We start from the raw sequence: 57,671 nt of genomic DNA on the forward strand, positions 1-57,671 counted from the left end.
GTGGGCGTGAGCAAGCACACGCTGTACTCCTGGAAGGCGAAGTACGGCGGGATGGACGCGACGCAGGCGCAGGAGGCCAAGCAGTTGCGCGACGAGAACAACCGGCTGCGCAAGCTGGTGGCGGACCTGTCGCTGGACAAGGAAGCGTTGCAGTCGGTGATCCGAAAAAACGGCTGGAGCTCGTAGTGATGAAGGCAGCTATCGGGCAGATGAGAAACGAGTACGCCTTCACCGAGCGGCGGGCGTGTCGGCTGCTGCTGTTGGCGGCAGGGACGTTTCGTTATCAGTCGCGTCGCGACGACGAGCCACTGCGGACGCGGCTGGTGGATCTGGCGCGGGAGCGGCCGCGGTTCGGCTACCGGCGGCTGCACGTGCTGCTGCCGGGGCGCGGGGCGGGCGTGAACCACAAGCGGCTGCATCGGGTGTACCGGGAGGCGGGGCTGGCGTTGCGGCGCAAGCGGCGGAAACACTGTGTGCGCGTGGGCCGGCCGCTGGTCCAGCGTACCGCGGCCAACCAGGAGTGGGCTCTGGACTTCGTGCACGACGTGGTGGAGTGCGGACGCAAGATCCGGGTGCTGACGGTGGTGGATGCCTACACGCGCGAGTGCCTGGCGCTGGAAGTGGACACCAGCTTCGCCTCGCGGCGGGTGACGCGCGTGCTGGACCAGATCATCGGCGAACGCGGCCGGCCGCAAGTGGTGCGCTGCGACAACGGGCCGGAGCTGACCAGCCGCCACTTCCTCGCCTGGGCCATCGAGCGCGGGATCGAGCTGGTGCACATCCAGCCCGGCAAGCCGGTGCAGAACGGCCGGCTGGAAAGTTTCAACGGGAAGCTGCGGGAAGAGTGTCTGCCGGTGAGCTGGTTTCAGAACCTGTTCGACGCGCGCCGCAAGATCGCGGCCTGGCAGAAGGAGTACAACGAAGAACGCCCGCATAGCAGTCTGGGCTACAGAACACCGAAAGAGTTCGCCGCGCAAAGGGCGAGCTTCAACAGAACTGGAGTGGGGCAAGAGGACTCAAACGCCGTCCCCTTGCCCCACACCCCCATCCCCGCTCACCACGAGGATGGAGTTAACATCAACGTTCGTATTCAGGAGTGTGCGGAGTAAGGGGGCAGGTCATATCAACATTTCGTTCAGCAGTTTTGGAACGGCGGATGCGCAGATTTTTCTTACGACTGCAACACTGACCAACAGGAACGGCCCAGTTAACGGTCAGACGCGTGAAAACTTCTTTGGTGTTCCTACCAACATTGCTGATATCAGCGTCTTTACCATTGCGGACCAAGTTCAAGCATCCAGCGTCGACAAGACGCTACAGAACATCGGTTTTGCAATCGGACAAGTAGCTGCGCATGAGATTGCGGCGCACATCATGGGGGGCGGGACAATTCCGGAGTTTGATAGTCTTGACCTGCTCAAAGAAGGCTGGGACGCAAATAAGCTGCTAGATGATCGCGTCGGCATTTTTCCAGGCGATGCAAAGAGGCTGAATGGCGTATGCAAGAAGTGGCATCCGAAGAAGCCGCCGAATCGTTTGCTGCCGGTCGGTTACTTTGACCTATTGCGGTTATTTCTGATCGCAGGTGATGATGATGGTGGAATGGGCGACCACACGGGGTGGTGTCCGAACTGTCCAGTACCACCGCTACGCATTCGCGGGAAATAACGCGAGATAAGAAGACAAGAGCCAGGCTAATCAACGATGATAAAGGGCGACCATTTTCAGAAGCGGCACTGGCAGCACAGATCACGAGCTGTCGCACTGTTACTGGCGTGCTGTGTTCTGCTTGGTTATTACATCTACTCATTATCGACGAGCGAACCTCCCGTACTCCACTACCGGGCAGACTTTGAATGGGATGCGAGTCGAGGGTTCCTCGGGTTTACGTTAAGCGGCCGCCCGGAGCCGAACAATCCCGTTTGGCTCTTCTTAGTGGAACTGCAAGTTAAGCCCATTCTAACGCGATATCTTCGACAAATCGGGTGGGATCGAATAAACGGTTCAGCTCCGGTCAGCGTGCTAGCCGTTATACCGGTTGCGAAACCTCAGCAGCTTGGGGGCGATGGAGCCGCCTTGGAGGATCCCACTGTTACGCCGCTCATGAAGGCAGCGAAACGTGGAGACCGAGACGCCGTTCGCCACCTGATAACTGAAGGCGGCGTCGCCGTCGACTCAACCGACCAAAGCAGGCGAACAGCTTTGCTCTATGCTCTCTTGTACGGTTGCGCGGACATAGGCGTGGTCCGCACGCTGCTCGCCGCCGGTGCTGACCCGAACTCCAGAGACAGGTCGGGTCGGACACCGCTCTTACTGGCCGTTCGCGAATCCAATCCTGGTATCGTGCGAGTGCTACTCGAAGGAGGCGCGGATCCCAACGTCCAGGATCAACAAGGTTACACCCCTCTTGCGAACGCGCGATATTGGAGGCAGGAAGAAAACGCGCAACTCCTGCAGCAATTCGGTGCAAGATAGACTAGACGTGTCTCGCGGCGAGGCGAATTCCGGCGGGCACATCAGCAACGCGTTTTCTTAGTCAGGTTTGCAGGGCAGGGCCTTCGGCGGGAGTAGATACGTTTTTGCGTAACGTACAGGATCACGGCGATATGCACGCTGCTGGATGGGCTCGTCGGCAGTAGATAATCGCAGCGCGGCTGATTCTGATACAAGCCCTGTGGACCCCCCCCACTGACTCTCGTCTGCGGAGCCTCTGGGATTGAAACGGCAGGAGTTCAGGGAGAGAAGAGCGTGAGGAGAAGGGCTGGCGGATGCGGCGGAAAGAACCTGGGGAGCGGAGCCCCGAGGCCGAAGGCGAGGGGCGGAGCGAGAGCCTTGGGCCGAGGCGATGCAAAACGGCAACGGGGACAGACGTTTGATGCTGGGAAGCGGTAGATACCGGCAGCCGACCATTCAATGCTGCGGCGCAGCCCCGGCAGAAACGCCGGTTCAAGCAACATCAGGCCGGCGCGGAGAAACACCTAGCCCTCAACGGCCGACCTCAGCAGCCGTTTTCGCTCACGCGAAACATCCCGATGTGCTTGATTTTGATTGGTCGGGGAGAGAGGATTTGAACCTCCGACCCCCTGGTCCCGAACCAGGTGCTCTACCAGGCTGAGCCACTCCCCGACACTTGGCAGGAAAAAACGCGGGATGGCATCGCTGCGACCAGCTCGCGACTGATTCCCTCGCGGCGGGCAAACGATGACGTTTGATTATAGCAAAACTGCTTGACTGCGATGTTGTGGTACTGCGAGCGGATGTCCGCGCCTGAAAACAGGTGAGCCGGCGTCATCTCATTGTGCTCGAGTCCTGAGTTCACTCACCTGCAATCCTGACCGGGTCAGCATCCCGCAGAATGCTAGAATAAATGACCTTCTGCCCGCGAATGCGCTTCCGGTGCGGCTGCGAGGACGAGCGCATTCTGGCATTCTTCAGGGACCTGAGCCTTTGGCCGTGAGACCCAGCCAACCCGTTCCGCTCACCTACGCCGATGCCGGCGTGGACATTGAGCGCGCGCAGCGCACCAAGCAGCGCATCAAGTACCTGGCGCACAAGACGTTCACGCGGAACGTGCTCAGCGAGATTGGCGGGTTCGGCGGCATGTTCTCGCTCGACAAGAAAAAATTCCGCGATCCGGTGCTGGTTTCCAGCGTTGACGGCGTCGGCACCAAGCTGAAGCTGGCGTTCGAGCTGAACCTGCACCATACGATCGGCGGCGACCTGGTGAACCACTGCGTGAACGACATTGCCGTGCAGGGCGCGACGCCGCTCTTCTTCATGGACTACTTCGCCACCGGCAAGCTCGACCCCGAGATCGCCGAGAAGGTCGTGACCGGAATCGCTGAAGCGTGCAAGCAGAACGGCGCGGCGCTCATCGGCGGCGAAACGGCTGAGATGCCCGGCTTTTACTCGAACGGCGAGTACGACATCGCCGGATTCATTGTCGGCATAGTCGACCGCGAGCGCATCCTCACCGGCGACGCGGTGCAAGCGGGCGACATACTGGTCGGTCTGCCTTCGACCGGGCTGCACACCAATGGATATTCGCTCGCGCGCAAGCTGCTCTTTCAGGTGGCGCGTTATTCGCCGGAAACTTACGTGAACGAGCTGAGGAACAAGGTCGGCAGCGAGCTGATGCGCACGCACAAGAGCTATTGGCCGCTGCTGCGGCGGCTGCTCGAGGCCGACGCGATCTCAGCCGCGGCGCACATCACCGGCGGCGGAATTACGGAGAACCTGCCGCGCGTGCTGCCCAAAGGGACAGCGGCGCTGGTCGAACGCGGCACCTGGCCCATTCCGCCGATCTTCGAGCATCTGCAGCGCATCGGCTCGATCGAACAGGCCGAGATGTTTCGCACGTTCAACATGGGTATTGGCATGATCCTCGTTGCGCCGAGCAAGAAGTTCAAGAAGGTGCAGGCTGCGCTCGACCGGGCCGGCGAAAAGAGCTACACCATCGGCCGCGTCATCAAGGGCGAGCGCAAGGTCCACTACAGCTAGGTCATCCGGCGAGCTGATCATCCGGCGAGCTGATCATCCCTAGCAGCAGCTGTTTGCGATGGCACTTTCTGTGCCGGACATGAACTCCTCCGCGCCTCCGTGTCTCGGCGGTTAGAATCATTCCGTGAAACGTCTCGGCATTCTGATTTCCGGGCGCGGTTCGAACTTCGAGGCTATCGCCGACTCCGTTGCCGCGGGCCGCATCGCGGCTGAGATCGCGGTGGTGATCTCGAACCGCGCCGACGCCGCCGGCGTTGAAGCGGCGCGACGTCGCGGGCTGAACTCGCTGGTCATTCCATCGAAAGGACGCATTCGCGAGGAGCACGAGCGCGACGTGATTGCCGCGCTCCGGCGGCACAGCGTTGACCTGGTTTGCTTGGCGGGTTACATGCGGCTGCTCTCGCCGGTGTTCGTGAACGCGTTCCCTCAGCGCATCCTGAACATTCACCCCTCGCTGCTGCCCGCGTTTCCCGGCATGGACGCCCAGAAGCAGGCGTTGGAGTACGGCGCACAAGTGTCGGGCTGCACCGTGCACTTCGTGGACGAAAGCCTCGACGGCGGTCCGATCATCGTGCAGCGGCCCGCTCCGGTCTTGCCGGGCGACGACGAGCACACGCTCGCGGCACGCATCCTCGAGCAGGAGCACATCGCTTACACCGAAGCGATCAACATCGTGCTCCACGGCAATTACCGCATCGAGGGGCGGCGCGTGATCGCCGGTAAAGCGCCTGCACCGGCGACTCCGACGCGAGGGTGATTGCTGCTCTCGCCCTCTATAATGAAGAAAACGAAACGAAGAAATCTCATGGCTGAATTTGCTCCCGTCGAGCAGCAACTCGAATACCTGCGCAAAGGCGCGTCGGAGATCATCCGCGAAAACGAACTGCGGGAACGGCTGGAACACTCGCGCAAGAACGGCTCGCCGCTGCGCGTCTATGCCGGCTTCGACCCGACCGCGCCCGACCTGCACCTGGGCCATACTGTCCTGCTGCGGAAGATGAAGCACTTCCAGGACCTGGGGCACACGGTCATCTTCCTGATCGGCGACTTCACCGCCATGATCGGCGACCCGACCGGGCGCAACGTGACGCGTCCGCCGCTGAGCGATGCCGAGATCACCAGGAACGCGCGCACCTACCTCGAGCAGGTGTTCAAGATCCTCAGCCCGGTTAAGACCGAGATCCGGCGCAACAGCGAGTGGTTCAGCAAGTTCAGCGCCGCTGACTTCGTGCGCCTGTCGGCGAAGTACACGGTGTCGCAAATGCTCGAACGCGAAGACTTCCACCAGCGCTTCCAGGAGGAGAAACCGATTGCGCTGCACGAGCTGCTCTATCCGCTGGCGCAGGGCTACGACTCGTATGCGCTCAAGTGCGACGTGCAGCTGGGCGGGAACGACCAGAAGTTCAATCTGCTCGTGAGCCGCGAGATCCAGCGCGCGTACGGCTGCGCGGCGCCGCAGATCGTAATCACCATGCCGCTGCTCGAGGGCACCGACGGCGTGCAGAAAATGTCGAAGTCGTACGGCAACTATATCGGCATCACCGAAGCGCCGCTGGAGATGTACGGCAAGCTCATGTCCATCTCCGACGAGCTGATGTGGCGCTACTGGGAGCTGCTCACCGATACCTCCATGACCGCGATCGAAGGCATGCGCAAGCAGGCGGCGAGCGGCAAGCTGCATCCCATGAAGATCAAGAAGGGGCTGGCAGCGAAGATCGTGGCCGACTTCCACTCGGAAGACGCCGCGAAGCAGGCGTCCGAGGACTGGGAGAAGCAGTTCCAGAAGCGCGAAGTGCCCGAGAGTGTGGAGACGGTAGCGGTGAAGTACGACGACGTCGCTGCGCAGAGCACGAATGGCCATGCGATCAAGCTGGACAAACTTCTTGCCCGCGCGGGACTGGCCGAGTCAGTCAGCGACGGCCTGCGCAAGATCAAGCAGAACGCGGTGCGCGTTGACGGGCAGGTACACGCCCAGCCGGTGATGCCGGTAAAGCTGCCGAGCGAGTTCACGCTGCGCGTGGGGAAGCTGCTGCGCAAAGTCTCGATCTCGTGAACGAAATTCGCCCCCTCCTTCCCGGACGATCATTTCTTCAGTGTCCCGGCCGGCTTCTTACGAACGGCCGCCAAGCCCGTCCGCTGCTGTTCGAAATTTTCAACATTGACGTCCGATTGATGTGAGCGTGTGGGCGGGGCGGCTCACGCCCGGCTCTCTCCTTCGTCCGCACGGGCATGTTGCCGGTGATCGATTACAGGTTAGCACTGCCGTCAGGCGCTCCGGTGGGCGCGACGTAGAAAGTCCCAAATTCTGTGTGCTCTGCCACCCGCAAATCTACGGCTTCCTTCGGCTCCCCGTAGTGTCAGGGGGATGGAACATGGGGGACTTCACAGGTTGTTTCCCGGTCGTGCGAGCAGCAAGAATGTTCTTGAAGAACGCCCCAGGAGGTCGCGCCATGCTGCGTGTCGTTTCTCTTCTGCTCTGGATGGGTCTGGCGGCCTCAGCGCTCGCGCAATCGCAATCATCGCAGCAAACCGGACCCGTTCCGCCTCCACAGCCGCCTGACGTGACACAGCAGCAGCCCGCTTCGAGCGCTGCCTCGGCAGCAACTCCCCCCAGCGCGCAATCAACTCCGGCCGGCACGCAATCAGCGCCCGGCACGGCCGCGCCACAGAGCGACCAGCCGCAACATCCCGCGGTGGGAACGCAGGTCCTGCCGGGCCTTCAAAAGGGCGCAGACACCACGTCGGACGCGAACAAGACCGAGCTCCCGGAGAGCGACCGGCTCGACGCTGAGAGCCAGCGCCTGGAGGCTGACCTAGAGAAAATCGAAGCCAGGCGCCAGATGCTTGAACTGGAGCAGAAGACCGACGATCGCCTGAAAGAGTCGCGTGCGTTGCTCAACGAACTGCTGAACGGCCCGACGAAGATCCCGAACTCCATGCTCAACGGGGCAAAGTGCGTCGTCGTAATTCCCGCTGTGAAAAAGGCTGCCGTCGGCTTCGGCGGAAAGTACGGGCGCGGCGTCATGTCGTGCCGCCTGGGCGACGAATACGATGGAAACTGGAGCGCTCCCTCCATGTACGCGTTGGAAGGCGGAAACTTTGGCTTGCAGATCGGCCTCGAATCGACCGACCTGGTACTGCTGATAATGAACGGCCGCGGCGCTGATTCGCTCCTGGGCAGCAAGTCAAAACTGGGGGGCGATCTCTCGGTTGCAGCCGGGCCCTGGGGCCGGACCGCCGAGGCTTCCACCGATCTTGCCATGCGCGCCAAGATTCTGGCGTACTCGAGAGCGCACGGGATTTTTGCCGGCGTATCGCTCGATGGATCGACGTTGCGACCCGATGAGGACGCCAACACCGCTCTCTACAAGCGGGACCTTTCGGCGCGGCAAATCGTCCGCAGCGGACGGGTACCCATCCCCAGAAACGCGGCGCCCCTGATTCGGCTTCTGAGCGAATCAACCAGCGCAGCCTCAGGCTCGAGCGCGCAAGCCATCGAGCGCAAGTAAACTCTCACTGCAGTGTCCGGTTCCGAGCGCCCGCCGCTCGCCGATACCGCCGCCCTCCAACGCGCGGAAGCGCGAGCCATCTGCCATCGCCCGGCGGTTCCCTTCATTCTTGCGGAGGCGGAAGTTGCGGCGGCGGCGCTGTGCCCGGCTGCGCCGCAGCCGCCTAAAGCGGAAGAGGCGCTGCTTGCCGAGCAGCAGCAACGGATTGACGCATCGCGAGCGGCCTCAGATGCGGCCGCGGTGTCGTCAGGCGGCCGGAGCCGAACTCCACTGCAAACGGCTGCTGACGGCTCGTGACGTTTGCCGGGATTCAGAGGCTTTCGTCACGTACTTGTCTGCTGGCTTCGGCCCTTCAGTAGTCGCTTCCGAACTGCTGCTCAAGAGGATGATCGCCATTTCCGGCCGGATGCGTCGCATTGCCGAGGCCAGAGCAGCTCCGGGCATGGCGGGCATTTCGCAATCAACAATGGCGAGCGACACCGGCTCGCGGCGGACCAGTTCCAGGGCGGTCTTCACGTCACTGGTAGCGGCCACGTCGCATCGGCAGGCCATCAGCACTTCCACCAGCCCCTGCAGGAACACCAGGTCATCGTCCACGCAGAGAACCATGCTCTTGTTCGCCACGTCAGCCATAGCACGCCCCTTCTGACCGGAACTCCCTTGCTCTCCCGTGTCGCCTGCGAGAGCTGCAAGGTGACGATGACTCTGCTCCTGAATCGCGGTTTGAGAAACACGCAGTTGTCGGTAATACGCAGGCCCGAACAATTTCCCGGTCAATCTCCGGACCGCGCCGGAAGGCCGGCAGTTGCCGCTCCCGAAGTTCTCCGGGTGCTCAATGTCGGCCGGATTACCGATTGGAGAAAAGTGCGCAACAGGCTAAACATTCGATCGCGACTTAGGTCACTCACGATGCTGTTGCAATGGGCGCCGCAGACTGATTCTGACTGAGTTGCTCCTGATTGCGCCTTGAATCGCAGGGGCGCGCGCGACAAAGTTTCGCCGCCTGGAGGTCGCAGCATCCAACTTTGCGGGCCCGAACCGGGCGCTCTGCTTCCACTTCGCAGGCGGGCGCTCGTCCGGTGCTCTCGATTTCAGACGGTCCGACTGCCGTTGGCCCGCACCCGAGAGCCGGGTCTAAGGGATTCGGGCATCCGTAGTTCTTCGGGTGCGACATCCCGGAGGCGGCCGTTCTAGTATGCATAAGTCACCGCTACCGAAGGCGCCCGATGCGGATCCGAGTCGTACTGGCCGATGATCATCAGGTTCTAACCGAGGGACTCCGCGGTCTGCTCAGCCCCCGCTGCGAGGTCGTGGGAGTGGCAACCACTGGCCGAGAGCTGGTCGAGATGGTCCATGCCACCACACCCGACGTTGCCATCACCGATGTCTCGATGCCTCTGCTCAACGGCCTCGACGCCATCCGCCAGATTCAGCGCGGCAGCGGCATACGCACAAAGTTCATTCTGCTGACCATGCACGCCGATGTTTCGCTGGTAGTGGAAGCCTTTCGCGCAGGGGCCTCGGCGTACGTGTTGAAGCATTCGGCGAGCAGCGAGCTGGCGGTGGCCATTGATTCGGTCTTGCGCGGACGCGCCTACGTCAGCCCCGCGCTTCCCACCGATGTTCTGACGGTTTTGGCGGAGGCTGCCCGTCACCGCAGCTCGGAGGGCAGCAAATTGACGCGCCGCCAGCGCGAAGTTCTGCAGCTGGTGGCTGAAGGCAAGGCGATGAAGGAAGTCGCCGCGACGCTGGGAATCTCAGTGCGCACGGCGGAGTCCTACAAGTACGAAATCATGCACTCGCTCGGGCTCCACTCCAACGCGGAGCTTGTGCAGTTCGCCATTCGCATCGGCCTTATCACGGTGCAGCCGATCACGCCGGCAGCGTAAGCCCTTGCCGCTTCACCCTGGTTGCCGAACCGGCAACGATGCAAGCACTCAACGCCACCTGCTGGAGTCGATCGGCGGCGGTACGGTCACCAGCGCGAGTTTGATCGCGTGCTGAACAAGCTGCGCGTTCGTCCGCAGGCCCAGCGAACGCATCAGCGTGTACTTGTAGAACTCGACCGTGCGGGTGGAAATTCCAAGCAGCCCGCCGATTTCCTTCATCGTCTTCCCTTCGGCAACGAGCTGCAGCACCTGCCGCTGCCGGCCCGTCGGCTGCCGGCTGTTGCCATGATGGCGCCGCAACTCGTAGCGGACCGTTTCGAGGTTGATCGGCAGCGAACGGCTCAGATATTGGCGGCCGGCAGACACGGTGGAAACCGCCAAATCGAGTTCCAGCGCACTGCACTCCTTCGAAACATAGCCCGATGCTCCCGCCTTGAACGCCGCCAGAATCAGGCTCGGATCACGATGCATGCTCAACACGAGGAACTTCGCGGCGCAGCCCTCCTTGCGCAACTGGTGGATTGCGTCGAGTCCGTTCACCAGCGGCATGGAAATGTCGAGAATGATCACGTCGGGTTTCTTCTCGCGGGCCAGCTTCAGCAGTTCCTGTCCGTCAGAAGCAGCGCCCAGGACGGCACACTGGGGTGACAGCAGGCTTGTCAATCCATCGGCCACGACCGCGTGATCATCCGCGAGCAACACTTTGACGCGCATGTTCGCCTCCTTGTTTCTCGGACGAAGGGCGTGCCAAATCAAATTGCGGTCTCCTGCGGTGGCGCCCGCAGAGCGACAGTCTATCCCACTCTGAACTCTATGGCGTGCGGCTTCGCATAGGGGCTGTTGCTTCCAGGTACGTTCCCCGGTTCGGCGACGATACGACATCCAGCGTGCCGCCGACCGCCCGCATCCGATCACGCATGCTCGCCATTCCAAGATTTCCTGTTTGATCGTCCCGGAAACCAACCCCATCGTCGAGCACGCGCAGAACAATGTTGTCGGCCGACGCTTCCAGGTGCACCACGGTATTGCTCGCCTGGCTGTGCTTGCTGATGTTTTGCAGCGCTTCCTGGGCTATGCGGTAGATGCTGAGCGCCACATCCGGGTCGACGCGCAAGGGAAGGTTGATCTCGGTGAACTGCACGTTCACTCCATCTTCGCTGAACTCCTGGCAGAGGCGGCCCACCGCCGGGCCCAGCCCGATCAGTTCCACGCGGAACGGATGCAGCCCGTGCGAAAGATCGCGAGTGCGCGAAGCCAGTTCGGAAACCTGCGATTCCAGGCGCTCGAGTCGGTTCTTCAATTCCGTTCCCACATGCGGCTGCAGATTGTGCAGCTCCAGCCCGATCATGCACAGCTGCTGCAAAAGGTCGTCATGCAGTTCCTGCGCGATTCGCCTGCGTTCCTGTTCTTGCGCCGTGATCAGCTTGGCGCTCGTCTCACGCAGGCTCTCCTCCGTACGCCGGGTGCTCGCCAATAACCCGCAAAGGACCACCAGCGGAACACTGACCACGATCAGAAGCAGCTGCAGCGACGTAACGTTGGGAGCGACTGCTTCGTTGAAGGCCGGACCGGCCGCGCGGAGAACAAACGTCAGCGAAAGCGCGCAGACCAGCGTCATCGACGTGCCCAGACCGCCGATTCCGAACCGCAGCGCCGCCCACAGCAGCAACGGGAACGGCAGATAGATCAGCACATGCTCTGCAAGCGGAATCGTGGTGGACGAACCAAAGACCGTCACGGTTAAGGCCGCCAGAATCGAGAGGAGCGCCGCCGCCTCGGTGACACGCGCCAGTGACGGCCGGGTCCGCGCTGCTGCCGCTCGTGCGGTCCCCACGATGGCGGGGACGATGGTTACTTGCGCCAGCGCATTCGACAAGAATCGGCTCTGCCAGAGCGTCCAGAAGCGATGTCCCACTCCGGTTGCCAGCACCGCTCCGGTATCCACGAATGATGTGACCAGCGGCGCGATGAAAGCGCCGACCAACAGGAACTCGAGCGTGCCGCGGATACCTTCCAGCGGGGACCGGCTGAATCGCCGCACCAGGAATGCGCCGAGCAGCGCCTCGCCGGTATTGCCTGCGAACCATCCCAGCGAGGTAGCGAAGGGCACGCCGCGCGCCAACTGCATCGAAAAGTGGGCTGGAACCACGGCGGCGAGCGCCAAAGGCCACATGCGGTACGGCATCAACAGCAGCGCACCCAGCAGGATCGCATTCGGTGGCCAATAAATCGAAATCGGAGTACCCGGCGGCGTGAGCGCAAAGCCGAGCTCGGACCCCAGGTAGTATCCGACACCGACCGCTGCCGCTGCCGCAATCTGCAGGTAGACGCTGCTGCCCACCGCCAAACGATCCAGGCGTTCACGCACCCCCGTGACCGTCTTGAGCGAAATGGGTGCTTCACGTGGCCGGCTCATCTGTCCCGAACTCAACTTTCAACAGCTTCGCCTGCTGCTATTCCCGCACCTTCAACCCAACCGCCCGGTGATTCTTCGACGGCCCGCCGGGTTGAAGGTTACCGCGGTCACATGGTCGGGCCCGCCCGGTAACCACTCTGCTCTGCGCCGGTAATCTGGCGGTGACATTGGTCCTGAACTAACGTACGGCCGGTAATGCTGATTCGCGCCATCATTGCCGACGACCACGAGGAGTTTCGCCGGCGAATATATTCCGAATTGGCCCCGCAATTCGACGTCGTTGCTGTCGTCGAATCGGGCGAGGAAGCGTTGCGCGAGGTGAAGCGCCTCCGGCCCGACGTCGCTGTTCTTGACCTCAACATGGGCCCGCTAAACGGTATCGACGTGATTCGAACACTCGTGGCCGAGCAAACGCCCGTCGCCATCGTCGTGGTCAGCGCCGACGCCGATCCTCTTTCCGCCCAAGCGGCGCTCTCATCGGGCGCCGCCGCCTTCGTTGTGAAATCGCGCCTCTCCGACGATCTTAAGACCGCGATCGAGCGAGCGCTCCGCCGCGTGTCGTTCGTTTCCCCTGGCGTGCTCGATGGAGCACCCCACAGCGACCGTCGCTAAAGCCCCATCAGTATCACCCGTCCGTCCCTGGGGCCATAAGCCGTAGAAATACGGTGGCTTTGGCTGCCCGGGAAACGCCGCCTTGCAATCCGTTCCAAACTTCCCTATGCCAGCCCTCCTTCTAACACCCTTGCTACCAATTAGTTACGTCCAGCATACGACACCCGCTTGGCGCGACGGAGCGCACCTCTTCCGCGAATGCGCCATGTTACGCAACTAGGTTCTTGCCGGTGGCTGAATTCCAGGTTGTCCGAAAGCAATCAGCCTGCCAGTGTGATTACTATGATTACAACTGCTGCTGTCCCGTAGCGCCAACGCGGTACTTTCGCGGGTTGCCGATGTAGGAGGTCACACGATAGTTGTCACGTATTTTCTACCTGCTGCATGGCATTTCTGCGGAGTAACGTCCACTGACCTTTTCCGGATACAGAGGGCCTTACCACCGTGCGTAGTCTCAACACCGGCCGCTGAAGTCTCTTTCCGATCGGAGGGCCGGTGCAAAGACCTCGCATCCTTATCGCTGACGAACAAACCCTCATCGTCGAGGCGCTCAGCTCCCTGATCGCCTCTTATGCCCAGGTAGTCGGGATCGCTCAGAATGGCCGCTCGCTGCTCGAGAAGGTTGTAAGGCTGCGGCCTGATGTGGTTCTGCTCGACCTCGCCATGCCGCTACTGACCGGTAGTGACGCTGCCCAGCGCGCAAAAGAAGAAGTACCTTCGGCGAAGTTTATCGTGCTGACGGCGATCGAGGATCCGCGCATTGCCGCGTCGGCGCTGCGCACATGGGCTTCGGGATATGTGCTCAAGCGCTCGTCAGCCGCGGAGCTTCAGAGCGCGATGAGCGACGTGCTCCGCGGGCACTCCTATGTCACTCCGCGAATGGTGATCGCACTCGAGCAGCAGTTCATTCGCGATCCAAACCTCAAGCCGCACGGTCTTACCGTTCGCCAGCGCGAGGTGGTCCAACTGCTTGCTGAAGGACGGACCATGAAGGAGGCGGCGAGCATTCTTCAAATCACCCCGCGTACCATCGCGTTTCACAAGTACCGCGTCATGGAGGAGTTCAGACTGCATTCCACGTCGGACCTCGTCCGATTTGCGATTCGCGAGCACATGATCGCGGTTTCGGCGCATTCTTGAAGCGGGCGGGCGCTTCTAGGAAGAGTTCCCATGAAGCTGGACATCTCACTGCCGCTTACTCCTCGTGCGATCGCGACGCGGCTTGCAGGGCTCTACATTCTCTTGTCTGCCCTGTGGGTGTCCCTGTCCGACTGGATCCTGCACGGTCTCTATTTTTTTCGAAGCGCCGCGCATCCTGTGGACACTAGAGCTTGCCAAGGGCTTGATCTGCGTCTCGCAATGATTGACGACGTGCTCTTCAAACGGAAAGCGAGCCGAAAACCTCAGGCTGCCCTTCGCTCGTAGGCGCCCGTTTTGGTTGACTCGCGGAGGTCCGCCTCGATCCTTGACGGCAGCGCCCGGACCCAATCATCGATGTCGCTGGAGAGCGCAACTACTCCGGTGCGCAGATGCATGTTCGGCCGGCGAACCGGAAGACCCCTAAGCTCCCAACGCTGCACGGTTCGCACACCTCTCCCGAGATACTGGGCTATCTGTTTCCACCCGTTGAGCACCATCATGGGAAACCTCGCTGTGGCTGGTTCAGGACGCATGTTCCGAGTTACAGCCCTGCTGCGGGGTCCGTCAACTCGTAAAACTACGTACCCGGCGGATAACCCAAAGCTATCGAAGTCGCTGAACGTAAGGCTGGGCGTGGATCGAAACTGCCTCAACGGATCACCTCGAAACCGACCATGTCCTTGCCGTACAGGCAGTTAGGAAATGGCTGAGCGCAAACCGCGAGCAACGCGCCGGCCAGCCATCCAACGAGCGATTGCCGACCGCCCATGGTGCTGACCAGGAGCGGCAACGTGATGAATGGCCCTATCCCGGCCATCTGCACCACGTTCGCCACACATACTCCAGCGCGCGATGCGCCGTCAGCCGTGCTTCAGGTGAAGGAATGGCCTTCGCGTACGGCAATATCTGTGGGCTATTGCAGGCGGTGAACGCGCAGGCCTGGTCGCGCTACGGCAACGGCGCGCTGTCCGCGGACAGCCTCGCCGGCAAGGGACGGTACCCGCTGCGGGTGCGCACGCGATACTTGCTCAGCGCCGGCCCCTTCAGCTTCACCGTAATGGCGCGCCATCCGCGGTTCGGGTTCGGTTGCGGGTAGTAGCTGAGCGAGTAGAGATGCGCGAGGTCGTCGCGGATGGACGCGAAGGCGTCGCGCTGGTCCTTCCAGTTACGCGCGAAGTACGCCTTGCCGCCGGTGGCGGCGCTCATGCGCTCGAACACCGCGCTCGAGGCCGGATCCTGCTTGGCCTCGCGCGTGCTGATCATGTAGATGGGGATTCCTTCCGACTGCGCCAGTTCGCCCACGTCTTCCGGCGCGACCATGCTCGAGTTGTCCGGCCCGTTGGAAAACACGACGACGACCTTGCGCCCGGTGTACTGGCTCGCGTCCTTCAGGGTAAGCAGCAGCGCGTTGTACAGCGCGGCATTGTCGCCCGCCGTCGTCGAGCGCGCGCCATGCAGCACCGTGCCTCGGTCCGGCGTGAGCAGCGCATCGCGCGATAGGTCGCGGCTGTAGGAGTAGAACGCCACGCGGTCCGGGCCCTGCAGCGAGCGCACGAATTCGGCGATCGCGTCCTGCGCGAACACGAAGCCGCGATACATGTAGTTGCTCTTGTCGAAGAGGATAAAAACGCTCGCGCCTGCCATGGCGTCGCTGAGCGTGGGCGTGGTGGCGGCGGCTTGCGTGATGGCGTCGGCGCGTGAAGAGCGCGCGGTCAGCCTGGCGCCGCCTTCGCTGCGGTCAATATCGGCCACGCGGCGCGCTGCCTCGTCGCCCTCGGCGAATGTCGCGAGCGTCTGCGGAATATTGTCTTCGCTCACCGCGAAGTCCCACGGACGCAGCCCCGTCACGTAGTCGCCCTTGCTGTCGGTCACCGCCACATTCAGCTGCACCATGTCCACTTCCACGCGGATGCTGGTGCGCGGGCCTTGCGCCCGCGATGCGACCGGATCGGTCAACAGCCCCGGCGACAACAACACGAGAACGATCGCGATGCTTCTCTTGTTCATGAGTCACTCTGTCCGAACGTAAGGCCCGCGGGCCGATTACTGTTGTGCCTGTGCCGCGGCCCCCGCCGACGGCGCCGCTTCGATCTTTCCCTGCCGGAATTCCTCCCCGGTCTCGCGCATGGCGCGCATCAGCGCGGAAAAATCTTCGAAGTCGGTGGCGAAGATCTTTTCCACCATGCGCCGCGTGAGCTCCGGGACGAGCCGGTTCAGCATGACCGGCGCGTATCCCAGCTCGTCCGCCAGCCGCGCCCAGTACAGGTTGCTCGAGTCCCACGACTCAGCCATCAGCCGGCTGCCATATCCGCCGACCGCGGGAAACGGCTTGATGTTCAGCAGCGCGCGCGCGTAACTCTGCTGCAGCGCGGGATGCGGCACACCGAAATCCTCGGAAAGCCGCGCCCAGCTTGCGTCGGCCGGATACTGCCGCGCCAGCTCTTCCAGCTCTTTCCCGGCCGAAGCCCACGCGTCGCTCTGCCCCGGATAGCGCCGCCGGAATTCGGCGGCCAGGTAAAGCGTCTCGCCGGGCATCAACTCCGGCAGCGCATCCTGATTACCGGCCGCGAGCGCGCGCTCGATCTGCGCGCAGCGCTGCGGCAGCATGCGCTCGCTCAGGATGTCCACCACAGGCGCGCGAAGGCTGGCCTTCGTCACCGCCGCGCGCACCAATTCGTCTCCCGCGCGCTGATGCAGCGCGACCGCGTGCATCTCCTGCCGGCTCACCGTCCACCAGCGAGGCAGGATGGCGCTAGTCACCAGCGCCGGCACCGTCTCGTCCCAGATGAGCGCCTGCACGTTTTCCGGCACGATGAAGTCCTGCTCCACCTGCGAGAGCACGAAGGGCAGGTGTGCGAGCGATCCCACCAGGTGCGCGCCGCGCCCGGCCGTCACGCCCGAACCGAAGAGCCGGGGCGTCTTCCACGATTCCTGCAGCGTTTCCGATGCCGATCCGGAGAAATCGTGCGAACGGATGAACAGCGGATTATGGTGCAGCACCTGCGCCGCGGGCGGCTCGTAATACGCGTAGTTGAGCCCAACCAGCGTATCGCGCAGCAGCGCCGAAAGCAGGCCGCGCGCCTCCGCCAGCTCCTTCGGCGACGGGTTCCTGATGACCTTGCTCAGGTCCATCCGCGTTTGCAGCGCGGTGTGCTTGTAATCCGGCAGGCCGGGCGCGTACTCGATGCGCTCGGTGTTGCTGAAGAACGAGCGCGGGAACTCGAACTCGCGCAGCTCCGCCGCCAGCGGCAGCAGCGCGTCAGCCGAAGCTTTTCCCTGCGAAAGTTGCGCCAGGCCGTCCCCCAGCGCAAACAGCGTGTCGAGCGACACCAGCCGCTGGTCCTGCATCACGGTGTGCATGCGGACCGCCAGCTCCGAGCGCATGCGCTGGCCTTCAGGCGTGGACTGCTGCGGTCCGGCCAGCAGGGCGATAATGTTGTCCTGGTAGAGATCAGGCGCTCCAGCCGCGCGGACAACTTCCGAGAGCGCGGTGCGCGCCGCGTCAAACAACTGCGGCCCCGACTTCACTCCCTGCAGCGGCGCCATGGCGCGCTGGAAGGCGTCGTTCATGCGCGCCGGCGGAAGCTGTCCCTGCCGCGCCAGGATCTGCCACAGACCCAGCGTCGCCTGGAAGGTGCCAATCACGTCGGCGCGCAGGAATGGGTCGGAGATGTGGTCCAGGCTGTCGGCCACTGCGAAATAGCGCGCGATCGACGCGTTGTTCAGCCCGTGAAACTCGGCCAGCAGCGTGTACTGATGGCCGAAGCGCGAGTACTTGTCGGCCAGCAGGCGGACCGTGGCCGCGCTCAGGTGCTCATCGCCCGTGCGACCGCGGTCAACCTCGTTGATCGCCAGGTACGTTTGCAGTGGCCCATCGGCCGTTTCGATGCGCGAGAGCCCGAACAGTCCCTCCACCAGCTGGTCGGGCGTGCTCCAGCCCTGTGATTTCCCCGCCCATTCGCGAATCAGGCCCGAACCGCCCCGCCGCCGCAGGATCTCTTTCCACACCGCCAGGCCGCCGGGAATGCGCGGCTGCCCGTTTTCCAGTTGCAGCCGCGAGACCAGCAGAAGCAGTCCGCCATCAGGACGAAATACCGGTGTGGCCGGGCTGCGGCCTACATCTTTGCCCCGCACCCCTTCGTAGAACTTGCGGAGGCGGCGCGGATCGCAGAAGTACGCCTGGTGCTGGTCGTCCGCTCGCGAGAGCGCGTCGAAGTACGCTGCCAGCCAGCCATTGTCTTTCGCGAGCAGCCGCGGAACGAAGTCCGACGGCGCATGAACGTCGGCGCCGGCCAATTCTTTCCATTGCGTCTCCGCCGCCGCTCCGCCCGGCGCCACGACCTTTCCGCCGCGCACCGCGATGTAGCTTCCAAAGAAGTCCATCACGCCCGCAACCGGCAGCAGCTTCGAGAGTCCTGGAGACTGCCGCAAAAGTTCGCGCGTCTCCACGTCGGCCTTCGACATCCCCCAATACAACCGCGCCAGCGACGGATCGCGCAGCAGGTCGTCGAGCAGGTTGCCCTGCCCCAAACGTAATCCTGTGCGGCTCGCGGCTGCCCAGTCGTTGGACGTGAACAGCATCGGCACCGGCGTGTCAGGATACGGATAGCGGAATGGCTGACCGGTGCGCAGCGCCTCTTCCAGTTTGGCCAGAGGGAATCCGGAATCGAGCGTCACAAAGGCGCGCTCCGGGACCGACGTTTCCAGCGCGGCGTTCTTCCCGCAGCCTTCGCGCAGGCGGTAACCCAGCACGTCGAGCAGCGGCTTCACGTCCTCGCAGCGCTCCACGTCAATCGAGTTTTTCGCGCCGGCGAGCGCCCGCAGTTCGCGCGACTGGTCAACGTACCGCCGCAGCAACAGCAAAAATTCGGTGGGCTGCGATTCGCGCTCCCACCCGAGCACGACGGCGTTGCGCGCCAGCAACGGCAACACCTCGTCGGGCGTGACCTTCTGGCTGATGCCCGCCATGCGCAGGAACGAGCGCAGCGGTCCCGGAATCACGGCGACGGATGTGCTGGGCGACGGAGGCGCAGGCGCGGCGGCGGTTGCCGCGCAGGCCGACAGCAATACGGCGATCACAAGGGCGGGGAGACGACGAGGAAACGTCATGACCAAATCCTCTACGACCCAAACCGGGAGGCTCGGTCAAAGCGGGGAATGGACAATCGCCCGAAAAGCGCGGCGCCGGTCCATCCCGCCGGCACAGATCGAGCCGAAATGGCCCACTGTTCCCGCGAATACAACAGAGTGGTTCTTTTAATGCCGTCCAGTCCGATTGTCAACAGTGATGCAGTACATGTTTGGGGAGAAACGTGGCAGGGCCGGGAACGCGCCAATTCGGGTACCGGTATTCAGGACCGCAGGAGCGCCGCAGGCGCGCTATTTTGCGCTGGCGGAGCGGCGGCGCTCGAAGCGGCCGAACTGACGCCGCAATTCCACGCTGTCTTCATAGACGCGGCGGGCGCGTTGCAAAGCAGCCTCCACGTTGGGGCAAATGTTCTCCACGCCCACGTGTTCTTCGAACTCGGCTTGGTGCATCAGGCTGGCGGGCTGCTCACGCGCCCCACACAAAATCAACTCGCGGCCGGAGGCGTGCAACGCATCGGCGACCTCCTCCAGGGCCTTCAACCCTGTGGCGTCGACCGCAGTCATGTTGCGCAAGCGCAGAATCACGATCGGCGGCAGCTCGGAGAGATGATCGTGAATGACGGAAATCTTGTCCGTGGCGCCAAACAGGAATGGACCGTGAATGCGGAAGATGCGTACGTATTCCGGAATGCTCTTGTCCTGGAGAATATGCACGCGCCCTTCGTCAACGTAAGCATTGGTCACCGCGGAAACGGTGGTTGTGATGGTCACTTTGCGGATGAACAGCAGAGTGGCGAGAATCATGCCCGCTTCGACGGCGACGGTGAGATCGGCGAACACGGTGAGCAGGAACGTGACCGCCCAAACCGAAATGTCCGATGCGGTCAGCTTCACGATGTCGCGAATTTCACCCCACTCGCCCATGTTGTAGGCCACCACGACCAAAATCGCCGCCAGGACCGACATCGGAATGAAGCGCGCCAGCGGCGCGGCAAACAGCAGCATGGCCAGCAACGTAAGCGCATGCACCATGCCCGCGACCGGACTCTGTGCGCCGGAGCGGATATTGGTGGCGGTACGGGCTATGGCTCCCGTGGCGGGAAGTCCTCCGACCATCGGCGAGGCGATGTTCGCCAGGCCCTGCGCGATCAGCTCCACGTTGGGATTGTGCTTGTCGTTGCTCATCCGGTCGGAAACCACCGCCGACATGAGCGATTCAATGGCCCCGAGCATGGCGACCGTCAGGGCCGGCCCAAGCAGCGACGGCACCATGCTGAAGTGGAAGGCGGGTATCTCCACTCGCGGCAGCCCGCTGGGAATGCCGCCGAACCGCGATCCGATCGTTTCCACGTGCAGGCGCAACCCCAACGCCGCCAGCGTCCCCAGAAGCAGCGCAACGATGGTGCCGGGAACACGACGCGTGACCCTGGGAACGAGCAGGATCACCACCAGCGCAGCCACCGCCAGCAGCGCCGGCCCGAGGCCGACCGTATTCCAGGCGCGCACAATGGCCAGCATGCGCGGCCCAAATTCGCTGGGAACTTGTTCGATGTGGAGTCCGAAGAAATCCTTGATTTGCGTGCTGGCAATCAGCACCGCGATTCCGTTGGTGAAGCCGATCACCACCGGCCGGGGAATGAACTTGACGGCGGATCCAAAGCCGGTGGCGCCCATCAGCACCAAAATGACGCCCGCCATGAAGGTGCAGATGAACAGCCCGCCCACGCCGTGTTTGGCCACAATGCCGGCGACGATCACCACGAACGCGCCGGTCGGGCCGCCAATCTGTGTCTTGGAGCCGCCCAGCGCCGAAATGATGAACCCGGCAACAATGGCGCAGTAGATGCCCGATTGCGGCGGCACGCCGGAGGAGATGGCGAAAGCCATGGCCAGCGGCAGCGCCACCAGGCCAACGGTGACCCCGGCGATCAGATCGGAAACAAACCTGTGCCGGTTGTATTGGCGAAGGACAAGGAACGACTTCGGCAGCCAGGCCTCGGCCAGGCGCCACGACTTTTGCGGCAGGTCTTTGTCCACGTCAGTCCGTATGGAAAGGAATCGGCTAGTGTAAGTGTGTCACCGATGGCGGTAAAAAATCCATTCCATTCGTTCGGGCGAAGACACGAAGGGCCGCGCCCGGCGTCACACACCGGCACGGCCCCGATCATTTCTACGAAGTGCCCAGCTTCTTGCGCGCCACCGGCCGCGCAAACGCGTTGGTTGGGTTGTGGCTGTTCACGGTCATGATCTGCTGGTAAAGCTCCTTCGCCTTGGCCGCGTCGCCCGTCTTTTCGTACGACTGCGCCAGCAGCAGCATGATGAACGGATCGCGCTGGTCGGCCTTCTGGAGTTCGCCGATCGCCGTCTTGTAGTCCCCGGTGTGATAGGCGACATAACCGGTCAGATACGGCCAGAAACGCGTCTGGTCCGTGTTGCCTCCGCGCGTGATCGTTCCCTTGTCCATGATCGCCTTGGCGGCGGCCACGTGTCTCCCGGCTTCGGCGCGATTTCCGCGGCGCGCCGCGATCCGCGCTTGCGCGTTCTCCCAGCGGAAGTCCCAAAGATCGCGCTCTTCCGGTTTCAGGTCGGCTTTGCGCAGCGCGGTTTCGTGGCCCATCTGGTACCACTTCTGCGCGTTATCCAGATCGCCGGCCTCGATGAAAAGCCGCGCCTGCTCGTTGGCGATTTCGGCGGCCGTGGGGAAGTCCGATTTGGCAACCGCCTCGTCGTACAGCGGGCGCTCGTACTTTGCGGCCTCGCCGGCCTTGCCCTCAAAGGCATACGACATGGCCAGCGTCCGCATCGCGCTGTTCTTCTGCTCCGGCTTGGCGGCCTCGAGCGCGCGATTCAGGTGATAACGCGCCTCGGCATACTGCCCCTTCAGGTCGAGCGCCACGCCGGCACCAAGGTGCGCCTCAAACAGATCGGGCGAAGCCTTGAGCGCCTGCTGGTAAAGCGCCAGCGCCTCGTCCTGCTTGCCCTGGCTATTCAGCTGGCGGCCTTGTTTAACCATTTCCATGGCCGCATCGGCAGGCGTGGGAACCGCGGGCGCCTGCGCCTGCCCCGCGATGGCGCCCACGAACAGGCACAGGGCGAACGACAACAGAACTGCGAATGTTGAACTCTTCATGACCGCAGAATTATGGCACAGACAATACCGCGCGCACACTGCAACCGGCTTTGTCCTCAGCTCACGCTTGCTTGCCCGAGGCGACCGCCAGGTTGTTCTGCACCGCGAAGATTCCCGGCACGCTGTTGGCCTGCATGCCGGCCAGCGTCTTATCGCCTTCGCTGTTGACCGTGCCCTCCAGCGAAACGCGCCCGTTCTTCACGATGATGCGAATCGGCTTGATGGACAACAGCGCGTACTTCTCCAGCGCCGGGTATCCGTAGATGGCGCGATAGAGCTGCAGGCGCAGGCGATCGTCGTTGGGCGACGGCGGCAGCACCTCGATGTTGTTGATCACCTTCTCCACGCCTTCAATCTTCTTCACCGCGTTTTCGGTGTCGGTTTTGAGTGTGGGCCGCGTGACCGCGCCGGTCAGCGTCACCGTGTTGCCGTCAACCTTGTATCCGATCGCATCGAAAACGTCGTAGTACGGCAGCATCAGGACTTCGTGCATGACCTCGCGCTTGATGCGCTCCACGTCACGCGCGGAAGCCTGCCGATGTGCGGCAGCCGTCACCGCGACCGATAGACAAAACAGGCCAAGGAAAATGGTGCGAAGTCGTTTCATTGCATCTCTCCCTTTCAACGCCACGCGCGTTGGCGGTACAAAGACCTTCATTTTTTCTTCTTGTTGCCGAGGAGACCGTGGATCAAATCGCCAACGGAGTTTTGCTGGTTAGGACTCCGGTTGCTGGTTTGCCCGCTCTGCGTGCCCCCGCTGCCCAGCGGTTGCAGCAGGCCGCCGCCCTTCACCATGCCGGCGACATCGGGAACGAAGATCGGCCGGGCCGTGGTTCCCTGAATGCGAAACGGCAGCGTATTGCTTCCCTTGCCCGCCAGGCCGGCCAGGTTTGCCAGCCCGCCGGCAACGCTGCCCGCCGCCGTGTTGAGCTTGGCCACCATGCGGAAGTCGAGCGTGTTGTTGCTGGCAATCACGCCCGAGCCGGTCACGGCGCCAAGCTCGGGAATCACGATGTTCAGGTTCTGCGCCTGCGTGCCGCCCGGGCTGATCTGCAAGTCCGAACTCATCATCTGGATCGTCGTGTCCGCCGTCTTCTGAATGCCGGCGAGCGCCGCCACCAGCGCCAGCTCCTTCGCCATGCTGAAGTTCGTCACCTTCGTGTTGGCGATTTGCACCGCGCCCGAGGTCAGCATCCGATCCACGGCGCCATCGAATCTCAGATTGGCGGTCGCCGTGCCGCCCTGCAACGACGCACCCGAGGGCAGCGTGACCCCGAACGCCGGCAACACTCCCACCAGGTCCGGCACGGGCAGGTCTTGCCCTGTCATCACCATGTGGACAACCGCAGGTTCATTGCGCAAGTCGTAGTTTCCCGTCAGGTGAGAGATGCTCTTTCCGATATGTATGTTGCCCCTGGAAAGCGTCCCGGTGGAGCGCTGCAGGTTGTGCGTAGCGGCGTAATCAATCGTGATGGGCGCCGAAGCCGGTGAACCCGCCTTGGTGAGCCGCAGTCTCTGCGCCCTGATCGTGCCCTCGGACCGGGCAGTGCCGTCGCTGGAAGCGAGCGTTCCTGTGTAGTCCATCACGCCCGAGACGGCCGATTCCGGCCCCAGCAGGCCGGTCGAGCCGAGGTCGAGCGAGGAGATCTTGATTTCGGCGTTCAGTGGCGTCAGCGCGCTATCGGTGGCGTTCACCGGACCGGCATGCCCTTCGATCGTCGCCTTCCCGCCTCCCGGAGTGGTGAGGCTCATGCTGAAGGGAAACTGCGAGTCGGGGCCGATGTTGCTTGCCTTCACATTGACGTTCGTATAGGCGCTCAACTTGCCGCCTGCCCGGCCAACCGACACGCGTCCATCCTCCACCTTGAGCGATGAAATTCGCGCCGAGCCCGGCGCCGCGCTGCCTCCGCCTTTTTTCGCGTTGCTGCCGAGGGTAGAAAAATTCCAGCGTCCGTCGCCCGCTTGCAGCAGCGTGACCTCAGGGTTCACCAGCGTGAGCGAGCTGATGTTGGCTTCGCGGCGCGTGATGAGCGGCCACAGCTCGACGCCCACATTGACCTGCCTCGCCCGAACGAACGGGCCGCGGCTGAAGGCGGGATCGTCGGCGATCGTGATATCGCTGGCGCTCAGGCCGCCCGAAAGCAGGGAAAGGCTCAGGCTGCCCACGTGCACGCTGCGGCCCAGCGCCGATTGCAGGCGTGACTCAACCTGCGGCCGCACTACGTTTGCGTCGAAGAAAAACGAAATGCAAGCGACTGCTGTGAGCGCTGCAAGCAGCACCACGCCAACGATGATCAGGCTGCGTTTCACCGCGTCCCTCCCCCCGGTCGGAGCGCCGTCTGCGATCAGCCGGCCAGCGGCGGATCAGCGCCCTCGGACGCGCACTTCGAATTCGGCGCGGCAGCCGCGGTCCACCCAGATGCCGTCGTTGCGCCAGCCCCAGCTCTGCGTCTCCGTACAGGGCGACCCGCTGATCTGCCGCACCAGGCGCGCGCTGCGGACGTTCGCGATCGGGCAGAAGCGGTAGTCCTCGTCGTCGGACTCGCACTTGATGTTGGCCGTCTGCTGGTTGCGCCCAAAACCGCCCCCGCCCTGGCCGGCATTGAGGATTCCGCTGCCGGTGTACACGGTGAATTCGGCGCGGCAGCCGCGATCAACCCACACCTCGCGCTCGCTCCAGCCGAAGCTGCGATTCAGCGTGCACGGCGAGCCGCTGATCTGGCGATAGACCTCGACGCTCGACACGCGATCGTTCACCGGACACGACCGGCGATGCTCGTCGTTCGACTCGCACTTGATCAGCGTGCGGTTGTGGCCCCACACGCCGCCCAGGACCGGTACGCGGAACCCGGTCTCGTACGGATACACCGTGAACACGGCGCGGCAGCCGCGGTCCACCCAGATGCCGCTGCTGCTGAATCCCCAGCTCCGGTTGAACGTGCAGGGCGACCCGCTCATCTGCCGCTGCAATTCCACGCGAGCCACGGCGCCCTGCGTCGGGCAGGTGCGGTAGTGCTCGTCATTGGACTCACACGTCACCGGGTAGGAGTTGGCGCTCGGCTGGCGTCCGAACTGCGCCGAAGCGGCGCGCGATACAAGCACAACGACGCCCAGCAGCGTCAATGCAAAGACCGCCATCCGGAGTTTCATGCACGCCCTCCTGCTTTTTCTGAGGTCACGCAACCCAGGCCCAGGAAAGCCGCGGCATTGCCGAAGCACACGTCTTCGATCAGCCGGCCGGCCAGAGATTCGTCTGCCGGCAGGAGCCCGGCTTCGATGTCGGCGCCCAGCATGTTGCACAGCACGCGGCGGAAATACTCGTGCCGCGGGTATGACAGGAACGAGCGCGAATCGGTCACCATGCCGATGAAGCGCGAGAGCAGCCCGGTGTTGGAGAGCGCGTTGATCTGCCACTCAATCGCTTCCTTCTGATCGAGGAACCACCATCCACTGCCGAACTGGATCTTGCCGGCGGTGCTGCCGTCCGAGAAGCTGCCCGCGATGGTCGCGAACAGGTAGTTGTCGCGCGGGTTCAGGTTGTAGATCACCATCTTGGGCAGCGCGTTTTCCTGGTCGAGCCGGTCCAGGTAACTGACCAGCGCCTCCCCCTGCGGCCAGTCGCCCACGCAATCATAGCCCGCGTCGCGTCCCACCTGCTGGCGCATGCGCGAATTGGCGTTGCGCCGCGCCCCCAGGTGCATCTGCTTGGTCCAGCCTTTTTCGGCGTCGAGCCGCCCGAAGTACAGCATCATGAAGCCGGCAAAGCGGCTGCGCTCCTCCGGCGTCACCGCGCGGCCCGAACGGGCAGTATCGAAGATCGCCGCCGCTTCCCGCTCGCTGCACAGGTCGGCGTAGCAATGGTCCAGGCCGTGGTCCGAGAGCCGGCAACCGAGCGCATGGAATTCGTCGTGACGCTTGCGAATCGAGGTGAGCAGGTCAGCGAGCTTGCGGATCTCCACGTTGGCGGTCGCGCCGATCTTGTCGATCCAGAAATTCCAGTCCACCGGCAGGTGAACATTCAGCACCGCATCCGGACGAAAGGTCGGATACACTCGCGTCGCCAGGTTCGACGCGGCAATCCGCTGGTGGTGCTCCAGGCTGTCGGCCGGATCGTCGGTCGTGCACACGGCGCGCACGCTGAACTTCGCCAGGATGCCGTGCGCGGTAAGTCCATCGGAGGCTAGCTGCTCGTTGGCGCGCTTCCAAATCGACGGCGCGGTTTTCTCGTCGAGAAGATCGTCAATGCCGAAGTAGCGCTTCAGCTCCAGGTGCGTCCAGTGATAGAGCGGGTTGCGCAGCGTGCGCGGCACCACCCGCGCCCAGGCCAGGAACTTCTCGTAGTCGCCGGCATCGCCGGTGCAGTACTTCTCGGCGACGCCGTCGGCCCGCATCGCGCGCCACTTGTAGTGGTCGCCCTCCAGCCACGCTTCAAACAGGTTCTTGAAGCGCCGGTTCTCGGCGATCTCGCGCGCCGGAAGATGGCAGTGGTAGTCGAGGATCGGCTGGCCGGCGGCGTACTCCTCATAGAGCCGCTTCGCAGCATGGTTCTGAAGCAGGAAATCGTCGTGTATGAAGTTCATGAGTTGCGCAATGCGTTGTCGACTGCACTCAAGGTTTCGCCGGCAACCGCCGGCGGCACAGCCGCCCTACTGCGCTACTCCCCGTAGGGCACCCAGATGTTCTTGACCTGTGTGGCGTGATGCAAAAACCAGCGGCCCTCCGCCTGGCGCGCGTCAAACCAGTCGATGGAGCGGCCTTCGTTCGTCCACACCTGCTTCAGGTTCCCGGTCGAGAGCGACTTCGCCGCCTCCGCCGCGGCGGCATCGGCAAACGACCAGATGGCGTCCACGTCATCGTGCTCAGCCAGCACCTTCATGAGTTCCATCGCGCGCCCGGTCACAATGTTGACCACGCCGCCCGGCAGGTCGCTCGTGTCGAGCACCTGGTAGAGGTCGCCGACAATGAGCGGATAAAGCTCGGAAGGAATCGCGACCACCGTGTTCCCTGCCGCGATCGCCGGCATGACAACCGATACGAATCCCAGCAACGGCGCTTCCCGCGGACAAACGATGCCCACCGTCCCGATCGGCTCGTTCATCGCCAGCGCGACGTTGCGGAACGGCGGGTTGTGCACCGCGCCGTCGTACTTGTCCGCCCACGCCGCATACGAGAAGATGCGCTCGATGCTCGCCTGCACCTCGGCCGCCGCCTGCTGCTCGCCGACCACGCGCGACAGCCCCGCGGCCGCCTGCGTGCCGCGCTGGGAAAGATTTTCCGCGATGTAGAACAGCACCTGCGCGCGATTATGCGCCGTGGCCTTGCCCCAGCCTTCTGCTTTGTGTGCGGCCTCCACGGCATTGCGAATGTCTTTGCGGTTCCCCAGCGGGATTTCGCCGAGCAGCGCGCCATCGGCGGCGTGCACCGGCAGGCTGTATCCGGAATCGGGACGCGCCTGCTTCCCGCCGATGTAGAGCTTTACCGTGCGGTCAATCGCGGGCATGCCGGAATCGCCGTCGTCGTTTTCGTCGGCGCCGACCGACGCCGTCGCCGCGCGAAGCTGCGGCGCGCTCTTGAACCATGCCGGCTCCAGATACTCCAGCAGGCCCTCGCGTCCGCCTTCGCGTCCGTAGCCGCTCTCGCGATATCCGCCAAAGCCGCAGGCCGCGTCGAACAGGTTCGTGCTGTTCACCCAAACCACGCCCGCCTTCAGTTGCGCCGCCACGTGCAGCGCCACGTTGATGCTCTCGCTCCACACGCTCGCCGCCAGGCCATACGTCGTGTTGTTGGCTAGTTCAACGGCCTCGCGCGGCGTGCGGAAGCTCATCGCCGCCAGCACCGGTCCGAAGATCTCCTCCTGCGCCACGGTCGAGGCCGGATGCACATTAATAAGGAGCGTGGGCGGGAAATAGAGACCGCGCGCCGGCACCGGCGTCGAGGGCTGCCAGCAACTCGCGCCCTCCGAAACACCCTGCTCCACCAGCCGCTTGATGCGCTCCAGTTGCACCGGCGCAACGATGGCGCCGATGTCGATCGCCTTGTCGAGCGGCGGCCCCATGCGCAGCGACTCCATGCGCTCGCGAATTTTCCCGATCAGCGGCTCGGCGATGCTCTCCTGCATCAGCAGCCGCGACCCGGCGCAGCAGACCTGCCCCTGGTTGAACCAGATTCCGTCCACCAGGCCTTCCACGGCGCTGTCCAGGTCGGCGTCCTCGAAAATGATGAACGGCGACTTGCCGCCGAGTTCGAGCGAAATCTTCTTGTGGCTCGCGGCGGTCGCTTTGCGGATGATGCGCCCGACCTCGGTCGAACCGGTAAAAGCGATCTTGTCCACGTCGTCGTGCTTCACTAGCGCTTCGCCCGTGCGCCCGTCGCCGGTCACGATGTTGACCACGCCCGGCGGCAGCCCGGCTTCGGCGCACAACTCGGCGAACGCCAGCGCGCTCAGCGGGGTGAATTCGGCGGGCTTCAGGACAACGGTGTTGCCCGTCGCCAGCGCCGGCGCGATCTTCCACGCCAGCATCAGCAGCGGGAAATTCCACGGGATCACCTGCCCCACGACGCCGCAGGCGGTATAGCCGGGAAATTCCTGCTCGAGCAGTTGCGCCCATCCGGCGTGGTGGTAGAAGTGCCGCGCGACCAGCGGAATATCAATGTCACGGCTCTCGCGGATGGGCTTGCCGTTGTCCATCGTCTCGATCACGGCCAGCCGCCGCGAGTGCTTCTGCACCTGTCGTGCAAGCGCGTACAGATAGCGCGCGCGCGCATGTGGCGTGAGCGCCTGCCACGCCGGCAACGCTTTCCGCGCCGCTTCAACGGCGGCGTTCACATCAGCAAGCGAGCCCTGCGCCACCTGCGCGAGCCGCTCGCCGGTGGAAGGATCGTTGCTATCGAAGTATTCGCCGGCCGAGGGCGCAAGCCACGCGCCGTTCACGAAGTGACCGAAACGGCGCTTGTGGCCGTCCAGCCACGCTAGCGCCTCTTTTGGATCTTCCGGCGCGGGGCCGTATTCCATGCTGACGAATTTTTCGACGATGCTCATGGGCCCTTTTTGTTCAGCTTGCCGTATTAAGCAATCGGATGACGGTGCTCGGCCGAGTATCGGCCGGTGGCGAAGTATTCCAGCTGCCGCTCGATGTCGGCCAGCATGCCGCTGGCGCCGAAGCGGAACAGGCTCGCCTGCATCCACGGCACGCCCAGCTCTTCGCGCATCAGCGACAGCCACTCCAGCGACTGCTTCGCCGTCCGGATGCCGCCCGCCGGCTTGAAACCCACCGCCATGCCGGTTTGGTGCGCGTACTCGCGGATGGCGCGCGTCATCACCAGCCCGGCGGGAAGCGTGGCGTTGGTCGCCTCTTTTCCGGTCGACGTCTTGATGAAGTCGGCGCCGGCCATCATCGCCACGTAGCTGGCTCTGGCAACGTTGCGCAGCGTCAGCAGGTCGCCCGTCCCGAGAATCACTTTCAGGTGCGCGCGTCCGCAGGCTTCCTTGAAGGTCGCGACTTCGTCGTACAGCGCCTGCCACTGCCCGCCGAACACGTGCGCGCGCGTGATGACCACGTCAATCTCGTGCGCGCCCGCTTCGACCGAGCGGCGAATCTCCGCCACGCGCTCCGCCAGCGGCGAGAGTCCCGCCGGAAAACCGGTGGAGACCGCCGCTACGTGAATGCCGCTGCCTTCCAGCGCCTGCAGCGCCGTCTCGATGAACGTGTGATACACGCACACCGCCGCGACCTTGATTCCCAGTTCTTCCACGCCCAGCTTCTGCGCCAGCGGCTGCTGGATCGGCTGCCGCGCCTTGGCGCACAGCCGCCGGACACGCTCATGCGTGTCGTCGCCCGAAAGCGTGGTCAGGTCCATGCACGAGATGGCGCGCAGCAGCCACGCCGCCTGCCATTCCTTCTTCACCGTGCGACGCGCCACCAGCGACTGCGCGCGGCGCTCCACCGCGCTGGTGTTCACCCGAACCTCTTCCACCCAGTCAATGTTCAGCGGAATGCCGCGGTTGGCGACCAGATCGCGGCCGCCGAGGGTGGCAATCGCCTGCTCAGTCGAGTTCAGGGCTTCGCTGGCGCGAACCGTCACAGCCGCCACACTGTCCTTCTTGACCAACTTCACGGCCATACTCAGCTCCCGTGGCGCCGCACTGAACCGTTTCAAAGCGTAATGCTTCGTCTCAGGCGTTTGAGAGCTGCCATTGTATCCAATATTCCCGGGGAGCCAGCGCAATCTGCGCCGCCTGAGAGGGGCCGCCGCCGAGCGGCGGCTCGCCAATCCTGGTGCCCTTGCGAAGGAGATTCGCAAAAGTCTCTCGTCGATGCAATTTCTTGCGCTGCAGCGAGTTACCAGCGGCGGCTACAGCAGATGGCGAAACCCTTCCGAATTGAAAAACCGCTCGGGGGTCGTGACCTCAACGATCTTGCCCGCCGACATAGCAATCAGCGTGTGGCCCAGCGCCATGGCCTCATCGTAGGAGTGTGTGACGTACAGCGTGGGGACGCTCTGCACCTCCGGGCGTCGCTTCAGATCGCCCACGATCGCCGTTCGTGTCGCCAGGTCCAGCGCCGACAACGGCTCGTCAAGCAGCACCAGTTGCGGACGCGGTGCCAGGGTGCGCGCCAGCGCCACCCGCTGCTTTTCGCCGCCGGAGAGGCCATCGGCCCTCCGCCGCGCGACTCCTGCCGCGTCAAACGCCTCCAGCATCTCGTGCGCTCGTCTCCCCTGCTCGCTCGCCGGCTTGGCGAAAAGCCCGAAGCGCACGTTCTGCGTCGCCGTCATGTGCGGGAACAGCGCCAGCTCCTGGAAGACGTAGCCCACGCGCCGCGCGCGCGAAGGAACGTCAACGGCCGCGCCGGAATCGTAGAGCTGCTCGTCGCCCATCGCTACCCGGCCTTCATCCGGCGTCAGCAGACCGGCAATGCAGTTCAGCAGTGTAGTTTTCCCGCATCCCGAGGGACCGAAGAGGATGGTCACGCCCGGCCCGGCGTGAAATGCAACCTCGAGCGTGAATTCGGCCGAGAGCCGCTTGCGCAAACGGACGTCGAGCGCCGGGGCCGCGTTGGCCGGCGGCCTCACCGGCCCGCCTGCGGACGCCACAGGCTCCAGCTGGCGCGCGCCGCTCCATACACCGCGGCCAATACCGCGAACGAAAACACCAGCAGCGCGAGCGACGTGCGCCCCGCGGCGGCGTAGTTCAGTGTTTGCGCTTCGTCATAAATCGCGATGGAGACGGTTTGCGTCACGCCGGGAATGTTGCCGCCCACCATCAGCACCACGCCGAACTCGCCCAGCGTGTGCGCGAACGCCAGCACCAGGCTGGTGATCAGGCCGGCGCGCGAAAGCGGCAGCGTCACGGTCAGGAACGTGCGCAGCCGCGAACTGCCCAGCATCTCCGACGCCTGCAGATATCGCTTGTCTACCAATCGAAACGACGCCACCAGCGGCTGCACGCCAAACGGCAGACTGTAGAGCACCGATGCGACCACCAGCCCCGCGAACGTAAACGGCAGCGGGCTGCCGAACAGGCCTGCATAGGCGCGTCCCAGCGGGCTGCGTGCGCCCAGCCCCGCCAGCACATAGAAACCGAGCACGGTCGGCGGCAGCACCAGCGGCAGCGCGACCACCGCTTCCACCAAAAACATCCACCGGCGGCGCGAAAATGCGATCCACCACGCCAGCGGCAGCGCGAGCACGAACAGGACCGCCGTCGTCGTAAGCGCCAGGCGCAGGCTGAGGAAGATCGCCGGCCAGTTCATTTTGCCGGCCTCGCTGGCGGCGCCGTTGTGGAGCTTGTGTCGGATGTTTGCAAGCCGTACTGCGACATCAGCTCCCGAATCTCCGGCGTCTGCAGCAAACCAATCAGCGATCGCGCCGCTTCCTTCTGCCGCGAGCCCTTCAGAATGACCGCGGCCTGCTCGATCGGCGGGTGCAGTTCCTGCGGAACAAGTGCGTAGCTTCCCTTCTGCTTCATCGCCGGCGCAAGCGCGAGCGACAGCGCGATGATGCCGGCGTCGGCATTGCCCGTTTCAGCGAACTGCGCCGCCTGCGCCACGTTTTCGCCCAGCACGATCTTGCCCGCAACCTCGTCCTTGATTCCCGCGCGTTCCAGCGCCGCCATCGCCGCGCGTCCATACGGCGCATGCGCGGGATTCGCGATCGCAATCCGGCGCACGCCCGGCGCGGTGAGGGCCCCCAGACCCTTGGCCGGGTCAACCGGCGAACCCTTCGGCGCCCACACAACAATGCGGCCCGTGGCATAGCGATACAAGCTGCCCGGCTCGGCGGCGCCCGACTCGACCAGCTTCTGCGCGTAATCGACGTCGGCGGAGAAAAACAGGTCGTAGGGCGCGCCGTTCTGTATCTGGGCGAAAAGGTTTCCCGATGAACCCAGCGACAGCACCACACGATTGCCGGTGCGCGCCTCGTAACGGGCGGCGACCTGCTTGAACGCACCCGCCAGATCAGCGGCCGCGGCGACGAAAACGTCTGCCGCGCGGCAGCACACGGCGAACGTCAGGACAAGTAGCAGCGTGCAATAGCGCGTCAGCCGTTGGAACATGATCATCTCCGGTCAGCGTCGTTGTCGTTCAATCCCATGTCAGTAATTGAGTTTGATTCCGAACTGAATCACGCGGGGATCGTTCACCGTCGCAACGATTGTTCCGAAGGCCGCGCTGCCCAGCACGCCATTGGGCTGCGCGAAAGCGGGGGTATTGGTCAAGTTGAACACCTCTGCGCGAAACTCCAGGTCGGCAGTTTCCTTGATCCGGGAGTGCTTGATCAAGGCAATGTCCCCGTTGCGATACGCGGGCCCGCGTATGGGATTCCGCGAGCTGTTGCCGAGAGTGAATTGCGGCGCAGCCACAAAAGCAGCGGTATTGAACCACCGTCCTGTGCCGCGCTGGCCAGGAGGAAGGTTCGGCGTCGCGACCACGTTGGGACGCTGCACCCCGTAACCGGCGAAGGCGTTGAAGTTTGTGGCTTGCGTGACAGCCACCGGCATGCCCGACTGCCATGTCACGATTCCGCTCAGCTGCCAGCCCTGGAGCAAGGCGCCGGCGATACCGGCCGGGGCGACACGGTGTCCTTTCCCGATCGGCGCGTCCCATGTGTAGCTCGCGACCGTCACGTTGGGCATGTCGCCGGTCGAGGAATCGCGCTCGCGCCGGGAGTCAAAGCTGTCGGCGACCGGGAAGTTGGCGACCGGGCCGGTCAGCACCGAAGCGTTGAACACCGACGAGGCGGTATCAATCAGCTTCGAGTGGGTGTAGCTAACCAAAAAGGACACACCATGCGCCATTCGTTGCTGAAAACGCAGCTCGCCGGCGTGATAGACGGTGCTGCCGGTGTTGTTACGGTACAGCGCGACCGTCGTGAACGCCGGGAACGGCTTGAGGAGCTGCCCCTGCGGGATCGTCGGATCGCCAATGGATGACGAGCGGGGCACAACGCCAAAGAAAGGATTCGCCACCCGCGTCAGCAGAGAGTTGCCCTGGGCCAGTTGTTGCGGCGTGAGCTGGTTGATGTTCACGTCGGGCACGCCGACGTGGGTGATATGCGAACCGCTATACGCAACCTGCAGCGAGCTGCCACGCCACAGCTCGCGCTCGACCGCGGCATTCCATTGTTGCGCGTATCCTGAGCCGAGTTCCCGATTTACCCCGAAAACGCCCTGCCCCAGCCCGGCATCGGGCGTGAGCGGCAAGGGCGTGACCGTTGGCCCGGCACTTAGCACGAACGCTGGCACGATGTTATCCAGCGTGCGCTGCGACGTGGTTTGCAGAAAGGGGAACTGGGGGGTCGTGAACGGTGTCGTGATGCCCGTCTGCTCGATCCAGACCAGCCCGTATCCCGAACGCACGACCGTCTTGTCGGTCAGCATGTACGCCAGGCCGAACCTCGGGCCGACGTTGCCCCAGTGCAGCTCGCGCGCCGAACGTGAGAATCCGTTCTTGCCCAAATAGTCCAGTTTCTGCGTTCGAAAATTAAACACGGCGCCTTGATCGTCCGCTTCCGTGGAGGGAAAGTTCAGCGTGTAGCGCAAACCGGCGTTAAGCGTGAGGCGTGGCGTTGCTTTCCAGTTGTCCTGCATGAAGTATTCCTGAATGTGCGCGCGCGGGCGGATGACCTTGCCCTGCAGATCAATGGCGAACTGCTGCACCTGTCCCAACAGAAAGCTGGCCAGAGCATTGCCCGTGCCGCTCACGCCCGGCTGATCGGTGAACAGCTGCGAGAAGGTGAAGACACCCGTAGGGTTCGGCGGTTGCAGGACGTCGAGCCGCTCCCAGCGGAAGTCCAGTCCAAATCGAAGCGTATGCGCGCCGAGCTGCTTCGTGGCGGTGTCCACAATTTCTGTGACGTCGGTCTTGAAATCGGCGAACGCGTTTGCCGGTGACCCGATCTGCTGCACGCCGCCAATTGAAAATACGGGCAACGCATTGGCAAAGGCCGCGACGCTGGGAAGGCCGGGCAGCTTCAGGCTCTGGGCTGCCGGGGCGTCCAGCGTTGCGCCGCGTGTGCGGTTCGTGCGCCGCGTATATCCGAAGCGGAGCTCGATCAGCAATGCGCGCCCGAAGGCATGGTTGTAGCCCGCCACGAACTGCTGCCCGCCGTTCTCGGTGAGCGCAATGGCGCCGCTTGTAATGTTGCCGCTGCCATCGGGAAGCGGAGCGACCGGCTGCTCGATGTCGTGGAAATACGAGTAGCGGCCAAAAAGCTGGTGGGAGTCGCCGATTACATGGTCGAAACGGACGTCGAACTGGTGCTGATGATCGTCATCGTTGCCGACCCGTGTGAAGTTGTTTGCCGTTCCCGCCTGCGTGGGCAACGGAAAACGGTTCAGCAGGGCGGCGGCGACCGGGTCAATGCGGTTGCTGGGGATCGTGTTGTTGGCAAATGCAGTTCTGGTAAACGTGGTCCCAACCTGCTTGGTAGTAGCCGGGTCGAAAATTGCCGGAACCTTGCCGCTGATCGCCTCCGTAAAGATGCCTTGCCGTTGCAGAAGGGTCGGTACGGTTGAAATCCGCACCGTCCCGACGGCCTGGCGTGTCCCCTGATAGTCAGCGAAGAAGAATGTGCGCCCTCGGACGATCGGTCCGCCGATGGCGGCGCCATACTGGTTCCGTCGAAACACCGGTTTGTCGGCGCCGGCGGGTGCAAAGTAGTTGCGTGCGTTCAGCGCCTCGTTGCGAACGAACTCAAACACCGTTCCGTGGAAGGCGTTGCTGCCGCTGCGCGTCGTCAGGTTGACTACGCCGCCATTGAACCGGCCAAACTCCGCCGACACACCGCTGCTCTGAACGTTGAACTCCTGGATCGCGTCAATCACCGGAAAAAACGCAACCTGCCCGGGTTCCGGCTGCAGGGCGCTGATGCCGTCGAAGAGGTATTCATTCGTTCGCGGACGGCCGCCGTTGATGCGCGGCAACAGTGTGCCGGGCGGCAGCGCGACGCCCGGCGCCAGGGTCGCGAGTTGAACGAACGTCCGGCCATTCAACGGGAGTCCCACGATTCGATCGTGCGAGACCGTGTGCTGCAGGTCTGCGGACTCGGTCTGCAACAAACCTGCCTCGGCCGCAACGTTGAGCGTGGTCTTGGCGCGTCCCACGGCAAGCCGTACGTCCAGGTGGAGCCGCGCCCCGGTATTGAGCACGATGCCTTCGTAGTGCGCGGGCGCAAAACCGGGTGCTTCCACCACCACGCGATACTCTCCCGGTTTCACGTTCGTAAAAGCGAAGGCGCCCTGGCCCGATGCCTGCGCCCGCCTCGCCGTGCCGGTCGAGAGCTCCGTCGCCGTGATGCTCGCGTCCCCGATCACGGCTCCGTCCGGGTCGGTGATGCGTCCCGTGAGGTCGGCGCCGGTGGACTGGCCGACGATCGCCCGGCTGAACACGAGCACCAGCGCACAAACCACAAGCTTTGGCTTCATTCGATAGCTTTCCGTAAATTAGGCGTTCTGCACGAACGCGCGTAATTATACGGATAATATCGATAATTGTGTATGTTTATACTTGTTTATATTTTTTGTTTTGGATCGTCATCGCACTGGCCGCGGGCCGTCCGAGCGGCCCTTAAGCTCGCCAACGCTGACCGGCGCCATCTGCCGGATACGCTGCAGCCCGCTCGTCAGCAGCGGCAAATAGCGGTCGGGAGCGATCAGCCGCCGCTCCGTCAGCCGGATCACCGCGTAGGTGAACTTCTCCACGTCCCACGCGCGCATGCACACCATCGCCTGCTGTTCGATGGTGTTGCCGCGCTTGCTTTCGCTGACCGTGTAGTACTCGTCGTGGCGTTCGGCGTCTTCGCAGCCAAGCTGCAGCGTTATCGGGAGCTCAGCGACCTGCCGCGCACCGCGAAATAACTCGTCGAAAACGGCTTGCCGGCCCACTTTGTAGGCCAGCGTCATTTCCTCGCGCGACACCGGCAACCCATCGGGATTTTCGATGCTTACCTGGCCCAGAGCGCTGCCGGCCCAGATCGTAGCAAGCAGAAAGAAGGCGAATTTGGTCTTCATCCACGAATCATGCGGGACAACACGCAATTCGCCAAACGCAACTTTTGAATCGCTGGAATCTAACTTATGAATGGAGATTAACGAATCGTGAATGCGCGCCGCGCATCACCGGTTCCCGAAGCGCAACCGCACGCCGCCGCGCGCGATCACCGGCGGCCCGATGGTGCGCACCGGCGTGCGCGCCACGTCATAGCGCGCGTCGAAGATGTTCTCCACCGCCGCGAACAACTCCGCGTTGCGATGCACCGGACAGGAGACGAACGCATCGAGCGTGAAGAAGCTGTTCAGAGGAAACTGATTGCGATCGTCGTCGAACTGCCGCCCGGCCCAGCGCCCCTGCACCGCCGCCGCCGGACGATGCGGCGCCGAGTAGCGCGCCGAAAACGTGAACTGGTGTCGCGGCGCCTGCGGAACGTCCAGCCCTTGCAGGCTGCGGTCGGCGGCAAAGCTCACCACCTCCGCATTCGCGTATTCGTAACCGGCGAAGAGCTGGATGCGCCGCAGCACCGTCGCCTGCGCATCCACGTCCAGACCCCGCGACCGCGTGCTGCCCAGGTTCTGCCGCTGCCGCGTGATCAGCGCGGGCGTCGATGAGAGCGTTACGCTCGCGATCGGCTGGTCCACCTCCGCCCAGAAGAAGACGCTCCGCAGCGTCAGACCCCCTGCATCGATCGCCACGCCGCCTTCCCCGCCGGTCAGCGTCTCCGCGCGCAGGTTCTCGTTCGCGTTGGTCACCACGTTGCCCACGCGGAATGAGCGGTAAAGCTCGTTCAACGTCGGCGCGCGAAAGGCGGTGTATCCGCTCGCCAGCGCCGACACGGCGCTGTTCACGCGGTAGACCAGGCCGGCGCGCGGACTGAAGGCATCTTCGCTGCGATCGGCAAATGGCGTGATCGCGAACGCGCGCGCGCCGGCGCCGGCCAATGGCCGCGCGCGGCGCAGCGCGTCAGTGTTGCTCCAATGGTCGTAGCGGCTGCTCAGGTTCAGCGTAAGCCGCGGCGCCGCGTGCCAAAGGTCGCCGACAAAAAGCCCGGCGTACCGTTGGCGGCCGCCGCCGTCGCTCTCCGACGTTGCCACGCCCGCCGGCGAGTAACCCAGCTCATCGCTGTGCCCGCGGACGTCGCGTCCCTCAAAGCCTGCCACCAGCGTGTGCGGTCCGGCCGCGCGCCACCATTGCAGCGAAAGCCCCGCCTGCTGCGCCGGCGCCTGCTGCGTCCGGGTGAGCGCCTCCGAGTTGCGGTCCGTGGCCACCGACGTGAAGCTCTGGCTGAAGTTTTCGCCCATTCCGAATACCCGCAGCGCCAAGCTGCCGGCGCTGGGTGTGTCCGCCTGTCCGCCAACCACGAAGTCTCCGATGCCCGCCGAATTCGCCTGCAGCGGCGTGCCGTTGTGGCGTGCATCGCGGAACAGCGAACCGCGCGCAAAGATGCTGGCCGTCTGTCCAAACCTCCGCTCGGCGCCCACCTCGAGCGACCGATGCTGCGAGTTGGCGGGCGTATCCACCCGCCCGCGGCTCGCGGGCTCGACAACAACGTAGCCGTCAGTTGTGAACGCTTCGCCGGCGATGCTCCCGGCCCACGGACCGGCCTTTCCGCTCGCGCGCGCCGAGACTTCAGCCTGGTTTTGCGAGCCGAAATCGGCCGTCAGTGACAACGTATTCTCACGTGCCGGCGGCCGCGCAATGCTCACCACTCCCGCCAGCGCGTCGGCGCCGTAGAGCGCGGAGGCGCCGCCGCGCACCACCTCCACCCGCCCGATGTCCTCGAACGGCACGCGGTCCCAGTACACCCAGCCGCCGAACGGATCGTTCAGCGGCACGCCGTCCACCAGCGTCACCGCGCGGCTGGCGCCGCTGCTGCCCACCCCGCGCAGCGACGCTCCCAGCGTAGTGGGATTGGCAAAGCGGCTGCCGCTGCGCCGGAACAGCGAAAAGCCGGGCACCAGGCGCAGCGCGTCGTCCAATGCGGGCGCGGCCCGCGTGCGCAGATCGTCGCCTGCGACGATGATCACGCTCGCCGGCGCATCGCTCAGCGGAATGCCGGCGCGCGTGGCGGAAACGGTAATCTCCTGCTGCGCGCCCGCCGGCGTCAGTTTCACCTCAACGCGCGCATTCGACGCCTCCCAGTGCCGCCGCATTTCACGGAACCCTGGCGCGCGCACAATCAGCTCCGCCGAAGGCGCAGCCACGCCATCAATCTCGAAGCCGCCGTCACTGCCGCTGGTGGTGCTCACGGCGGGCAAACCCGGCACATCGAGCTCGATCTGCGCATTGCGCACCGCGGCGCCGGAGCCGTCGGTTACGCGGCCCTGCAGACGGAATGGCGCTGATGCGCCGGCGCGCGCCGCCGGGCTGACGGCGATCAGGACCGCCAGCGCCAGCCAGGAGCTTCGCTTCGCGTAGCCGGAGGGCGACGAGCTCGGCGGGAGCAAACGCACAATTTCGAATCTAGCAGACCGGCGCGCTCAGCGGGCCACCCCTGCAGCGCGATCCACCGTGGCCATCGAGTTCAGGATGGTTTCCACTACTAGCTCGTCGCCCATGGAAGTGTTGATCATCAGGTGATAGAGGTGGCGATTCGGCCAGTCCTTGCCGAAATACTTCTTGATGAACGCCGCGCGCTCCTGGTCCACCGTGTCCACCAGTTCTTCGGCTGCTTCCTGCGACTGGCCGCTCTCCATCAGACGGCGGACCTTGTACTCGCGCGGCGCAAAGAGAAACACGTGGAACGCGTCGCTGCGGTCGCGAAGGAAGTAGGGCGCGCCACGTCCCACGATGACGCATTCTCCGTGCTTGGCCGCGTTCTCGATCACCTGCTGCACCATCGCCACCATGCAGTCGGTGTCGAAAGCGCCGGGATCGCTCAGCGGCAGGCTGCGCTCGTAGCTGCCGCGCCAGAACGTCTTCGCCAGCCGGTACACCAGCGGATCCAGTCGTTCATCGCACCGCTTCGCCGCGGAAATATCCACGTGCGCGATCTTGGCGATCTCGTCGGTCAGCGACTGGTCCCACAGCTTCCATCCCAGCCGCTTGGCCAGCTTTTCGGCGATGACGGGAGTCCCGCACCCGTATTCGCGTTCGATGGTGATGATGCGCATTCGCCCAGTTCTCTGGATCAGTGGGCCACCACCGCGCCCGGCCGTGCTTTCTTCATGGTGAAGACCAGCGGCGCCATGGCCAGCGTAACCACGCCCAGCAGCCAGAAGTTGTCCACGTAGGCAAGCATGGCTGCCTGGCGGTCCACCACGTTCCCGATCAAACTATACGCCTGCCGCATGGCCTCGTGCGGACTGGCGCCGCGCTGCATCAGCGTGCTCACCGTGCCGGCCAGGAAGCTGCGGAACTGCGGGTTCGTCTCGTTCAATTGGGTGGCGAGCACGCTGTGGTGATATTGCGCCCGCCTCTCCAGCATGGTCGTGACAAACGAGATCCCCACACTGCTGCCGATGTTGCGCGCCAGGTTCATCAGGCCAGACGCCGCGTTGTTCTTTCCCGGCGGCAGATACGTATAGGCCGCGGTGTTGATGGGCACGAACAGAAACGCAAGCCCCGCCGCCTGCAGGACGCGCGCCAGCACTACGGTTCGAAAATCAATGTTGAGGTTGAACGTGGTCATGTGGAACAGCGACAGCGCCAGCGTGATCAGGCCGAACATCAACAGGTAGCGCGCGTCGTAGCGCCCCAGCAGAAACCCAACCAGCGGAAGCAGCAGCATGATCGTGAATCCGCCCGGCGAAAGCGCCATGCCGGCCAGCTCGGCGGGATAGCCGAGCAGCGTCTGCGCCATCAGCGGCAGCAGCAGCGTGCTTCCCAGCAGCGTGAATCCCAGCATGAAAAACATGATGTTGGCGCTGGTAAACGTCCGGTCGCGGAACAGGTGCAGGTCTACGATCGGGTCCTTGTGCCGCCACTCCCACCACACCGCGACCGCCAGCGCCACAACGAACGTAATCGTGAGCGAAACGATGAACCGCGATTGGAACCAGTCTTCGCGCTGGCCCTTGTCCAGCACGACCTGCAGCGCGCCCAGCCCGATCGCGATCAGGCTCAACCCGACGTAGTCCACCGTGGTGCGCTTCGACAGCCTCCGGCGCATCTTCAGATAGGGCGGGTCCTCCACCAGCAGCGACGTCAGCAGCAGCGAAATGATTCCGACCGGAATGTTGATGAAGAAAATCCAGCGCCAGCTGTAGTTGTCGGTGATCCAGCCGCCCAGCGTCGGCCCCAGCGCCGGCGCGGTCACCACCGCCACGCCGTAGATCGCAAACGCCATGCCGCGCTTGGCGGGCGGAAATGTGTCCGCCAGGATGGCCTGCTCGCTGGGCTGCAATCCGCCGCCGCCCATCCCCTGCATAACGCGGAATAGGATCAGCGTGCCCAGGTTCGGCGCCAACCCGCACAAAAACGAGCTCACCGTGAACAGCGCCACGCAGCCCATGTAAAAGCGCTTGCGGCCCAGGACGTTGCTGAACCATCCGCTGAGGGGCAGCACGATGGCATTCGACACAAGATACGACGTGAGCACCCACGTGCTCTCGTCCTGTCCGGCCGAGAGGCTGCCGGCAATGTGCGGCAGGGCCACGTTGGCGATGCTCGTATCGAGCACCTCCATAAACGTGGCCAGCGTGACCGCCAGCGCAATGATCCAGGGATTGTGCCCCGGCCGCCACTCTTCCATGGGCGTTGCGGCTGCGCTCACTGTACCTTCACCTTGGGGATCACCGACATGCCGGGCCGCAGCTGGTGGTCGCTGTTTTCCCCCGGATCGAGCGTGATCTTCACCGGAATGCGCTGCACCACCTTCACGTAGTTTCCGGTGGCGTTCTCCGGCGGCAGCAGGCTGAACCTGGCGCCGCTGGCGCCTGCGATGCTGAGCACATGCCCTTTGTACTCGCGGCCGTTGGCGTCAACCTTGATGCTCGCCCGCTGCCCGCTGCGCATGTTCTTTAGCTGCGTCTCTTTGAAGTTCGCCGTCACCCAGACGTCGTCGAGCGGGATCACGTCCATCAGCGCCTGCCCGGGCTGGACGTTTTCTCCCAGCTCCACGTTCTTGCGCCCCACCACGCCGTTCACGGGTGCGCGCACCGTGGTGTATTGCAGGTTCAGCTCTGCCTGCGCCAGCTCGGCGCGCCGCCGCTGCACCGCGGCGATCGCTGACTCGGCCTTCGCCTGTGTCGCCGAAACCTGCTGCGGCGCCGTCTTGGCTGCGCGCAGGTTCGCCTCCGCCTGGATCGTCTTGCTGCGTGCCTGCGCCACTGTCTGCTGCGCTGAGGCGGCCAGGGCGCGCGCCGCATCCACCGCCGCCGCGGTTGCCGCCGCGGTGGTCGCAGCCTGGTCGTACTGTTGCTGCGAAATCTCCTGCTTTTCCACTAGCGCACGGTAGCGCTTCACGTCGTCCTGCGCCCTCGCGTTGTTCGCTTCCGCCTGGCGAAGCGTGGCGGTCGCCGCCTGCTGCTGCCCCTCCGCCCACGCAACCCCGGCCTGTGCGTTCAGCACGTCTGCCTCCGCAGCGCTCAACCCGCTGCTCGTGCTGACCGAAGTGATCGGCACGTTCACGTGCGCGGCCCGTGCTGCGGCTTCGGCATCGGCCAGCTCGGCGCGCGCCCGGTCCACCGCCACCTGGTAGTCGCGCGGGTCGATCTGCACCAGCAGCGTTCCCGCCTCCACGTACTGGTTGTCGTCCACGTTCACCTTGATCACGTAGCCGCCCACGCGCGGGCTGATGGTGTTCAGGTGGCCGTCCACCTGCGCGTCGTCCGTTGACTCGTACGACGCAAAGTAGCGCCACAGCAGCACCGTGCCCGCGACTACGAGGATGAGCGCCAGCGGCGTCACCACCCGCATCGCCGGGTGCTTCTGAAAAAACGACCGCCGGCGATCGCTCAGGGTGATGCGCTCGCCTGGCTCCGCCGCCGGCGCAGCTTCACGCTCCGGCATTTCCTGCTTCGGTTCGACTTCCACTGGATTCGCCATATTGATTACTTTCCAAGATATTGGCGTACGCCCTGCTCGGCGATGCCCACCGCGCGCGCCAGCGAGAGCTTGGCCACATTGTGCGCGTACACACTGCTGATGTACGACTCGTTGGCCGCCGCGAGCGACTGCTGCGCCTGAATGACCTCAATGTTGTTGGTCACGCCCGCCGCGAAGCGGTCCTGCGCCTGGGCGAGCGCCTGGGTCGCCAGGTCCACCGAACTGCGTGCGACCTCCACCTGGTCGGATGCGGCTTTCAGATCAAGGAATGCGGTGCGCACCTCGAAATCGATGCGGCCGCGCAGGTCTTCCAGCTCCGACCGGCGTCGCTGCAGCAGTGAATCGGCCTGCAGCACGTCGCCGTGCACCTTGCCGCCCTGAAAGATCGGCACCTTGAGCGTGCCGGTCACGTGGAAGGTGCCGTGCGAGTTGCCGGGCGTGACGCCAATGTCGCCGTAATCCGCATCGATCGAGATCGAGGGAAGATATTCGGCCGAAGCGCCCCGTCGGGCCCACTCGGCCGAGCGCAGCAGCGCCGCGGCGCTCTGAAAATCCTGACGTGTGGAATAAGCACGAGACAACGCGCTTTCCAGCGTGATGTCGGTCAGCGGCGTGTATGGCGCCTTCTCGGTCAGGCCGAACTGCTGTCCGGCGGGCAGGCCGATGGTGCGCGCCAGCGCCAGCTTCTGCTTGGCAAACGTGTTTTCCGCTACGATCAGCTGCTGTTGCAGGCTTTGCAGCTCCACCCGCGCCCGCAGCACGTCAATCGCGGGCGACAGGCCCGCCCGCTGCTGGTCAACCGCGCGGTCGTAGAGGCTCTGTGCGGTCTGCACCTGCGCCCGCGCAGTGTCAATGCGCGCGCCGTCAGCCAGCGCCTGCAGGTACGTGGCCCCCACGGCCAGCACCACCAGCTCGCGCGCGTCGCGGAAGGAAAGCTCCGCCGCTCTCTGGCTGTGACCGGCGGCACGCCAGTTGTGAAACGATTTCAGCGCTAGGTCCTCCGAGAGGTTGGCGCGCACGTCGAAGTAGTTGAACGGCCCAACGATCGGGTTGAGGCCGGGAAAATTCGCCGGGTTAAAACCCAGGGCTTGCAGGTTGATCTGATTCACGCTTTCGGCGGTTGTCACATTGAGCTGCGGCAGCAGCTCCGAAAGTTTTCGCCATACCTCGCCGCGTGCGTTCACCATGGACTGCGAAGCGAACAGCAGCCCGAGGTTCTGGCGGATTCCCCGATCGATCGCCTCCTTCAGGGACAACGGCATCACTTCACCGCTGGCCTTTCCGGTGGGCACGCTGCCCTGAAACGGGTTCTGGCTGGCGTTGAGGTTCAGGTTCAGTGTGGGCGCGGAGGGCAGCTGCACGCCCCCGGCGTGCTCGTCACTGCTCCTTTGGCCGGCGGCCGTCGCTGTCAGCACGACGGCCACTGCGGCCAGCACAGCGCTTGGCGCTTTCGCGTTCAAAGCAGCTCCTCCTGACAATGGGATTCCCGCGGGCCTGTAGTTCGGAACTCCTCCGGCAGGCGCGAAGAGTTGCCACCAGCTCAGCGGCGGCCCTGCAGATGCGCCTCCAGGAACCAGAGGTCCTTGTCGAGCGAGCGCGAAATTTCGGTGAACACGTCGGCGGTGGATGGGTCGCCCCACTCGGCGGACTTGTTGATCGCGTCGCGCACGGTCGCCGCCAGTTGCGCCAATCGCGCCGCCAGCGCGCGCACATGCTCTGGCCCATCCACGGCCTCCTGCGGATACTCGGGCAGCGTCGACGCGGCGGCCGCGTTGCGCGCCGTCCCCAGCGCCGTTCCTCCCAGCGCGGTGGCGCGCTCAGCCAGCAGGTCGGTGTGCTCCTCCAGATGTCCGGCAACTTCGTCGAACAGCAGGTGCAGCTGGTAGAAGTTCTCTCCCTTGACGTTCCAGTGCGCGTGCTTGGTCTGCGTCTTCAGGTCGGTGGCATCGGCCAGGCGCGCGTTGAGCAGCCCGATGATGCGCTCCCGGTTCTTTTCCGGGATATCAATGCTGGTGGGAAAAGTCGCAACGGCAGTCGCTGGCGGCATGAAGCTCTCCTCTTATGGACAGCAATTTAAAGATGAGCGTCGGCTGGGCCGGGCTTCAAATTTGCTGTGACCAGTGGCCCCAATCGGTCCGAAACAACGCCAACGGACGCCGTCCCCGGGACGGTCCTGGTCCGCGCAGGCGATGTTACTCCTCCGCTCCGCCTTCCGGCTTTCCGCTGGCGCTGCGCGGCTGGGATGTGGTACAGCAGGGGCTAATCCGCCCGCGGCGACGTACGTTTTCCCTCGCTCGGTTCGCGGCTTATGAGCAGCCCGGCACCAGACTTCAACCTCGACCAGGCGCGCTTTCCGGCGCAGCGTGAATTCGCCCTGGCCGCCGACCCGGAAGCCGTCGGCGCCGCCGTGGACGCCATGATGGCGTTCATGGACGCCTCCGGAATCTCGCTTCAGAAGCAGGCCGAGATCGCACTGGCGGTCACCGAAGCCGTGGTCAATGCTGTCGTGCACGGCTCAGGGGCCGATCGCGGCAAGACCGTGCGCTGCATCGTAGGCTGCGACGCCTCGGGCGGCGTGCTCATCGCCGTGCGCGACTCCGGCCCCGGCTACGACCCCGCCAGCATCGCCGATCCGCTTTCCCGCGAAGGCTTGCAGCGCGACCACGGTCGCGGCCTTCACCTCATCCGCCAGCTCATGGACGAGGTCACCTTCGCGCACAACGGCGCTGAAATAAGGATGTGGAAGAAGTAAGGGAAGCCGCTTCAGCTCGACGCCGCCTGCGCCCCGCTCGGCCCGAACGACTGCACGGCAGCGGCGTCGTTGTTGTGGATCTCGAACACCGTCACCAGGCCCACCAGCTTCAGCGTCTGCAGAACGAACTTGCTCGGACTCACCAGCTTCACCGCCCCGCCGTGCTGCTTGGCCGATGTCTGCGACTTCACCAGCACGCCGATGCCGCTGGAATCGAGCATGGGCACATCCGCCAGGTTCACCACGATCTGCGGATGTCCCTCCCGCAGCAGCCCGTCAATGGCGGCGCGAAATTCGTCCACCGCCTGGCCGAGGCGAAACTGCCCCCGCAATTTGATCACGTGCACTGCGGAATGCTTGCGAACGTCAATGTCCAAAGTTCTCCCCTCCGGCTCGTCCCAGTCCGCATCGCATTGACACCTGCTGGGCCCTTTGCTACAGTCCGCAAACCTTAAGGGAAGCTCCCCGCTTTTTCAAGTCCTTCGCGGGACGCGTTTCCTCGCTTCCCCCGTATTCATACGGAGTCGCATCAGCGATGGCGGCGCACACACCTGGGCTGGCGGGCTTGACGCGCGATATCGCCATCTCCCTGCTGGCCGAACGCGAGGTCATGCCGCGCGCGCAGATCATCGCCGCGCGCGTTGCCGAACTCATCCCCGGCTCCGCCGTCGTGCTGTACCTGCTCGAGGGCAAACAACAACCCGCCTGGGCGCACAAGGCTGTGGTCGGCGACGTCACTCTGCACCGCAAGGGCTCGATTCCCCGCAACGCCGGCGCCCTCGGCCAGGCCTGCGCCCGGCGCGCGTCGCTGGTCCTCTCCGGCTCTTCCACGCCGCGCGAAAGCTACGCACACCTCGACGTGCGCCGCACCGTGGTCTCGCTCGGCTATGCCCCCATTCGCCACCACGGCGACGTGGTCGGCATGATCGAGGTGCTCACCTTCGACCGCCCGCTCGATGCCACGGTGCTCCACGAGCTCGATCCGCTGCTCGACTACGCCGCCGTCGCGCTCACCAGCGCCGTCGGCTACGAGGACGAGCGCAACGGCCAGTTCGCCACCATCAACCGCCTCACCCAGCTCTACGACCTTGAGCGCTCGTTCAACTCCACCCTGCAAATGGACCAGCTGCTGCCCATCATCACCTCCAAGATCGCCGAAGTGCTCGAGGTCGAGGCCGTCAACCTCTGGATGGAGGAGGAAGAAGAGGGCGGCCTGCTGCTGGTCAAGCAGCACGGCGGCGACACCACCGTCCAAGAGGGCATGCACCTGCCCAAGGGCGAAGGTATCGCCGGTGAGGTTTCCGACAGCGGCAAGGGCGTGATCATCTTCAATCCCTCCGACGAGCGCCTGGTCAGGAGAAACGGCGGCGCCGAGCCGCCGCCCGTCCGCACCCTCATCGCCGTTCCCGTGCTCTCGCAGAACTACCAGGTTGGCGTGCTCGAAGCCATCAACCGGCTCGACGGCCGCTCATTCAACGACGACGACGGCTTCTATCTCGGCACCATCGCCATCACCGCCGGCAGCGCGCTGCACAACGCCAGCCTGCTCGAAGCCGAGCGCAAGATCGAAGTGCTGGAAACCCTGGTCGAAGTCAGCCGCGAGATCACCTCCACGCTCAACCTCGATCGCGTGCTCCAGGTAGTGGTCAACGCCCCGCAGCGCATCATGGCCTACGACCGCGCCGCCATCGCCATCGAGCAGAGCGGCAAGCTGCAGCTCAAGGCGATCTCCGGCAAGACCGAAGTTGTCGCCAGCGACCCCCAGGTCAGGCGCCTGCGCGACATCGTCGAATGGGCCGCCGACGCCGGCAACGAACTCTTCGTCGCCCAGCACGGCAACCAGGTCGCCGCCGATCGCCAGGAGACTGTCGCCAAGTTCCAGGAGTATTTCGCCGCCTCCGGCAGCCGCGCCTTCTACGCCGTGCCGCTGCGCGATGACCAGGGCCTGCTCGGCATCCTGACCTTCGAGAGCCGCAACCCCAACTTCCTCTCCGACGCCCACTTCGAGTTCATCAAGGTGCTCGCCGGCCAGGCCACGGTGGCGGTGCGCAACGCCTCGCTCTACACCGAGGTGCCCTTCATCGGCGTCCTCGAGCCGCTCATCCAGAAGAAACAGGCGTTCATGCGCATGGAAAAGAAGCGGCGCACCGCGCTGGCCATTGCCGCCGCCGCGCTGGTCCTTTTCCTCGCCGTATGCCCGTTGCCCATGCGCGTGGAAGGCGAAGCCGTCGTCGCGCCGCTCGATACCGCCCGCATCCAGGCCGAAGTCGAAGGCGTCGTGCGCAACGTCTACGTGAAAGAAGGCGACCGCGTCGCCGCCGGCGCCGTCCTTGCCGACATGGAGGACTGGGACTACCGCGGCGCCCTGGCCGGCGCCGAAGCCAAGTACGCCACCGCCGTCGCCGCCATGAACCAGGCCCTCGCCGCCAACGACGGCGGCGAAGCCGGCGTGCAGCGCGTGCAGGCCGAGTTCTGGCAGTCGGAGGTGGAGCGCGCTCGCGCCCGCCTTGAGCACACAAAGCTCCGCTCCCCGATCAATGGCATCGTCGCTACCGCACGCGTCGAAGAACTCGCCGGCCACAAGCTCGAGGTCGGCGACCTGTTCGCGCAAGTGGTGGACTCTTCCCGCGCCAGCGTGGACGTGACCGTTGATCAGCAGGACCTGCCGCTGCTCCGCTCCGGCGAAGAACTGGCGCTGAAGCTGGAAAGCTTCCCCACGCGCAAATTTCACGGACGCGTCACCGTCGTCAGCCCCGCCGGCACGCCGCAGGGCGACCATCGCGTGTTTTACGCCCGCGCCGAGGTCCCCAATCCCGACGGCGCCCTGCGCCCAGGCATGCAGGGCATGGGCAAGGTTTGGACGGGCTGGCGCCCGGCAGGCTACGTCTTCTTCCGCACGCCCGCCGCGTGGCTGTGGTCCAAGATCTGGTCGTGGGTAGGCTGGTAAGCAGTATCGGGTGAGACTCAGGAGGTTCCGGTGCGTAGCACGATCTTGAATGCACTCATCGCCTCGGCGTTGATGCTGGCCCTGTGCGGGTGCAGCGATTCGCGCCCGGCGGAAGCCGCCGCGGCCGCGCCGCTCTCCACCACGGCCGCCTCGAAACCGGCTGATTCCGCACTGTTCGAGGCCTCCGGCCCCATCGTGGTCGAGAACCAGCTCGACGTCCTCGCCCAGCGCGACGGCGTTGTGGCGCATATCGCGGCTGACACCGGCGCCCGCGTCAGCAAAGGTCAGCTTCTCGCCCAGCTCGACGACCGCCAGCTCCAGGCCGACAAGGAAGCCGCCGAGGCCAAGGTCGCCAGCATGGAGCAAAACCTCAAGGACTTCGAAGCCGAGACCCGCGTCCTGGAAAACGACCTCAACATCGCGCAACAGATGTACGACGCCGGCCTGCAGACGCGCCAGCAGCTCGACCATGCTCGCTACAAGCTCGAAGGCCAGCGGTTCCAGACCAGGCGCGAGGCGGAAATCATCCGCGAGAACCGCGCCATGCTGCGCTCCCTCACCCTCGAACTGGAGAAGACGCGCATCCTCGCGCCCTTCGACGGCGTCGTGGCCCGCCGCTACATCCGCGAAGGCCAGCGCGTGGCCAACAACGACCGCATGTTCTGGGTGACGGCCACCGGGCCGCTGAGTGTGAAGTTCACCCTGCCGCAGGAGTTCGCAGGCAAGGTCGCGGTGGCCGATCCGGTCACCGTCACCGCCCCCGCTTCCACCGCGGAATACGCCGCCCGGATCACGCGCGTGAGCCCGGTCGTAGACCCGGCCAGCGGCAGCATCGAAGTGCAGGCGCAGCTCACCGGCGCCGCCGCCGGCCTGCTGCCCGGCATGACCGCCAGCGTGCGCGTCAGGAAGGCCAAATGAACATCGCCGAGGCGCTGAAGGAGGCGCTGCCGGAAACTCCTTCAGCACGCGCCCTGGAGACGTTCCCGCGCGTGCACCCCAACCTCGTGGTCCGCGAGCACATGGAGCGCGAGGGCAAGATGTACCACACCGCCGTCCCCGGCACGACCCTCCTGTTCCGCCTCACGCCGCAGCAGTATCAGCTCGCCCTGCTCTTCGACGGCAAGCGTTCCTACGCGCAGGTGGCCGCCGCCTTCCGCCAGAAAACGGGCATCCATACCGACGAAGCCACCGTCCGCCGCTTCGCCGACAATCTCGACAAGGGCGACTTCTGGTACCGCACGCCGCAGGAAGAAAGCATCATCCTCTACCAGAAGCTCCAGCAGCACCGCCATTCGCGCGTCACCAAGCGCCGCCTCGTCGGCGATCTATCCAGCATCCACATCGTTTACTTCGATCCCGACCGCTATCTGACCTGGCTGCACAGCAAGTTTTGGTGGGTCTACACCGGTTGGTTCGCGCTGTCCGGCGCTGTGATGTTTGTCGTCATGTGCATCATCCTGGGCTCGCGCTGGAGCGAGGTCTGGAACGACAGCGTCCTCTTCTACAACTTCACTAACAAAAACGCTTGGGACATCGTTGAGTTCTTCGTCATCTTCATCCTCCTCGCCGTCCTTCATGAGAGCGCGCACGGAATGACGTGCAAACACTTCGGCGGCGAGTCGCACAAGATGGGCATGTTCCTCGTCTACCTGCTGCCCGCCATGTTCTGCGACACCTCGCAGGTGTGGGTCTATGGCGGACGCTGGGCGCGCATCCTCACCGTCGCCTCGGGCGTGCTCTCGGAAATCTACCTCTGCTCCATCATCAGCGTCGTCTGGTGGTTCACCACGCCCGGAACCTGGATCCACGAAATTGCCTATAAGTTCATCCTGAGCGGCGGCATCTTCGTCGTGCTCGTGAATTGGAACCCGCTCACCAAGCTCGACGGCTACTACCTGCTCTGCGAGATTTGCCGCTTCTTCGACCTGCGCGGCCAGGCCAATGCCCTGCTTTCGGCCACGCTGCGCAAGTACGTGTTCCGCATGCCCGCCACGGTCCCGCCCATGCCGCTCCCTCGCCGCCTGGGTCTGCTCTCCTATGCCGTCGTCTCCGGCGCTTATTGTTACTTTGTCCTCCTGTTCTTCGTGCGGCTCACCTACAAGATCACCTATCACTTTTCCCCGGAATGGGCCTTCATCCCGGCGCTGCTGCTGGCGCTTCGTATCTTCCGCTCACGTATTCAGAAACTCACCCAGTTCGTGCGCGCTCTTTACCTCGATAAGAAGGAATTTATGGGTATTCACTGGCGCAAATTCGCCGCCGCCGCCGCCCTGCTGGCGCTGTTTGGCCTGCTCCCCGTCTGGCGCGATTCATTCAAGGGCCGCTTCCTCCTCCAGCCCGCTGCCCGCGCCGTGCTCCGCGCCCAGGTCGCTGGCACGGTTGCCGGCGTCTTCGCCGCCGAGGGCGACCACGTGCGTGCCGGCGACCTTCTGGGACGGCTGCGCAATCTCGATGTGGAAACATCCGCCGCTCGCGCTCAAGCTGACTACCGCGTTGCCGTCGCTCGCGCCACCCAGGCTCAGCTGCGCTACACCGCGTTCGCCGCCGCCGACCAGCAGCGCCGCCGCATGGAACAAGCGCTCCGCCTCGCCGACGATCAGCGCCGGCGCTTGAGCATCGCCTCGCCCATTTCCGGCACCGTGGTCACCCCCCGGCTGTCCGACCTCCGCGGCTCTTACCTCACGGAAGGTACGCCCTTTGCCGAGGTGGAAGACACATCGTCTCTGCGCGCCGAGATCTACGTTCCGGAAACTGAGATTTACCGCTTTCGCGACATCCGCCGCATCGGTCTCCACATCGACGGTTTCGTGGGCCGCGTCCCGGCCGTCAGCATTTCCGTCTCGCCGGCCGCGCGCGAAATGGAACCTGGCCTTGAGCCTCCCGTGAAGTATCAGGGAATGCGGCCACCGGCCATGTACGTCCTCACCGCCACCGTGTACAACGCCGACGGCCGTCTTTCACCGGGGATGGCGGGAACCGCCAGGGTCTTCGGCCCTCGCCGCAGCCTGGCCGGGTTGCTGTTGGAACCTCTCGTCCACGCCATCGCCCGCCGCATCTGGTAGCAACTTCGTCAAACAACAAAAAATGGGCTGCGCATTGAGCGCAGCCCGTTGTCGTTTCAGGGGGAAAGTCCGTCTACTTCATGCTGACGGCGCTGTCAACGCCCGTGCCGCTGGCGCTGTCCAGACCGGCGCCGCTGGCGCTGTCCAGACCCGTGCCGCTGGCGCTGTCCAGGCCCGTGCCGCTGGCCGAATCCAGACCCATGCCGCTGGCACTATCAATCCCAGCGCCGCTCGCAGATTCGATCGAGACCGATTCCGGGGTCACGCTGCCGAACTCACGGCCGCCGGTACGCGATGCCAGAATGGCCTTCTTCGCAGCCGCGCGGCTCTTAATGAGTGACTTCTTCTCCATACCATCCTCGCTTGTAGATTTTGGATTGACTACGTCTTCCCTCATTGCATTCGCCGCACCAAAGTACCTGTACCTTGGTAAGGACATAACGTATATCACTCATTTTATTGGTTTTATCTAGAGCAGCGATTCGTCGCGCACAGCGACCGCAGGCCCCTGTGTAAAGGTGAAAAATTAAACTTTCACCTTCGCGCGGTTAATTTTTAACCTTCGCCATCGAGGTCGGCGCGATATTTTCGGCAGAGATACTTCATCCGCTGCTGGTTCAGGCGAAGCAGCGCCGCCGCTACCGTTTTCTTGCCGCCAGCCCGGCGCAGGGCAGCCCGCAGGTAGGCCGCCTCGATCTTCTCCATCTCTTTATCGAAGTCGATGCCCTCGGCAGGGATCAGGAGCGCTTCGTGCTTGGTGGTGCTGCTGTACAGGATCTGCTGCGGCAGGTGGTGCACCGCGATTGTCTTGCCCTCCACCATCAGCACCAGCCGCTGAATCAGGTTTTGCAGCTCGCGCACGTTCCCCGGCCAGGTATTCTCCTCCAGGACTTCCAGCGCCTCCAGATCCAGCCGCTTCAGCGGCACGTGGTTGGCGGCGCAATACAGTCGGAGGAAGTGGTCGGTGAGCAGCGCAATGTCGCCCTCGCGCTCCCGCAGCGGCGGTATCAGGATCGGCACCACGTGAATCCGGTAATAGAGGTCGCTGCGGAAGCGGCCTTCCTTCACCATCTGCTCCAGGTTCTCGTGGGTCGCGGTCAGCAGGCGGAAATCGATCTTGCGTGACGAGTTGCCGCCCAGCCGCTGCACCGCCCGGTCTTCCAGCACCCGCAGCAGCTTGCTCTGCAGCCCCAGCGACAGCGTGGCGATCTCGTCGAGAAAGAGCGTGCCGCCGTCGGCCAGCTCGATCTGCCCGGCACGCGAAGTGACGGCGCCGGTAAACGCGCCCTTCTCGTGTCCGAACAGCTCCGCTTCGATCAGATGCTCGGGCAAGGCCGCGCAATTCAGGCTGATGAACGGTTTGTCGCGCCGCGGACCCAGCGACACGATGCTGCGCGCCACCAGCTCCTTGCCGGTCCCGCTCTCGCCGCGGATCACCACCGACGTATCGCTCTGCGCCACCCGCAGGATGGCGCTGTACACGTTGCGCATGGCTTCGCTGGCGCCGATCAGCTCGCAGAACGAGTAGCCGCCCCCCAGCGGATCGGCGGCTCGCCACGCTTCCGCCTGCGCCGAGCGCCGCTCCAGCGCGGCCGTCAGCGCCGGCTTCAGCTCCGACATTTCCAGCGGCGCGCCCAGCACCTCGTCGGCGCCCGCCTGCGTCAGCCGGACGCGCGTCTCCGGTGTCTGCGTGCGCGTCAGCGCCAGGATGGCGAAATGCGGATAACGCCGCCGTAGCACCTCCAGCGACACCAGCGCCGAATCCAGCGGCTGGTCGCGCAGCTCCGCGTCGAGCACGATGCCGGCCACCGGCATGCGCGCCGTCAGCACCTCAACGCCGCTCGGCGAATCCACGTGCAGCACCTGAAAGTCACCCTCCAAGAGCGACTGCACGCCGGCCACGATCCCAGCGTCGGCGCACACCACCGCAACGTTGCGGGATTCGGAAACACGCGCGCCGGGTGATGCCATCCGTTCCCCTCAGGCAAACGTGAAACGCGGCGGATTATCCCCCATCTGCGCTGCCGAATTCCAATGCGCTGCGCAACCCCGGGCCGATGATTTGAAGGGAATGGGGCCGGCCTCAACCGGCCCCAACGGTCATTCGGGTCCGCGCTGGCGCTACTGACCGCGGAAGGTCACGTCGAAATACACGCGTGCCTCGCCGCTTGCGCCTGATGTGTCACCCGGCTGCACCGGTCCGGTACCGCCGCCGAGCTGGCGAATCAGCTGGCCGGCGCCGTTGCGCGTGAACACCGTCCGCGAACGCGCGTCGAGCTGCCGCGGATTGCGGATGGCGCGCAATGTCAGCATGCCCACGTGGCCGTTGTTCAGCCGGACGGCGTAGGTGTGTCCCGCCAGGCCCGTCGCGCTCGTGCTGAACGGCGCCAACGACGCGTTCGCCGCCGCCGCGTCCTGGTTGAAGCCCAGGTCGGCAATGCCGTTCTGCGATTGCAGACGGTAGTTGCCCGCCCCTAGGTCAACCACGCTGAACTCCACATCGGCGTTGTCGCAACCGCCGCTCGCGCCCGACGACAGCCGCAGGCCCGTGCAACCCGACTCGCTCACTTCCACCACCAGCCTCTGCTCCGGCCCCGCGGCCGCCAGTTCATCCGCCAATGCGCCGCTTTCGTCCGGACGCAGCACGAAATGCGGAACCGTCACCGACTTGACCCCGCTGGTCTGCTGCGTGAGCGTGCGCTCGGGATCGATCACCACCGCCAGGTTGAGCGCGAGGCCGGGCGAGACGGCCCCTCCCGCCGCGGCCCCAGCGTCGGTGGCGCTCCCCGCGCCCGAAGCCGGGAAGCGCTGCCCGCGCCGGCCGCGCGACCCGCCCACCCGCGCGTTGCTCCACTCCAGCGCACCCAGCGTGCCGCCGCCCGCGGCCACGTCAAACGTGTCGCTGGCCACGGTCACCCCGTTCACCTGCAACGCGACCGGCACTTTGTGCGCCGCGCCGGTGCCCTTGTTTGTGATCCGGAAGCGCACCGCCACCGTGTCCCCGGCGCGCGGCAGCGACGGGCTGAATGACACGTCCGCGGCGCTGATGCTCAAATCGGGCAGCCCGCCCCCGCTTCCTCGCTTTGCGCCCTGGCGGCGCGCCGCGCTCCCGCTGGCCCCGCGGCTCCACGACCCGCGTTTCGCCGTGGCAACGCCCGGCGCCGTGCCCCCCCCACAAAGTCCGCCGGCTGCCGACATATCAACCGCCAGGTCGAGGAACGTGGCGGTCACCGTGTCGTTGCCATTGGTCACCGTCACGTCGAAGAACACGCTCTGCAGGTCGAGCGGCGCATTGGCGGCCGTGGCTGAACTGTTGAACTGGAATGTGGGCAGGGCCGTGTACCCGTTCCCGGTAAACGTGCTGCTTCCGGTGGGGATGTTCACGCTCAGCCCGCCCCCCGCAAACGGAAACTCGTTGGTCTCCCACGCCCAGTTGACGGTCGGAATGTTGAAGCCGTTGTCGGCGATGAAATTCACCGCCAGCGAACCGCTGCCGCCGGGCGGCACGCGCACGCACGCGCCCCCGTTGTTCAGCAGCAAATCGCCGATACGGTAGTACAGTGTCCCAACCGGTTGCACCACTCCCGTCTGCGGGTTGTCGCGCGCCGAAGACACCGAGAACGCCTCCGCCGAGACGGTGCTCGTCGGATTGCCTTCCACCACAAACCCGTCCAGGTCCAGCGTGGCCTGGGCCTGCGCCCCGGCGGGCGTTCTCCAAGCCACTCCCTTGATCTGCTGCGGACTGGTGATGATCTGGTCCTGGTCCACGAAGGTCATATCGAGCGTACCGGGACACGGCGGCGGCGGCCCGATCGACCCGATGCAGCTCGTCCGCGTCGCCGTCACGCTGAACGGCTCGCGCAGGAACCCGTTGATCTGCAGCGGACTCTCGATCGAGTTGTGGCCGGTGTTCGTGTTGATGGAGATGCTGTCGGTGAACGCCGGCAGCACGATCGTGTTGATGAAGATGGTCGCCCCGCGCTTGGCGTCCCGCGTCGTCACCAGGTTCGAGTCCGTCAGGAAGGTAGGCGCGGGCAACGTCGCCACCACCTGCGCGTAGTACAGCGCGTCCGGCGTCAACGCGTCCTCATGCACCGTCACCGTACCGCTGAAGTTGTTGCCGGCGTTCAGTTGCGCCGGGAACGTGGGCACGGTGATGTGGGTACTGGTCAGGCTTACGCTGATCGGCAATGGGACCGTCAAGGACCCGCTGCCCCCCACCAGCCGCGCCTTGATGGTCGTGTTGGCGTTGATGACCGCCGGCGGTGTGAACGGTATTGGGTTTGCGCTCGACTCGCCCGGCGAACCCGGCTGCACCACCAGTTCCCAGTTCGACGCCGTGACGTTCAGCGTCGCGAAGTTGTCCACCAGGTTGGTTTCGCCCTGGGCCGAGACGACGAACAGATGGACCTGCACGGCGTTGCTCATGGTGGGATCGTCCGGCATCCACACGTCCATGGTCACGTTCGTTGAGGCGCCTGCGGCCAGAGACGAACTGAGTTCCTTGAACCCAACCAGCCTGCCTCCTATGCTCGCCCCGATCTCAATCGGATTCAGGCTCGGCCCGGTGCCGTGGTTGTTCACCGTGAGGCCAATCTGGAACGTCTCCCCGAACAGGATCGGGTTGGTCGTGGTGTTGCGCCCCGTCGTCGTGCCGCCCAGCGCCACATTCTGCAAAGCGAAGTCCGGCGTGCCGCTGGCCGCATTCACGTTCACCGGTATGGTAATGGAATCGTCGGCGGTGGACTGCGTGATGGACGTGGTCAGGCTGATGGTGGCCGTGTACGGGCCCGGCGGCACCTGCGATGTCAGCGCCGAGGGTATGGTGAAAAACGCGTTCGCGGTTTGCCCCGCCGCCGGCGCCGGCACCGACGTCTGGAACGGCGGATTGCACGCGCCGATGCACGCGATCGAGACCACGATGAACCCGGTCGGGCTGAGACTGCCGATGTTCTTGACCGGCACCGTGATGTTCAGGCTTTCGCCCACCGTCAGTGAGTTCGGGCCGGTGAAGGGCGCAGGCCCGTGCCCGGCGATCTGCATCGTCAGCGGCACGTAGTTGGCCTGCGGCGGCGCGTTGGTCACGATGATCGTGGCGTTGAAGTTCACGTTGCCGGCCGGCACATTGCTGGTGGGAATTCCGCCGTCGGTGGCGTGCACAACCGCCGTCAGATTGCCCAGCGCCAGCCCCGTCGCTGCCTGCACGTTCCAGGTCACATTTCCGGGCGTGTTCAAGACTTGCGTGAGCGGATTGGGCGTGCTGATGCCGCCCGGCAATGTGATCGAGAGTTGAAGCGGAAAGATGCCGCCGCTCACGCTCACTGTCAGGGCCTGCGTCGGACCACCGGCTTGGACCGCCACCGGACTGCTGTTCATCGCGATCTCGCTCAGCACCTGGAACACAATCGGCTGGTTGGCGGCGTGCGTCACACCGCCCACCGTTCCCGTGATGTTGGCCGTGAACGGCCCCGGCCCGCTCGACACCGTCCCACCCAGCGTCGTGCCGTTGGCGCCGCTGGCCGCCAGCCCCGACGGCGCGCCCGTGTAGCTCACGGTCACCGTCAGCGGATAACTCGCCGGATTGATCTGCACCGCAGGCACGCTGGCCGCCCGGCCGTTGATGAGCTGCACCGTCGAGGTGGGCAGCGTTGTCAGCGTGAAGTCCACTAGTCGGATGCTGGTCGTCAGAGTGTTGTTCGCGGTGTTGGTTTCCTGCACTGCGTTGTTGGTGTTCACGTCAACCTGCAGCGAGCCCGTGATGTCAGCCGGCGCCGCCGCCAGCTGTGGCACGTTTACGTTGACCGTTGCCAGGGCGCTGCCGCCCGCCGGAACATTCGGTCCCGTCCCCGATCCCACCGGGCTCCCGTTGATCCTGAGCACCACGTCGTAGCCCGCCGGCGCATCGTCGAGCCCGGTATTGTTCACGCGGATCGTGATCGTGCCCGCCCCGCCCATCTGCCCGATGATCTGCGTGGCCGGCGCCGGCACCGTCAGGTCGATGTTCCCGTTCGTCTGCGCGGCCAGCGTCAGCGAGTTGTTCCCCAGCGCGCCCGAGCTTTCCAGCGGGTCCTTGTTGATCGTGCAGCTCAGCGTGTTCGCGCCCGCGAAATTGGTGGGGACCACGAAATTGAAGGTGATCGTTCCGC

The 57,671-nt window shown here is 64.4% G+C and carries 42 protein-coding genes, 1 tRNA gene and 1 pseudogene (1 of these 44 running past the window's edge); 14 read left to right on the forward strand and 30 right to left on the reverse strand.

Annotated elements, in window-relative coordinates; genetic code table 11:
* Window positions 1-974, forward strand: a pseudogene (locus tag VFA60_12765) (IS3 family transposase).
* Between the two features lie 124 nt (window positions 975-1,098).
* Window positions 1,099-1,668 carry a hypothetical protein gene (locus VFA60_12770; GenBank protein HZQ92661.1) on the forward strand — a complete coding sequence of 190 codons (570 nt, stop codon included), beginning with the start codon at window positions 1,099-1,101 and terminating at the stop codon, window positions 1,666-1,668.
* 1,381 nt (window positions 1,669-3,049) lie between these two features.
* On the opposite strand, the gene VFA60_12775 is transcribed toward VFA60_12770, so the two are convergent.
* Window positions 3,050-3,126 (reverse strand) — tRNA-Pro (locus tag VFA60_12775).
* Between the two features lie 327 nt (window positions 3,127-3,453).
* On the opposite strand from VFA60_12775, the gene purM reads away from it, so the two are divergent.
* The 4 genes from purM (at window position 3,454) to VFA60_12795 (ending at window position 8,009) form a co-directional block, all read left to right on the forward strand.
* Window positions 3,454-4,500 carry a phosphoribosylformylglycinamidine cyclo-ligase gene (purM, locus tag VFA60_12780; GenBank protein HZQ92662.1) on the forward strand — a complete coding sequence of 349 codons (1,047 nt, stop codon included), beginning with the start codon at window positions 3,454-3,456 and terminating at the stop codon, window positions 4,498-4,500.
* A gap of 124 nt (window positions 4,501-4,624) precedes the next feature.
* A complete protein-coding gene (gene purN, locus VFA60_12785; GenBank protein HZQ92663.1) occupies window positions 4,625-5,257 on the forward strand; it encodes a phosphoribosylglycinamide formyltransferase in 633 nt (210 codons plus the stop codon).
* A gap of 48 nt (window positions 5,258-5,305) precedes the next feature.
* Window positions 5,306-6,553, forward strand: a complete 1,248-nt coding sequence (gene tyrS, locus VFA60_12790; protein HZQ92664.1) for a tyrosine--tRNA ligase — start codon at window positions 5,306-5,308, stop codon at window positions 6,551-6,553.
* A gap of 397 nt (window positions 6,554-6,950) precedes the next feature.
* Complete coding sequence (locus VFA60_12795) at window positions 6,951-8,009, forward strand: lipid-binding SYLF domain-containing protein (protein ID HZQ92665.1); 1,059 nt, start codon at window positions 6,951-6,953, stop codon at window positions 8,007-8,009.
* 246 nt (window positions 8,010-8,255) lie between these two features.
* Here VFA60_12795 and VFA60_12800 read toward each other — a convergent pair whose 3' ends face one another.
* On the reverse strand, window positions 8,256-8,642 hold the full coding sequence (locus VFA60_12800) for a response regulator (GenBank protein HZQ92666.1): 387 nt from the start codon (window positions 8,640-8,642) through the stop codon (window positions 8,256-8,258).
* A 593-nt stretch (window positions 8,643-9,235) separates the two neighbouring features.
* Here VFA60_12800 and VFA60_12805 point away from each other — a divergent pair.
* Entirely contained in the window at window positions 9,236-9,898 is a 663-nt protein-coding gene (locus VFA60_12805) for a response regulator transcription factor (GenBank protein HZQ92667.1), read from the forward strand.
* 48 nt (window positions 9,899-9,946) lie between these two features.
* On the opposite strand, the gene VFA60_12810 is transcribed toward VFA60_12805, so the two are convergent.
* Together VFA60_12810 and VFA60_12815 are read right to left on the reverse strand one after the other, a co-directional pair.
* On the reverse strand, window positions 9,947-10,612 hold the full coding sequence (locus tag VFA60_12810; GenBank protein ID HZQ92668.1) for a response regulator transcription factor: 666 nt from the start codon (window positions 10,610-10,612) through the stop codon (window positions 9,947-9,949).
* A 97-nt stretch (window positions 10,613-10,709) separates the two neighbouring features.
* Window positions 10,710-12,239, reverse strand: a complete 1,530-nt coding sequence (locus VFA60_12815) for an MASE1 domain-containing protein (GenBank protein ID HZQ92669.1) — start codon at window positions 12,237-12,239, stop codon at window positions 10,710-10,712.
* Between the two features lie 270 nt (window positions 12,240-12,509).
* Between VFA60_12815 and VFA60_12820 the strand changes: the two genes are divergently transcribed.
* From VFA60_12820 to VFA60_12830, 3 genes are all read left to right on the forward strand, one after another.
* Window positions 12,510-12,926: a response regulator transcription factor gene (locus VFA60_12820; protein ID HZQ92670.1), complete on the forward strand. Its 417-nt coding sequence runs from the start codon at window positions 12,510-12,512 to the stop codon at window positions 12,924-12,926.
* 495 nt (window positions 12,927-13,421) lie between these two features.
* Window positions 13,422-14,066 carry a response regulator transcription factor gene (locus tag VFA60_12825; GenBank protein ID HZQ92671.1) on the forward strand — a complete coding sequence of 215 codons (645 nt, stop codon included), beginning with the start codon at window positions 13,422-13,424 and terminating at the stop codon, window positions 14,064-14,066.
* A gap of 30 nt (window positions 14,067-14,096) precedes the next feature.
* A complete protein-coding gene (locus VFA60_12830; protein HZQ92672.1) occupies window positions 14,097-14,351 on the forward strand; it encodes a hypothetical protein in 255 nt (84 codons plus the stop codon).
* Window positions 14,352-14,715: 364 nt separating this feature from the next.
* On the opposite strand, the gene VFA60_12835 is transcribed toward VFA60_12830, so the two are convergent.
* The 22 genes from VFA60_12835 to dps form a co-directional block, all read right to left on the reverse strand.
* Window positions 14,716-14,901: a hypothetical protein gene (locus VFA60_12835; GenBank protein ID HZQ92673.1), complete on the reverse strand. Its 186-nt coding sequence runs from the start codon at window positions 14,899-14,901 to the stop codon at window positions 14,716-14,718.
* Window positions 14,902-15,014: 113 nt separating this feature from the next.
* Window positions 15,015-16,073, reverse strand: coding sequence for a VWA domain-containing protein (locus VFA60_12840; protein HZQ92674.1), 1,059 nt, complete (start codon window positions 16,071-16,073; stop codon window positions 15,015-15,017).
* 36 nt (window positions 16,074-16,109) lie between these two features.
* Window positions 16,110-19,175 carry a hypothetical protein gene (locus VFA60_12845; protein ID HZQ92675.1) on the reverse strand — a complete coding sequence of 1,022 codons (3,066 nt, stop codon included), beginning with the start codon at window positions 19,173-19,175 and terminating at the stop codon, window positions 16,110-16,112.
* Between the two features lie 270 nt (window positions 19,176-19,445).
* Window positions 19,446-21,191 (reverse strand): SulP family inorganic anion transporter, encoded by a 1,746-nt coding sequence (locus VFA60_12850; GenBank protein HZQ92676.1) that lies wholly within the window; start codon window positions 21,189-21,191, stop codon window positions 19,446-19,448.
* A gap of 133 nt (window positions 21,192-21,324) precedes the next feature.
* The gene (locus VFA60_12855) at window positions 21,325-22,284 is read right to left on the reverse strand and encodes a tetratricopeptide repeat protein (protein ID HZQ92677.1); all 960 of its coding nucleotides are present in this window, start codon (window positions 22,282-22,284) and stop codon (window positions 21,325-21,327) included.
* Window positions 22,285-22,345: 61 nt separating this feature from the next.
* Window positions 22,346-22,891: a BON domain-containing protein gene (locus VFA60_12860; GenBank protein HZQ92678.1), complete on the reverse strand. Its 546-nt coding sequence runs from the start codon at window positions 22,889-22,891 to the stop codon at window positions 22,346-22,348.
* A 47-nt stretch (window positions 22,892-22,938) separates the two neighbouring features.
* Complete coding sequence (locus VFA60_12865) at window positions 22,939-24,594, reverse strand: AsmA family protein (GenBank protein HZQ92679.1); 1,656 nt, start codon at window positions 24,592-24,594, stop codon at window positions 22,939-22,941.
* A 54-nt stretch (window positions 24,595-24,648) separates the two neighbouring features.
* Complete coding sequence (locus VFA60_12870) at window positions 24,649-25,434, reverse strand: DUF3011 domain-containing protein (protein HZQ92680.1); 786 nt, start codon at window positions 25,432-25,434, stop codon at window positions 24,649-24,651.
* Complete coding sequence (gene uxaC, locus VFA60_12875; protein HZQ92681.1) at window positions 25,431-26,864, reverse strand: glucuronate isomerase; 1,434 nt, start codon at window positions 26,862-26,864, stop codon at window positions 25,431-25,433. Before uxaC ends, VFA60_12870 begins: the two co-directional genes overlap by 4 nt.
* A gap of 74 nt (window positions 26,865-26,938) precedes the next feature.
* Window positions 26,939-29,323: an aldehyde dehydrogenase family protein gene (locus tag VFA60_12880; protein HZQ92682.1), complete on the reverse strand. Its 2,385-nt coding sequence runs from the start codon at window positions 29,321-29,323 to the stop codon at window positions 26,939-26,941.
* 26 nt (window positions 29,324-29,349) lie between these two features.
* Entirely contained in the window at window positions 29,350-30,405 is a 1,056-nt protein-coding gene (deoC, locus tag VFA60_12885) for a deoxyribose-phosphate aldolase (protein ID HZQ92683.1), read from the reverse strand.
* A 231-nt stretch (window positions 30,406-30,636) separates the two neighbouring features.
* On the reverse strand, window positions 30,637-31,377 hold the full coding sequence (locus tag VFA60_12890) for an ATP-binding cassette domain-containing protein (GenBank protein ID HZQ92684.1): 741 nt from the start codon (window positions 31,375-31,377) through the stop codon (window positions 30,637-30,639).
* Window positions 31,353-32,036 carry a molybdate ABC transporter permease subunit gene (modB, locus tag VFA60_12895; protein HZQ92685.1) on the reverse strand — a complete coding sequence of 228 codons (684 nt, stop codon included), beginning with the start codon at window positions 32,034-32,036 and terminating at the stop codon, window positions 31,353-31,355. Before modB ends, VFA60_12890 begins: the two co-directional genes overlap by 25 nt.
* Window positions 32,033-32,839, reverse strand: a complete 807-nt coding sequence (gene modA / locus VFA60_12900; GenBank protein ID HZQ92686.1) for a molybdate ABC transporter substrate-binding protein — start codon at window positions 32,837-32,839, stop codon at window positions 32,033-32,035. Before modA ends, modB begins: the two co-directional genes overlap by 4 nt.
* A gap of 39 nt (window positions 32,840-32,878) precedes the next feature.
* Window positions 32,879-36,208 (reverse strand): TonB-dependent receptor, encoded by a 3,330-nt coding sequence (locus VFA60_12905; GenBank protein ID HZQ92687.1) that lies wholly within the window; start codon window positions 36,206-36,208, stop codon window positions 32,879-32,881.
* 108 nt (window positions 36,209-36,316) lie between these two features.
* Window positions 36,317-36,793 (reverse strand): hypothetical protein, encoded by a 477-nt coding sequence (locus VFA60_12910; GenBank protein HZQ92688.1) that lies wholly within the window; start codon window positions 36,791-36,793, stop codon window positions 36,317-36,319.
* A gap of 105 nt (window positions 36,794-36,898) precedes the next feature.
* A complete protein-coding gene (locus tag VFA60_12915) occupies window positions 36,899-39,229 on the reverse strand; it encodes a TonB-dependent receptor (protein HZQ92689.1) in 2,331 nt (776 codons plus the stop codon).
* Between the two features lie 27 nt (window positions 39,230-39,256).
* Window positions 39,257-39,889, reverse strand: a complete 633-nt coding sequence (locus tag VFA60_12920) for a cytidylate kinase-like family protein (protein ID HZQ92690.1) — start codon at window positions 39,887-39,889, stop codon at window positions 39,257-39,259.
* A 17-nt stretch (window positions 39,890-39,906) separates the two neighbouring features.
* Entirely contained in the window at window positions 39,907-41,490 is a 1,584-nt protein-coding gene (locus VFA60_12925) for a DHA2 family efflux MFS transporter permease subunit (protein ID HZQ92691.1), read from the reverse strand.
* Window positions 41,487-42,764: an HlyD family secretion protein gene (locus VFA60_12930; protein HZQ92692.1), complete on the reverse strand. Its 1,278-nt coding sequence runs from the start codon at window positions 42,762-42,764 to the stop codon at window positions 41,487-41,489. The genes VFA60_12925 and VFA60_12930 overlap by 4 nt, the downstream gene beginning before the upstream one ends.
* Window positions 42,765-42,769: 5 nt before the next feature.
* On the reverse strand, window positions 42,770-44,224 hold the full coding sequence (locus VFA60_12935; protein ID HZQ92693.1) for a TolC family protein: 1,455 nt from the start codon (window positions 44,222-44,224) through the stop codon (window positions 42,770-42,772).
* An 80-nt stretch (window positions 44,225-44,304) separates the two neighbouring features.
* A complete protein-coding gene (dps, locus tag VFA60_12940; protein ID HZQ92694.1) occupies window positions 44,305-44,811 on the reverse strand; it encodes a DNA starvation/stationary phase protection protein Dps in 507 nt (168 codons plus the stop codon).
* Between the two features lie 261 nt (window positions 44,812-45,072).
* Here dps and VFA60_12945 point away from each other — a divergent pair, with 261 nt between their 5' ends.
* Window positions 45,073-45,516, forward strand: coding sequence for an ATP-binding protein (locus tag VFA60_12945; protein HZQ92695.1), 444 nt, complete (start codon window positions 45,073-45,075; stop codon window positions 45,514-45,516).
* 11 nt (window positions 45,517-45,527) lie between these two features.
* Here VFA60_12945 and VFA60_12950 read toward each other — a convergent pair whose 3' ends face one another.
* A complete protein-coding gene (locus tag VFA60_12950; GenBank protein HZQ92696.1) occupies window positions 45,528-45,893 on the reverse strand; it encodes an STAS domain-containing protein in 366 nt (121 codons plus the stop codon).
* Window positions 45,894-46,051: 158 nt separating this feature from the next.
* On the opposite strand from VFA60_12950, the gene VFA60_12955 reads away from it, so the two are divergent.
* From VFA60_12955 to VFA60_12965, 3 genes are read left to right on the forward strand one after another with little or no spacing between them, the layout of a single operon-like run.
* The gene (locus tag VFA60_12955) at window positions 46,052-48,463 is read left to right on the forward strand and encodes an efflux RND transporter periplasmic adaptor subunit (GenBank protein HZQ92697.1); all 2,412 of its coding nucleotides are present in this window, start codon (window positions 46,052-46,054) and stop codon (window positions 48,461-48,463) included.
* Window positions 48,464-48,493: 30 nt separating this feature from the next.
* On the forward strand, window positions 48,494-49,381 hold the full coding sequence (locus VFA60_12960) for an efflux RND transporter periplasmic adaptor subunit (protein HZQ92698.1): 888 nt from the start codon (window positions 48,494-48,496) through the stop codon (window positions 49,379-49,381).
* On the forward strand, window positions 49,378-51,525 hold the full coding sequence (locus tag VFA60_12965) for an efflux RND transporter periplasmic adaptor subunit (GenBank protein HZQ92699.1): 2,148 nt from the start codon (window positions 49,378-49,380) through the stop codon (window positions 51,523-51,525). Before VFA60_12960 ends, VFA60_12965 begins: the two co-directional genes overlap by 4 nt.
* A gap of 73 nt (window positions 51,526-51,598) precedes the next feature.
* Here the strand turns inward: VFA60_12965 and VFA60_12970 are convergent, their stop codons facing one another.
* The 3 genes from VFA60_12970 to VFA60_12980 all read right to left on the reverse strand — a co-directional run.
* On the reverse strand, window positions 51,599-51,877 hold the full coding sequence (locus VFA60_12970) for a hypothetical protein (protein ID HZQ92700.1): 279 nt from the start codon (window positions 51,875-51,877) through the stop codon (window positions 51,599-51,601).
* A 203-nt stretch (window positions 51,878-52,080) separates the two neighbouring features.
* Window positions 52,081-53,496, reverse strand: a complete 1,416-nt coding sequence (locus VFA60_12975; GenBank protein ID HZQ92701.1) for a sigma-54 dependent transcriptional regulator — start codon at window positions 53,494-53,496, stop codon at window positions 52,081-52,083.
* A 150-nt stretch (window positions 53,497-53,646) separates the two neighbouring features.
* A protein-coding gene (locus VFA60_12980; GenBank protein ID HZQ92702.1) for a CARDB domain-containing protein crosses the window boundary here: on the reverse strand, window positions 53,647-57,671 show its 3' portion. The gene runs 3,046 nt beyond the window's last position; only the last 4,025 of its 7,071 coding nucleotides appear in the window; its start codon lies off the right edge, out of view; the stop codon is at window positions 53,647-53,649.

This window comes from Terriglobales bacterium (assembly GCA_035651995.1).
Taxonomy (GTDB): domain Bacteria; phylum Acidobacteriota; class Terriglobia; order Terriglobales; family Acidobacteriaceae; genus DASRER01.

Coding starts and splice junctions, on each gene's coding strand:
- tyrS (HZQ92664.1), top strand. CDS start 5,306: ATGGCTGAATTTGCTCCCGTCGAGCAGCAACTCGAATACCTGCGCAAA.
- VFA60_12795 (HZQ92665.1), top strand. CDS start 6,951: ATGCTGCGTGTCGTTTCTCTTCTGCTCTGGATGGGTCTGGCGGCCTCA.
- VFA60_12800 (HZQ92666.1), bottom strand. CDS start 8,642: ATGGCTGACGTGGCGAACAAGAGCATGGTTCTCTGCGTGGACGATGAC.
- VFA60_12805 (HZQ92667.1), top strand. CDS start 9,236: ATGCGGATCCGAGTCGTACTGGCCGATGATCATCAGGTTCTAACCGAG.
- VFA60_12810 (HZQ92668.1), bottom strand. CDS start 10,612: ATGCGCGTCAAAGTGTTGCTCGCGGATGATCACGCGGTCGTGGCCGAT.
- VFA60_12820 (HZQ92670.1), top strand. CDS start 12,510: ATGCTGATTCGCGCCATCATTGCCGACGACCACGAGGAGTTTCGCCGG.
- VFA60_12830 (HZQ92672.1), top strand. CDS start 14,097: ATGAAGCTGGACATCTCACTGCCGCTTACTCCTCGTGCGATCGCGACG.
- VFA60_12840 (HZQ92674.1), bottom strand. CDS start 16,073: ATGAACAAGAGAAGCATCGCGATCGTTCTCGTGTTGTTGTCGCCGGGG.
- VFA60_12845 (HZQ92675.1), bottom strand. CDS start 19,175: ATGACGTTTCCTCGTCGTCTCCCCGCCCTTGTGATCGCCGTATTGCTG.
- VFA60_12855 (HZQ92677.1), bottom strand. CDS start 22,284: ATGAAGAGTTCAACATTCGCAGTTCTGTTGTCGTTCGCCCTGTGCCTG.
- VFA60_12860 (HZQ92678.1), bottom strand. CDS start 22,891: ATGAAACGACTTCGCACCATTTTCCTTGGCCTGTTTTGTCTATCGGTC.
- VFA60_12870 (HZQ92680.1), bottom strand. CDS start 25,434: ATGAAACTCCGGATGGCGGTCTTTGCATTGACGCTGCTGGGCGTCGTT.
- uxaC (HZQ92681.1), bottom strand. CDS start 26,864: ATGAACTTCATACACGACGATTTCCTGCTTCAGAACCATGCTGCGAAG.
- VFA60_12880 (HZQ92682.1), bottom strand. CDS start 29,323: ATGAGCATCGTCGAAAAATTCGTCAGCATGGAATACGGCCCCGCGCCG.
- deoC (HZQ92683.1), bottom strand. CDS start 30,405: ATGGCCGTGAAGTTGGTCAAGAAGGACAGTGTGGCGGCTGTGACGGTT.
- modB (HZQ92685.1), bottom strand. CDS start 32,036: ATGAACTGGCCGGCGATCTTCCTCAGCCTGCGCCTGGCGCTTACGACG.
- modA (HZQ92686.1), bottom strand. CDS start 32,839: ATGTTCCAACGGCTGACGCGCTATTGCACGCTGCTACTTGTCCTGACG.
- VFA60_12905 (HZQ92687.1), bottom strand. CDS start 36,208: ATGAAGCCAAAGCTTGTGGTTTGTGCGCTGGTGCTCGTGTTCAGCCGG.
- VFA60_12910 (HZQ92688.1), bottom strand. CDS start 36,793: ATGAAGACCAAATTCGCCTTCTTTCTGCTTGCTACGATCTGGGCCGGC.
- VFA60_12920 (HZQ92690.1), bottom strand. CDS start 39,889: ATGCGCATCATCACCATCGAACGCGAATACGGGTGCGGGACTCCCGTC.
- VFA60_12930 (HZQ92692.1), bottom strand. CDS start 42,764: ATGGCGAATCCAGTGGAAGTCGAACCGAAGCAGGAAATGCCGGAGCGT.
- dps (HZQ92694.1), bottom strand. CDS start 44,811: ATGCCGCCAGCGACTGCCGTTGCGACTTTTCCCACCAGCATTGATATC.
- VFA60_12945 (HZQ92695.1), top strand. CDS start 45,073: ATGAGCAGCCCGGCACCAGACTTCAACCTCGACCAGGCGCGCTTTCCG.
- VFA60_12955 (HZQ92697.1), top strand. CDS start 46,052: ATGGCGGCGCACACACCTGGGCTGGCGGGCTTGACGCGCGATATCGCC.
- VFA60_12965 (HZQ92699.1), top strand. CDS start 49,378: ATGAACATCGCCGAGGCGCTGAAGGAGGCGCTGCCGGAAACTCCTTCA.
- VFA60_12970 (HZQ92700.1), bottom strand. CDS start 51,877: ATGGAGAAGAAGTCACTCATTAAGAGCCGCGCGGCTGCGAAGAAGGCC.
- VFA60_12975 (HZQ92701.1), bottom strand. CDS start 53,496: ATGGCATCACCCGGCGCGCGTGTTTCCGAATCCCGCAACGTTGCGGTG.